This window comes from Pseudomonas sp. FW305-25 (genome assembly GCF_017351415.1).
Classification (GTDB): domain Bacteria; phylum Pseudomonadota; class Gammaproteobacteria; order Pseudomonadales; family Pseudomonadaceae; genus Aquipseudomonas; species Aquipseudomonas chlororaphis.
This window is the reverse complement of record NZ_JACNDE010000008.1, coordinates 167,253-213,062: the sequence shown is the minus strand read 5'-3', so window position 1 is coordinate 213,062 and position 45,810 is coordinate 167,253. Positions and strand designations below refer to the sequence as shown.

42 protein-coding genes and 3 pseudogenes (1 of these 45 cut by a window edge) are annotated in these 45,810 nt (G+C 64.3%); 27 read left to right on the top strand and 18 right to left on the bottom strand.

Translation table 11 applies throughout. From position 1 onward, the window contains the following. Positions 1 to 95 precede the first annotated feature (95 nt). The 3 genes from J4E58_RS10875 to J4E58_RS10865 are packed head-to-tail and all read left to right on the top strand — an operon-like array spanning position 96 to position 3,661. Positions 96 to 755 (top strand): paraquat-inducible protein A, encoded by a 660-nt coding sequence (locus tag J4E58_RS10875; RefSeq protein ID WP_087092093.1) that lies wholly within the window; start codon positions 96 to 98, stop codon positions 753 to 755. Next, the gene (locus J4E58_RS10870) at positions 742 to 1,365 is read left to right on the top strand and encodes a paraquat-inducible protein A (RefSeq protein ID WP_087092092.1); all 624 of its coding nucleotides are present in this window, start codon (positions 742 to 744) and stop codon (positions 1,363 to 1,365) included. Before J4E58_RS10875 ends, J4E58_RS10870 begins: the two co-directional genes overlap by 14 nt. Continuing rightward, on the top strand, positions 1,358 to 3,661 hold the full coding sequence (locus J4E58_RS10865; RefSeq protein WP_087092091.1) for a PqiB family protein: 2,304 nt from the start codon (positions 1,358 to 1,360) through the stop codon (positions 3,659 to 3,661). The genes J4E58_RS10870 and J4E58_RS10865 overlap by 8 nt, the downstream gene beginning before the upstream one ends. Before the next feature lie 65 nt (positions 3,662 to 3,726). On the opposite strand, the gene mksF is transcribed toward J4E58_RS10865, so the two are convergent. The 3 genes from mksF to mksB are packed head-to-tail and all read right to left on the bottom strand — an operon-like array spanning position 3,727 to position 8,541. Then, the gene (gene mksF / locus J4E58_RS10860; protein WP_007930131.1) at positions 3,727 to 6,570 is read right to left on the bottom strand and encodes an Mks condensin complex protein MksF; all 2,844 of its coding nucleotides are present in this window, start codon (positions 6,568 to 6,570) and stop codon (positions 3,727 to 3,729) included. Next, a complete protein-coding gene (gene mksE / locus J4E58_RS10855; protein ID WP_007930132.1) occupies positions 6,567 to 7,271 on the bottom strand; it encodes an Mks condensin complex protein MksE in 705 nt (234 codons plus the stop codon). The genes mksF and mksE overlap by 4 nt, the downstream gene beginning before the upstream one ends. Next, positions 7,261 to 8,541: an Mks condensin complex protein MksB gene (gene mksB / locus J4E58_RS10850; protein WP_172963000.1), complete on the bottom strand. Its 1,281-nt coding sequence runs from the start codon at positions 8,539 to 8,541 to the stop codon at positions 7,261 to 7,263. The genes mksE and mksB overlap by 11 nt, the downstream gene beginning before the upstream one ends. A gap of 180 nt (positions 8,542 to 8,721) precedes the next feature. On the opposite strand from mksB, the gene J4E58_RS10845 reads away from it, so the two are divergent. Both J4E58_RS10845 and rimI read left to right on the top strand, forming a co-directional pair. After that, a complete protein-coding gene (locus J4E58_RS10845; RefSeq protein WP_087092089.1) occupies positions 8,722 to 9,507 on the top strand; it encodes an energy transducer TonB in 786 nt (261 codons plus the stop codon). Beyond that, the gene (gene rimI, locus J4E58_RS10840; RefSeq protein WP_009045633.1) at positions 9,500 to 9,952 is read left to right on the top strand and encodes a ribosomal protein S18-alanine N-acetyltransferase; all 453 of its coding nucleotides are present in this window, start codon (positions 9,500 to 9,502) and stop codon (positions 9,950 to 9,952) included. The genes J4E58_RS10845 and rimI overlap by 8 nt, the downstream gene beginning before the upstream one ends. A 109-nt stretch (positions 9,953 to 10,061) precedes the next feature. On the opposite strand, the gene J4E58_RS10835 is transcribed toward rimI, so the two are convergent. Further along, the gene (locus tag J4E58_RS10835; RefSeq protein ID WP_053262658.1) at positions 10,062 to 10,457 is read right to left on the bottom strand and encodes a hypothetical protein; all 396 of its coding nucleotides are present in this window, start codon (positions 10,455 to 10,457) and stop codon (positions 10,062 to 10,064) included. Between the two features lie 150 nt (positions 10,458 to 10,607). Between J4E58_RS10835 and can the strand changes: the two genes are divergently transcribed. Next, positions 10,608 to 11,252, top strand: a complete 645-nt coding sequence (gene can / locus J4E58_RS10830) for a carbonate dehydratase (protein WP_007930139.1) — start codon at positions 10,608 to 10,610, stop codon at positions 11,250 to 11,252. A 102-nt stretch (positions 11,253 to 11,354) separates the two neighbouring features. On the opposite strand, the gene J4E58_RS10825 is transcribed toward can, so the two are convergent. From J4E58_RS10825 to J4E58_RS10815, 3 genes are all read right to left on the bottom strand, one after another. Continuing rightward, positions 11,355 to 12,557: a hypothetical protein gene (locus J4E58_RS10825; protein ID WP_087092088.1), complete on the bottom strand. Its 1,203-nt coding sequence runs from the start codon at positions 12,555 to 12,557 to the stop codon at positions 11,355 to 11,357. Positions 12,558 to 12,697: 140 nt separating this feature from the next. After that, a complete protein-coding gene (locus tag J4E58_RS10820; RefSeq protein ID WP_087092087.1) occupies positions 12,698 to 14,398 on the bottom strand; it encodes an acid phosphatase in 1,701 nt (566 codons plus the stop codon). A gap of 270 nt (positions 14,399 to 14,668) precedes the next feature. Continuing rightward, on the bottom strand, positions 14,669 to 16,087 hold the full coding sequence (locus J4E58_RS10815) for a short-chain fatty acid transporter (protein WP_007930148.1): 1,419 nt from the start codon (positions 16,085 to 16,087) through the stop codon (positions 14,669 to 14,671). 114 nt (positions 16,088 to 16,201) lie between these two features. Between J4E58_RS10815 and J4E58_RS10810 the strand changes: the two genes are divergently transcribed. Both J4E58_RS10810 and J4E58_RS10805 read left to right on the top strand, forming a co-directional pair. Beyond that, a complete protein-coding gene (locus J4E58_RS10810; RefSeq protein WP_087092086.1) occupies positions 16,202 to 16,435 on the top strand; it encodes a Pathogenicity locus in 234 nt (77 codons plus the stop codon). 4 nt (positions 16,436 to 16,439) lie between these two features. Continuing rightward, the gene (locus J4E58_RS10805) at positions 16,440 to 17,822 is read left to right on the top strand and encodes a PLP-dependent aminotransferase family protein (protein WP_087092085.1); all 1,383 of its coding nucleotides are present in this window, start codon (positions 16,440 to 16,442) and stop codon (positions 17,820 to 17,822) included. Here J4E58_RS10805 and panB read toward each other — a convergent pair. After that, complete coding sequence (panB, locus tag J4E58_RS10800) at positions 17,810 to 18,625, bottom strand: 3-methyl-2-oxobutanoate hydroxymethyltransferase (protein WP_087092084.1); 816 nt, start codon at positions 18,623 to 18,625, stop codon at positions 17,810 to 17,812. The genes J4E58_RS10805 and panB overlap by 13 nt on opposite strands. Positions 18,626 to 18,795: 170 nt before the next feature. Between panB and J4E58_RS10795 the strand changes: the two genes are divergently transcribed. The 4 genes from J4E58_RS10795 to J4E58_RS10780 all read left to right on the top strand — a co-directional run bounded on the left by J4E58_RS10795 (position 18,796) and on the right by J4E58_RS10780 (position 22,468). Then, positions 18,796 to 20,118 carry an MFS transporter gene (locus tag J4E58_RS10795; protein WP_087092083.1) on the top strand — a complete coding sequence of 441 codons (1,323 nt, stop codon included), beginning with the start codon at positions 18,796 to 18,798 and terminating at the stop codon, positions 20,116 to 20,118. Between the two features lie 195 nt (positions 20,119 to 20,313). Continuing rightward, positions 20,314 to 20,835 (top strand): hypothetical protein, encoded by a 522-nt coding sequence (locus J4E58_RS10790; protein ID WP_256583140.1) that lies wholly within the window; start codon positions 20,314 to 20,316, stop codon positions 20,833 to 20,835. Between the two features lie 61 nt (positions 20,836 to 20,896). Next, positions 20,897 to 21,445, top strand: a complete 549-nt coding sequence (gene pseH, locus J4E58_RS10785) for a UDP-4-amino-4,6-dideoxy-N-acetyl-beta-L-altrosamine N-acetyltransferase (protein ID WP_087092082.1) — start codon at positions 20,897 to 20,899, stop codon at positions 21,443 to 21,445. Between the two features lie 117 nt (positions 21,446 to 21,562). After that, a complete protein-coding gene (locus tag J4E58_RS10780) occupies positions 21,563 to 22,468 on the top strand; it encodes a cation diffusion facilitator family transporter (RefSeq protein ID WP_087092081.1) in 906 nt (301 codons plus the stop codon). 127 nt (positions 22,469 to 22,595) lie between these two features. On the opposite strand, the gene J4E58_RS10775 is transcribed toward J4E58_RS10780, so the two are convergent. After that, positions 22,596 to 23,270, bottom strand: coding sequence for a heavy metal response regulator transcription factor (locus J4E58_RS10775; RefSeq protein ID WP_007930804.1), 675 nt, complete (start codon positions 23,268 to 23,270; stop codon positions 22,596 to 22,598). Positions 23,271 to 23,702: 432 nt separating this feature from the next. Here J4E58_RS10775 and J4E58_RS10770 point away from each other — a divergent pair, with 432 nt between their 5' ends. Genes J4E58_RS10770 through J4E58_RS10755 form a run of 4 tightly spaced genes read left to right on the top strand, consistent with a single transcriptional unit; the run spans position 23,703 to position 29,607 of the window. Next, positions 23,703 to 24,968 (top strand): TolC family protein, encoded by a 1,266-nt coding sequence (locus J4E58_RS10770; RefSeq protein WP_087092080.1) that lies wholly within the window; start codon positions 23,703 to 23,705, stop codon positions 24,966 to 24,968. Continuing rightward, positions 24,965 to 25,123, top strand: a complete 159-nt coding sequence (locus J4E58_RS10765) for a hypothetical protein (RefSeq protein WP_156376429.1) — start codon at positions 24,965 to 24,967, stop codon at positions 25,121 to 25,123. The genes J4E58_RS10770 and J4E58_RS10765 overlap by 4 nt, the downstream gene beginning before the upstream one ends. A 51-nt stretch (positions 25,124 to 25,174) precedes the next feature. Further along, a complete protein-coding gene (locus J4E58_RS10760) occupies positions 25,175 to 26,407 on the top strand; it encodes an efflux RND transporter periplasmic adaptor subunit (RefSeq protein ID WP_087092079.1) in 1,233 nt (410 codons plus the stop codon). A 35-nt stretch (positions 26,408 to 26,442) separates the two neighbouring features. Next, entirely contained in the window at positions 26,443 to 29,607 is a 3,165-nt protein-coding gene (locus J4E58_RS10755; RefSeq protein WP_087092078.1) for an efflux RND transporter permease subunit, read from the top strand. Positions 29,608 to 30,297: 690 nt separating this feature from the next. On the opposite strand, the gene J4E58_RS10750 is transcribed toward J4E58_RS10755, so the two are convergent. Then, complete coding sequence (locus J4E58_RS10750; RefSeq protein ID WP_087092077.1) at positions 30,298 to 31,626, bottom strand: OprD family porin; 1,329 nt, start codon at positions 31,624 to 31,626, stop codon at positions 30,298 to 30,300. Between the two features lie 333 nt (positions 31,627 to 31,959). Between J4E58_RS10750 and J4E58_RS10745 the strand changes: the two genes are divergently transcribed. Beyond that, positions 31,960 to 32,292, top strand: a complete 333-nt coding sequence (locus tag J4E58_RS10745) for a DUF2790 domain-containing protein (protein WP_053262648.1) — start codon at positions 31,960 to 31,962, stop codon at positions 32,290 to 32,292. A 138-nt stretch (positions 32,293 to 32,430) separates the two neighbouring features. On the opposite strand, the gene J4E58_RS10740 is transcribed toward J4E58_RS10745, so the two are convergent. Next, on the bottom strand, positions 32,431 to 32,940 hold the full coding sequence (locus tag J4E58_RS10740; protein WP_087092076.1) for a RidA family protein: 510 nt from the start codon (positions 32,938 to 32,940) through the stop codon (positions 32,431 to 32,433). On the opposite strand from J4E58_RS10740, the pseudogene J4E58_RS32270 reads away from it, so the two are divergent. The 4 genes and pseudogenes from J4E58_RS32270 to J4E58_RS32255 all read left to right on the top strand — a co-directional run. Then, positions 32,864 to 33,931, top strand: a pseudogene (locus J4E58_RS32270) (PAS domain-containing protein); the annotation flags it as partial. The gene J4E58_RS10740 and the pseudogene J4E58_RS32270 sit on opposite strands and share 77 nt — an antisense overlap. Before the next feature lie 108 nt (positions 33,932 to 34,039). Further along, entirely contained in the window at positions 34,040 to 34,471 is a 432-nt protein-coding gene (locus tag J4E58_RS32265; RefSeq protein ID WP_232539795.1) for a methyl-accepting chemotaxis protein, read from the top strand. A 236-nt stretch (positions 34,472 to 34,707) separates the two neighbouring features. Further along, positions 34,708 to 35,481: pseudogene (locus tag J4E58_RS32260) on the top strand (PAS domain-containing protein); the annotation flags it as partial. Further along, positions 35,464 to 36,024 carry a methyl-accepting chemotaxis protein gene (locus J4E58_RS32255; protein WP_256583142.1) on the top strand — a complete coding sequence of 187 codons (561 nt, stop codon included), beginning with the start codon at positions 35,464 to 35,466 and terminating at the stop codon, positions 36,022 to 36,024. The pseudogene J4E58_RS32260 and the gene J4E58_RS32255, both read left to right, overlap by 18 nt. A gap of 41 nt (positions 36,025 to 36,065) precedes the next feature. Here J4E58_RS32255 and J4E58_RS10725 read toward each other — a convergent pair whose 3' ends face one another. Continuing rightward, positions 36,066 to 36,983, bottom strand: coding sequence for a LysR family transcriptional regulator (locus tag J4E58_RS10725; protein WP_087092073.1), 918 nt, complete (start codon positions 36,981 to 36,983; stop codon positions 36,066 to 36,068). Positions 36,984 to 37,178: 195 nt separating this feature from the next. Continuing rightward, positions 37,179 to 37,952 (bottom strand): SDR family oxidoreductase, encoded by a 774-nt coding sequence (locus J4E58_RS10720; protein WP_087092072.1) that lies wholly within the window; start codon positions 37,950 to 37,952, stop codon positions 37,179 to 37,181. 167 nt (positions 37,953 to 38,119) lie between these two features. Between J4E58_RS10720 and J4E58_RS10715 the strand changes: the two genes are divergently transcribed. After that, positions 38,120 to 38,719: a flavin reductase family protein gene (locus tag J4E58_RS10715; RefSeq protein WP_087092071.1), complete on the top strand. Its 600-nt coding sequence runs from the start codon at positions 38,120 to 38,122 to the stop codon at positions 38,717 to 38,719. A gap of 6 nt (positions 38,720 to 38,725) precedes the next feature. Here the strand turns inward: J4E58_RS10715 and J4E58_RS10710 are convergent, their stop codons facing one another. Next, complete coding sequence (locus J4E58_RS10710) at positions 38,726 to 39,808, bottom strand: SDR family oxidoreductase (protein WP_172962999.1); 1,083 nt, start codon at positions 39,806 to 39,808, stop codon at positions 38,726 to 38,728. Positions 39,809 to 39,905: 97 nt separating this feature from the next. Between J4E58_RS10710 and J4E58_RS10705 the strand changes: the two genes are divergently transcribed. Continuing rightward, positions 39,906 to 40,808 (top strand): LysR family transcriptional regulator, encoded by a 903-nt coding sequence (locus tag J4E58_RS10705; RefSeq protein ID WP_087092070.1) that lies wholly within the window; start codon positions 39,906 to 39,908, stop codon positions 40,806 to 40,808. 7 nt (positions 40,809 to 40,815) lie between these two features. Here J4E58_RS10705 and J4E58_RS10700 read toward each other — a convergent pair whose 3' ends face one another. Next, positions 40,816 to 41,700, bottom strand: a complete 885-nt coding sequence (locus J4E58_RS10700) for a LysR family transcriptional regulator (RefSeq protein WP_062824610.1) — start codon at positions 41,698 to 41,700, stop codon at positions 40,816 to 40,818. Between the two features lie 114 nt (positions 41,701 to 41,814). On the opposite strand from J4E58_RS10700, the gene J4E58_RS10695 reads away from it, so the two are divergent. Continuing rightward, positions 41,815 to 43,218 carry an MFS transporter gene (locus J4E58_RS10695; protein ID WP_087092069.1) on the top strand — a complete coding sequence of 468 codons (1,404 nt, stop codon included), beginning with the start codon at positions 41,815 to 41,817 and terminating at the stop codon, positions 43,216 to 43,218. 190 nt (positions 43,219 to 43,408) lie between these two features. Here J4E58_RS10695 and J4E58_RS10690 read toward each other — a convergent pair whose 3' ends face one another. The 3 genes from J4E58_RS10690 to J4E58_RS10680 form a co-directional block, all read right to left on the bottom strand. Further along, complete coding sequence (locus tag J4E58_RS10690; RefSeq protein WP_009045608.1) at positions 43,409 to 43,798, bottom strand: cupin domain-containing protein; 390 nt, start codon at positions 43,796 to 43,798, stop codon at positions 43,409 to 43,411. 88 nt (positions 43,799 to 43,886) lie between these two features. Beyond that, on the bottom strand, positions 43,887 to 44,696 hold the full coding sequence (locus tag J4E58_RS10685; protein WP_087092068.1) for an AraC family transcriptional regulator: 810 nt from the start codon (positions 44,694 to 44,696) through the stop codon (positions 43,887 to 43,889). Positions 44,697 to 44,763: 67 nt separating this feature from the next. After that, a complete protein-coding gene (locus J4E58_RS10680) occupies positions 44,764 to 45,105 on the bottom strand; it encodes a DUF190 domain-containing protein (protein WP_053262638.1) in 342 nt (113 codons plus the stop codon). Between the two features lie 60 nt (positions 45,106 to 45,165). On the opposite strand from J4E58_RS10680, the gene J4E58_RS10675 reads away from it, so the two are divergent. The 3 genes and pseudogenes from J4E58_RS10675 to J4E58_RS10665 form a co-directional block, all read left to right on the top strand. Next, positions 45,166 to 45,312 (top strand): helix-turn-helix transcriptional regulator, encoded by a 147-nt coding sequence (locus tag J4E58_RS10675; protein WP_087092096.1) that lies wholly within the window; start codon positions 45,166 to 45,168, stop codon positions 45,310 to 45,312. Positions 45,313 to 45,317: 5 nt separating this feature from the next. Then, positions 45,318 to 45,425, top strand: a pseudogene (locus tag J4E58_RS10670) (lysine transporter LysE); the annotation flags it as partial. A gap of 49 nt (positions 45,426 to 45,474) precedes the next feature. Next, on the top strand, positions 45,475 to 45,810 hold the 5' portion of the coding sequence (locus J4E58_RS10665) for a GNAT family N-acetyltransferase (protein ID WP_087092067.1). The gene runs 144 nt beyond the window's last position; only the first 336 of its 480 coding nucleotides appear in the window; the start codon lies at positions 45,475 to 45,477; its stop codon lies off the right edge, out of view.

Genomic DNA, 45,810 nt, shown 5'->3' with positions numbered 1-45,810 from the left:
CAGAAAACGGTTCTTATCTCCAAACAATTTTGCACAGTTATTTTCGGGACGGACCTCTAGAATAGCTTCACGCCTTTTCAGAGCCAGAGCCTTGTATGTCAGATACGGTTGACGCCCCCGGGCTGTCGGAGTTGCCGCTGGATGACCTGGTGGCCTGCCACGAATGCGACTTGCTGATGCGCAAGCCAGAGCTGGCCCACGGAGAAAAAGCCCAGTGCCCCCGCTGTGGTTACGAGCTATACGCACACCGCCATAACGTCGTGGATCGCAGCTTGGCATTGGTTCTTGCCGCGCTACTGCTCTATGTCCCCGCGAACTTTTTACCCATCATGCAGCTCAATCTACTCGGACAATCCTCTGAGGACACCGTGTGGAGCGGCGTTATCGGTTTGTTCAATACCGATATGCAAGGCGTGGCGGTGGTGGTGTTTCTCTGCAGCATGGGCATTCCATTGCTCAAGCTGGTCTGCCAGTTGCTCGTGCTCCTGAGCATTCGCCTGGACATAGGTCGCAGCTACGGCCTGTTGCTGTACCGCATTTATCACCACTTGCGGGACTGGGGCATGCTCGAGGTCTACCTGATGGGAGTATTGGTCGCCATCGTCAAGCTGGCGGATCTGGCTGCCATGACGGTCGGCCTGGGGTTGGTGTGTTTTGTCAGTCTGTTATTGGTTCAGGTATGGCTGGAGGTGGTCATGTCGCCCCATCAGATATGGGATGCCCTGGCCGGGGAGGATGCGCATGCGGGCGATTGATGCGGGCATTCTGGTTTGTAATGAATGCCACGAGCTGAACAGGCAGGAACCCGATACCGATGAGCAAACCTGCACTCGCTGCGGAGCCCTGGTGCATGCTCGTCGCCCCAAAAGCATCATGCGTACCTGGGCACTGCTGATCACCGCGGCGATCCTGTACATCCCGGCCAATGTGCTGCCGATCATGACGGTCACGTCACTCGGCCAGGGTGACCCCAGCACCATCATGTCGGGGGTGATCGTACTGGTGCAGCACGGCATGATCCCGATTGCGGCGGTGGTGTTCATCGCCAGTATCCTGGTGCCCACCTTCAAGCTGGTGGGGATTGCCCTGTTGCTGTTTTCGGTCCAGCGCCACCAGCCATTATCGGCGCGGCAACGCATTTGGATGTACCGCTTTATCGAGTTCATCGGCCGTTGGTCGATGCTGGATATCTTTGTGATCGCCATCCTGGTGGCGGTGGTGAATTTCGGTCGGCTTGCCAGTATCGAGGCCAATCTCGGTGCAGTGGCCTTTGCCAGCGTGGTGATTCTGACGATGCTCGCCGCAGTAACTTTTGATCCCCGACTGATCTGGGATAACACGGAGTCGGACGACGACAATGAGTGATTTGCCTAAAGCTAAAACCCGTCCGGCTTCGAACTGGTCGGCCATCTGGGTCCTGCCCCTGATCGCGTTGCTGATTGGCGGATGGTTGGGCTGGCGTGCCTATAGTCAGACCGGTATCGAGGTCCAGGTGCGCTTTGAAAGCGGCGAGGGCATCCAGGCCAACAAGACCGAGGTGGTCTACAAAGGGATGTCGGTGGGCAAGGTCAAGGCCCTGGCCCTGGACGACGAAGGCAACACCAGAGGGGTGATTGCCACTGTCGAGATGAACAAGGACGTCCAGCAATACCTGAAGAGCAGCACACGCTTCTGGCTGGTCAAACCGAGTGTGACCCTGGCTGGGATCACCGGGCTGGAGACGCTGGTTTCAGGTAACTACATCGCCATCAGCCCGGGAGAGGGCGAGCCTGCGCGCAAGTTCAAGGCGCTGATCGAAGAACCACCGTTATCAGACGCCAAGCCGGGCTTGCACTTGACCATCAAGGCGGATCGCCTGGGATCGTTGAACCGCGGCAGCCCGGTGTTCTACAAGCAGATCCAGGTGGGGCAGGTGAAAAGCTACCTGCTCTCCGAAGACCAGAACACGGTTGAGATCAAAGTCTTTATCGAGCCGACCTACGCCAACCTGGTGCGCAAACATACGCGTTTCTGGAACGCCAGCGGCATCAGCATCGACGCCAACCTGTCCGGTGTGAAAGTGCGTAGCGAATCCCTGGCCAGCATCGTCGCCGGCGGTATCGCCTTCGCTACCCCGGAGAATCGCCGGGACAGCCCGCCAACCGACCCGACCCTGCCGTTCCGTCTCTACGAGGACTTCGACGCGGCGCAGGCGGGCATCCGGGTCAAGGTCAAGCTGAGTGACTTCGAAGGGCTCCAGGCAGGTCGCACGCCAGTCATGTACAAGGGGATTCAGGTTGGTAACCTCAAGGCCCTCAAGGTCGACCCGGATCTGTCCAGCGCCACGGCGGAGCTGACCCTGGACCCTTTGGCCGAGGATTACCTGGTGCAAGGCACCCAGTTCTGGGTGGTCAAGCCTTCGATCTCCCTGGCGGGTATCACCGGTCTGGAAGCCCTGGTCAAAGGCAACTACATCGCGGTGCGCCCAGGTGACAAGGGCGCTGCTCCGCAACGCGAATTCGAGGCGCGGCCCAAGGCGCCGCCGCTGGACCTGCGCTCCCCTGGCCTGCACCTGGTGCTGTTCACCGAAAACCTCGGTTCGCTGGAGGTGGGCAGCCCGATTCTGTACAAGCAGGTCAAGGTCGGCTCGGTGCAGAGCTACCAGTTTTCGCGGACCCGCAAGCAGTTGGTCATCGGCGTGCATATCGAGAAGGAATACGAAGGGCTGGTGAACGGCTCGACGCGTTTCTGGAATGCCAGCGGTGTCACCTTGACCGGTGGCCTGACCGGCGGCATCCAGGTCAAGAGCGAGTCGTTGCAAAGCCTGATGGCTGGCGGTATCGCCTTCGACACGCCGGAACCCAACGTGCCGCTGAAAAAGCGCATCCCACGTTTCCGCTTGTATGCCGACAAGGAGCAGGCGACACAGAAGGGCACCCTGATCAGCATCAAGGTCGATCGCGCCGATGGCCTGCGTCCGGGTACGCCTATCCGCTTCAAGGGGCTGGATGTCGGCAAGGTCGAAGACGTCGACCTGAGCGGCGATCTGCAGTCGGTGCTGCTCAAGGCTCGGATCACCGAGGTGCCGGAGCGAATCGCGCGGGTCGGCAGCCAGTTCTGGGTGGTCAAGCCGGAGCTTGGCTTGATCAAGACCGCCAACCTGGAAACCCTGGTGACCGGGCAGTACATCGAGGTGCAGCCGGCGGCGAAGAACCTCGGCGCGCAAACCAGCTTTGTCGCCTTGCCCCAGCCACCGGAAGCCGCGGTCGCCGAGGCCGGCCTGAGCCTGGTGCTGAGCGCGGCGCGGCGCGGCTCGCTGAAGGTCGGCGTGCCGGTGACTTACCGCGAGGTAACGGTGGGCAAGGTCACGGGCTACGAACTGGGCCAGACTGCCGATCGGGTGTTGATCCATATCCTGATCGAGCCGAAGTACGCGCCGCTGGTGCGTGGCGGTACGCGTTTCTGGAACAGCAGTGGGTTCGGTATCGACATCGGCCTGTTCAAGGGCGCAACCGTCCGCACCGAGTCGCTGGAGACCCTGATCCAGGGCGGCATCGCCTTTGCCACGCCGGATGGCGAGCGCATGGGCAACCCGGCACGGCCAGAACAGACCTTCCCGTTGTTCGACAAGTTCGAGGACGAATGGCTGACCTGGGCACCGAAAATCCCCCTGGGCAAATAACCCAGAGAAAACAAAAAAGGCCGTGATCGAAAGATCACGGCCTTTTTGTTTTACGGTTTCGGCGGTTACACCTCGTCCAGCTCCGCTTCGGCTTCTGGCTCGACGTTCAGGGTAGCCTTGACCTGATCGTGACGGCGGATGTACTTCCAGTCCGCCTCGTCGATGTAGATACCGTTCGGGCCGCTGCCGCCTTCCAGGTCGATGGCGACCTGGGCCGACACCTGCGGCTTCACACTGGCCAGGATCGGCACGAAGCCCAGTTGCAGGCTGGTTTCCAGCAGCGCTGCCTGGTTCTTCTCGTCGATGTCCGCGGCCTCGTCGAGGTAGTACGGCAGGCGGATGCGCCCGGCTTGCTCGCGGTCCATCAAGTGCAGCAACAGGTACATGTTGGTCAGCGCCTTGATGGTCATGGTGGTGCCGTTGGACGCCGCGCCATCGATATCGGTGTGGATCACCGGCTGGCCATTGACCTTGGTGATCTCGAACGCCAGCTCGAACAGGTCCTTCAGGCCCAGTTGGTTATGGTTGGCCGCTACCAGGCGGGCCAGGTATTCCTTGGCCTCTTCGTTCTTGCTGTCCTGTTCGGCGCTCTGGCTCAGGTCGAACACCGACAGGGTCTCGCCTTCTTCGTATTGCCCGGCGCTGTGGATGATCTGGTCGATGTGCTTGAGGGCTTCCTTGTTCGGCGCGAGCACGATACGGAAACTCTGCAGGTTGGACACCTGGCGTTTGTTGATCTCGCGGTTGAACAGCGCCAACTGATGCTCGAGGCTGTCGTAGTCGCTGCGGATGTTGCGCAGGGTCCGGGCGATATCGGTGACGGCCGCGCGACGCGCCTTGCCCAGGGTCAGGGCTTCGTCGGTGCGGTGCGCATAGGCGTTGATCAGCAGTTGCAGGCGACGCTCCATGTCGTCTTCGCTGTCGAACTTGGCCACGCCCTTGAGGCGCACCTGAGCGTACAGCGCCTCGATCTGGCCATCGACCCGCTGCAGACCTTGCCAGCTGTCCTGATAGTCGTTGAGCAGGGGCAGCAGGTTGTCCATGGAGTCGTCCACCGGCTCCATGAACGGTGTGCCGAACGGCAGGTCCGCCGGCAACAGCTGGCGACGGCGCAGGGCATCGTCGAGGGTGCGTTGCTTGGCTTCCATGTCGCCGATCTGCCGGCCCACCAGTTGCAGCTTGGCCGACAGCTGCTGGACGCGTTCGGTGAAGGCGTCGCTGGAGCGCTTGAGTTCGTCCTGGGCGGCTTCCATCTGCGCCAGCTGTTCCAGCTTTTCGCCTTCCTCGGCGCTCAGGGTCTGCGCGCGGCGGAAATCTTCCAGGGCTTTCTGCGCATCCAGCACCTGCTGGTACAGCGCTTCGGTCTGGGTCTTGCTCGCGGCGCGGTCGGCGGCCACCGCGGCCTGGGTTTTCAGCTGCTTGAGTTCTTTGTCCAGGCGCTCTTTCTGGTCGCGCAATGCTGCGCGGTCCGCCAGGGCCTGCAAGGCCGGCGGTTCGATGTGGGAAATGTCGATGGACAGCCCCGGCACTTCGAAGCGCTCGCCCTTGAAGCCATCGAGGATCAGCTCCACGGATTTGACCCAGTCGCCGTTCTCGTCCAGGGCGATGCCGTGTTCGCCCAGCGGCAGGCTGAACAACTGGCTGTTGAACAGGCGCATCAGACGCTCGACGTCCTGTTGCGAGAATTCCTCGCGCAGGCGCGCATAGCTGTTGTTGTCGGCGTTATCGAGCTGCTGCTTGACCGACTTCAGGCGTTTTTCCAGATCCCGCAGGCGCTCTTCCAGGTCCTCGGCGGAGAACTGCCGGGACTGGGCCAGAGCGCCGGCCAGTTCGTCGTGGGCATCCTTGGCCGCCAGCAGTTGCTGCTCCAGGACCTTGACGTCGTCCACCAGGGCGAAACGATGCTTGAGCACCGAGAGCTCGCCGAGCCAGCGCTGGGTGCCGGTGATTTCCCGCTCCAGGCGCATCATTTCCTGGGTACTGCTGCGCTGGTCGTTCTGCAGTGCGTCCTGTTCGTTGCGGTAGTGCTCGGCCTGGATGGTCAGCTCTTCCTTGCGCGCGCTGGCGTAGTCGGACCAGGTGCCCAGCAGCGAGTCGAGCAGCGGCGACAGGCGATGCAGTTTGCCGCGCAGGATGTCGCGCTGTGTCACGCCGTTGGCCAGGGCTTCCACCAGGGGGCCCGCGGCCACCAGCGAGTTGTAGTCCTGCTCCATGCGGCGCACGTCGCGGAAGGCATCTTCGCAGGCGGCGATGTAGTCGACGCTGCCGGAACGCAGGCTGTGTTCGAAGGCATCGAGGAACAGCTGCTTGAGCTTGGCCGCGGTGATTTCGCGCATGTGCAGCAGGTTGATGAACAACGCGCGGAAGGTCTTCAGGCTCTGCTCGCTGGTGGAGCGCAGCGGGATCAGGGTCAGGTCCAGCGGAATCGAGGTATGTCCGCCCACCAGCAGGCGACGCAGTTCATCCGGCTTGAGCTCATAGGCCTTCAGGCCCTGACGCTCGAGGTTGGTGAACAGCTCTTTCTGCCGCAGGCAGGTGTCGTCTTTCTGGTAGTGCGCCAGGTCCAGCGAGCCGGCATAGGCGAAGAACTGGTGACCGAAACTGCCGCCCGGACCGCGCCCGGCCACGCCGATCACATGCGGGCCATGGGGCAGGGACACTTCCACCAGGATGTAGCTGGTATCGGTGGCGAAGTAGAAACGCCGCGACTGTTCCAGGCTGTACTTGCCGAAGCTCATGTCCGACATGCGTGCCAGGATCGGGAATTGCAGGGCGTTGATCGAGGCGGACTTGCCCAGGTTGTTCGCGCCGTAGACCGACAGCGGCTCTTCCAGCGGGAACAGGCCCAGGCTGTAGCCGGCGGTGTTCAAAAGGGCAAAGCGGCGGATGCCGTAGCGTTCCTTGCTCATGCGTCGAGCTCCTGTTCTTCGGCAATGGCGCGGGCCAGTGCGTCCTCTTCACTTTCCGATTCGACGAATTCGCTGAGGTCCAGCGGGTCGTCGGTCTGCAGCAGTTTTTCGTCGCTGTCTTCGTCGATCAGCACCGGCGTCGGCAACGGCAGCACGCTGTGCAAGCTGGCGGCCAGGTCACGGTCCTGCTGCACCGACAGGCACACATCGAGGAAGCGGTGCATCGGCGGCAGGAAGCGGTAGATGCCCGGCTCCTCGCCGGCAAAACCCAGTTGGGTCATGCGCCGCATGATTTTTTCTTCCAGTTCTTCATGGGTCTGCACTTCGGCCTGGATGAACAGGTCGCGGTACTTCTCCAGCAGCGACGGCAGTTCGTCGCGGCCGAGGCTGCCGCCGTCGAGCACGGCGACCGGGTCGCGGCCCTGGTCGGCCAGGTGCTCCACCAGGATGAAGGTGAACAGCGCCAGGCGCTGGGCGGTCTTGTTCACCTGGGCGGCGGCGTTCTCCGGCACGAAGTAGTAGAAGCCACGGGTGTCGCACACCAGTTCGAAGCCCAGGGCCTTGAACAGGGTGCGGTACTGGTCCTGGAAGTTCGACAGCTGGGAGTACAGCTCCGGGTCGCGGCGGCTGACGTGATAACCCTTGAACAGCTCGCGAAAGATCGGCGCCAGCTGGGACAGTTCGGAAAGATCAAGATGCATGTGGAGTGCTCGCAGAATTCTCGGCCACGTCATCGCGGGCCGAGAGCAGGGCGAAGGAGCGCAGGCTGACCTGGTGCTCGTGGGTGTGGTAGTCGCGGCGTTCCAGACGCTCGCGCTTGAAGCGTTTTTCCCGCGACAGACGGGAGAACCAGTACAGCAACTCGTCGGTGGCACCGTCCGGTTCCTGCTCCAGCAGCCAGGTCATCAGGTCCGGCATCGGCAGGGCGTCTTCGCAGCGGTCGAGCATCTCGCGGACCGTGCGTGGCGCCCGTGGCGCATTGCCGCCCTTGTGGGTCTTGTGCGCCTTGGGAAAGCGCGTCGGCTTCGGCTCGAAGCTGGCCAGGGCATAGACATAAGCCTCGACCTGGCCGGAGCTGCCGAGGAAGGTGCTTTGCGGACGGGTGAACAGTGGCATGGCCGCTTGCGGCACGGCGTCGATGCCCTTGCGCCGGATGGCCGACAGGGCCAGGGCCGCGCCGCGGGTCACGGCGTTGTGCCGGCGGGCTTCTTCACGCAGCGGCAGCAGCAGTTCCCGGGCGTGACGCAGGGTCAGCTGGGCGCTGGTCTGCATTTCCAGGATCCGCGCGTGGGTGCGCAGCAGCATGTCGTCGTCCACCAGATGGCCCAGGCGCTGCTGTTCGGTGAGCATGCGCAGCAGGACGTTCTCGACCTTGCGCACGCCTTGCTCGAAGGCGCCGTCGGCGTTCACCAGCTGGATCATCGGCTCGACGTATTCGTCCCAGGTGGCCAGTACCTCGGCGTATCGCTGGCGCAGGGGAATCTGCCGGTCGCTGGTCTTGGCCCGCTCGGCGACGGCCACCAGGGCCTGTTCGTCGTTGGCGAGCTTTTTCAATACATCGCGCACGCGCATGTCCAGCAACCGCAGCTGGCGGGCCAGGTCATGGCCGTCGCGGATGTCGAAGGCGTCCTGGATGTAACCGGCCAGGCGTTCGAGGTGGCGCAGGTAGGCTTCGATTTCCAGGCACAGGCCCAGGCGGTGCTCGCGCCGCAGGTAGGCGAGGAAGTCGTGGATCTGTGCGTTGAGCTCGAAACGGTTCGGGCTTTTCGCCACCGGAACCAGGATATCCAGGCGGATCCACACGTCCAGCAGGCTGGTAATGTCCTGTGGCGTACTGTCAATTTGCTGTGTGGCCAGCTGTGAACGCAGTTCGGCGAGGCTCAGGGTGCCTTGGTCGAAGTGCTCGCACAGTGGCTCCAGAAGTGCCCAGTGTTCGGCGAGGGCGCGCAACACGCGCTTGGGTTCGATCATCGGAATGGCCGGCTGGTTGGCAATGAAAAGCAGCGATTGTACTGCATCGGAAGGCTGACGATTCACCCCTCGGTCTTGTCATGGGCTGGACCGGTGTTTTTGTGACGAATCAACTGCGGGCGATCTTCGGCGAAGGGCGGTAGAATCCCCCCACTTCAGTTATCCACAAGTGGCCGACCTTTGCTTATCGAGTCTCGCCGTCGCGCTTATCTGTCCGCCATGCAGGTGGTCAGCTGGCTGCCGCGCACCGAATTGCCCTTTGCGGCGCCGTCCCGTCCCGAGTTGCTGGTGATTGCCGAGCCCGTGGTCGAGGCCCCGGCAGCCCCTGCACCTGTGGCCAAAACGGTTGCCGAGCCTGTGGCCAAGCCTGCCGAACGGCCGAAAATCGAAGTGCCGCGTCCCGCCGGCGCTGCCGTTCGTCCGGTCAGCAAGCCCGTGGTCGATGCCGAGGAGGCCCCGGCGCCGATCAAGGCCCCGCCCGTGCCGCCACCGCGTTTCGCCCTGCAATTGCTGCGCGCCGGTCGTTGCCTGCTGCTGGTGGAGTTACCCACAGGCGAAGCCTTCCAGAGCCGCGACCCGGCCTATCTGCTGCTCAAGGACATGCTGCGCGCCGCCGGCCTGCCGGACAGCCCGCAGATCCTCGCCGAGCCGGTGCGCTGGCCGATGCTGACCCGCGGCAATCTCGACCAGGGGCCGGACGCGGCGCGGGATTTCGTCCAGGCCTTTGTCGGGGCGCGCGTCGAAGAAGAACCTTGTGTCTGCCTGTGGCTGATCGGCCTGCCGGCGGTGCGTTTCGCGGGCGAGGCTGATGCGCAGTCCTACAACCGTGAACTCCAGGTCGAAGGCCTGGGCTCGGCCTGGGCGCTGCCTGGGTTGGAACTATTAATGGAAGAGCCACAGCGTAAGGCTGATGTCTGGCAAGCCATGCGTCGGCTGATGGCGCGTTGGAAAAGTAGCAATGAGTGACGCTTTATCGTTCCGCCAGGCCACCGAGGCGGATCTGGATGCCATCCTGAAAATCGAATACGCGGCGTTCAGCCATCCCTGGACCCGCGGCATTTTCACCGATGCCCTGAAATCCTATGAAGTCTGGCTGATGTTCGAAGGCAGCCAGCAGGTCGGCCACGGGGTGATCCAGGTGATCATCGACGAAGCCCACCTGCTCAATATCACCGTCAAGCCGGAAAGCCAGGGCCGTGGCCTGGGCCTGCGCCTGCTGGAAGAGTTGATGAAGCGCGCCTACCAGAAAGACGCGCGCGAATGCTTCCTCGAAGTGCGCTCCAGCAACCAGACCGCCTACCGTCTGTACGAGCGCTACGGTTTCAACGAAGTCGGCCGCCGCCGCGATTACTATCCGGCGACAGGCGGGCGCGAAGATGCGCTGGTGATGGCCTGCACCCTGGTCGATTGACGGCGTATCGAGCCGCTATCGTAGGAGCGAGGCTTGCCCGCGATAGCGGTGTGTCAGGCAAACCGCTATCGCGGGCAAGCCTCGCTCCTACAGTTGTTAAAGGCAGGTATCAGCGTTTGCCATCCAGTGGGTCGCGCTGGGCCAGTTCGGCTTCGTCCAGGCCATTGCCGCCGCCGATATCGTCTTCATCGACAATGCTCAGGTCCCAGTCGGCCGGCTGGTCTTCACCGGCTTCATGGGCGGAGCGGGCGCCGTCTTCGCGGATCAGGTTTTCCGGGGTCAGCTCATCGTCGTTGGGCTCATCCTCGGCGTTGCCGGTCAGGCTGGAGCCATGGATGTGCCTGTGGGGAGTACGATGCTCCACAGGGCTGGAAGCAGGGTCGCCGACCCTGGCGCCGGGTTCTTCTTCATCGAAGTCCAGCTCTTCCATGGAACCCATGCGGTCTTCGTTGTCGTCGATGGGCTCGGGCTGAGGCGCGCCATAGGGACGTCGTGATTCAGTCATGACGGTTGCTCATACTTTTGGGCTTAAAGAGTGGACCCAGCAGACCCGGCAAGATTCAAAGGGGGAGATAAGCGGTATCTGCATAGACGCGCGTGACCCCGATAGACAGTCGTCTGTCATAGCAACGCATCAATCCTGAGGCTTCATAGCATGAACGAACTACAAGACCTGATTGATAACAACGAGCGTTGGGCCGAAGCGATCAAGCAGGAAGATCCTGAATTCTTCTCCAAGCTGGCCCGCCAGCAGACGCCGGAATACCTGTGGATCGGTTGTTCGGACGCCCGTGTACCGGCCAACGAGATCGTCGGCATGCTTCCCGGGGATCTGTTCGTACACCGCAACGTGGCCAACGTGGTGCTGCACACCGACCTCAATTGCCTGTCGGTGATCCAGTACGCGGTGGACGTGCTCAAGGTCAAACACATCCTGGTCACCGGTCACTATGGCTGTGGCGGCGTGCGCGCCTCGATGCAGGATCGCCAGCTGGGCCTGATCGACGGCTGGCTGCGCTCGATTCGCGACCTGTACTACGAACATCGCGAAGTACTGGGACAACTGGCCACCGAGGAAGAACGGGTCGACCGCCTCTGCGAGCTGAACGTGATCCAGCAAGTGGCCAACGTCGGCCACACCAGCATTGTGCAAAACGCCTGGCATCGCGGGCAGAGCCTGTCGATCCACGGTTGCATCTATGGCATCAAGGACGGTCGCTGGAAGAGCCTGAACGCCACCATCAGTGGCTTCGAGCAGCTGCCGCCGCAGTACCGCCTGCGTCCGGTCGGGGCTCTCTGAGGCGCTGAAAACCCATCGCGAGCAAGCTCGCTCCTACGGGCGATGTGCCGTTCTTAGGAGCGAGCTTGCTCGCGATGGGATGTAGCTGTTACCGCTTGTCCGTCAGATATGCGGCGGTACTTCGGCACTCATCGACGGTGCCGGCGCCTTCAGCTGCTTCAGCTGGGTCTGTACCGGCTCGCTGGTGCACTTGGCCTGGGCCTGTTCCGGCGTCAGCTTGCGGATCGAGGTGTAGAACAGAGCGCAGGTCTGCTCTTTGTTGGTCACCTGCCAGTTCTGCGTGCAGCTTTTGAGTTGCACTGTCGGGTCGCTGCCCGGCTTGCTGCCCATCCCGGCCTGCCAGCAGGCCGCGCTCAGATCCTGCCCCATCACTTTCAAACCGGCCGCGTCGGCCTTGGCCTCGTCACCGTCGTAGTTCTCCGGATCTGCCGCGTACCAGATGTAACTCGGGTGGTTGGAGCCCAGCACCGGCACCTTCAGGCCCGCGCTCGGGCTGATCTGTGCCAGGCCCAGCACGTTCACGGTCGGGCCGTACTGCTGCTTGATCCAGTTACGCACCGGCGCGCCGAAGGCCACCATTGGCAGGGCGGCGCCGCTGGCACTCTGGCTGATCTGTTTGACCATGGTGGTCTGGTAGTCCTGGAAGTAGCCGTAGACGCCTTCCAGGTCCTTGCCGGCAGTGGCCGGGGCGGCGATCGGCGCAATATCGATGATGGTCTGGTAGCCCGGCGTCTGCTCGGTTGGAATGCCATTGGTCGTCAGCAGGGTGGCCCAGCGGTCGGTGGTGGCCGATTTCAGGTAGTCCTGGGCTTGAGTCAGCGAGTAGTCCGGCGGGAAGTGCAGCAACTCGACGCTCTTGCGGTTTTCCAGGGCCATGCCCAGGGGCAGGAACAGGTACCAGCTGTAGGTCCATTTGCCGTCGCTGTTGAGTTTGCTGGCGCCCTTGTAGGCCAGGTCGCCGGCATCCAACAGGGCGGTCAGCGGCTTGCCATAGTCCTTCGGAACACCGCTGATGTTGGCGTACAGCTGGTTGTTATCGGTCTTCACCTTGACCTTGGCGGTGCTGTAGCCATCGCGCTTCACGCTTTGGGTCAGGTAATGCTCGACGGTCTGTTCCAGCGTCCAGTTGCGGAAGCAGATCACGTTGCAGTTGTTGGGGTAGGAGAAGAGTTGGGTGACGCGCTGGGTGTTGCCCAGCTTCAGATCGACGTTGGCCTGGGCTGCGGTGCTCAGGGTCAGGCTACTTAGGGTCAGGCCGCCTAGGGTCAGGGCGGCGAGGGGGAAGGACAGTCTTGCGAGTTTCATGCTTGGCTCCTTGTCAGCGTTGGCCTCGTCTGGGCGAGGTAAGTTCCGTACTGAAACAGTAGCGGGTGACAAGGAAAAGGGTGGAATAAATCTTTCTTTTGCACCCGCAAACGGCCGCCCGGGCGGCCGCTGCCGTCGGTTCAGGCCGGGAAGTGCAGGGCATTGCTCAGGTCGCCCATGGGCGCCTGCCCCCGGGCGATCATCGCTGCGTCCCGTTGCTTGAGGCCGTCGAGCGGTTCCAGCTGGAACACCCGGGTGATCAGCCGCAGGATCGACGCGGTGTCGTACACCGTATGGTCCACCGTGCCCTTGCGGGCGAACGGTGACACCACCAGCGCCGGGATACGTGTCCCCGGCCCCCAGCGGTCGCCCTTGGGCGGGGCGACGTGGTCCCACCAGCCGCCGTTCTCATCGACCGTGACGATCACCACCATGTTCTGCCACTGCGGGCTTTCGCGCAGCACCTTCAGGGCGCGCACGATATGCCGGTCGCCCGCGGCCACATCGGCATAACCGGCGTGCATGTTGAGGTTGCCCTGGGGCTTGTAGAACGCCACCGGCGGCAACTTGCCGGCCTCGGCATCGGCGAGGAAGCGGTTGCTGCTCGACTCATCGCCCAGGCCCGCATCGCGCAGGTGATGGTTGCGTTCGTTGGGATGCTCGGGACCGAACTGCGCGAAGTAGTTGAACGGCTGGTGGTGGTACTGGAAGTTGGGGATCTTCGGAATCCCCGCCGAATCCTTGTAGGCGTCCAGCGTGACCTGCCAGGCGCCGGCGTACCAGGCCCAGTCGATGTCCTGGCGCGAGAGCTTGTCGCCGATGGTGTCGTGGCGCTGTGGCACCAGCACATTGGGCAGGTCGGCCTTGGCATAGGCCGGGCGCTGCGGGTCGCGGATCCAGGTCGGCCAGTAGGGTGGGGCCATGGTATTGACCGCGTAGCCGTCCGGGGTCAGCAGGCTCGGGCCGAATTGCGGCGGGCCGCTCATGGCGCTGGCCGGGGATTGCTCCAGCGGCTTGAGACGGCTGTCGAGCGGGTCGTCGCTCTGCAGGGTGGCGATCTGCGGCTTGGCCACCGAATTGGCCGCATCCGGATAAAACGGCACCGCGGCGCTGATCAGGTACTGGTGGTTGAGAAACGAGCCGCCGAAGGTGCCCTGGAAGAAGTTGTCGCACAGCACGAATTCCCGGGCCACATCCCACAAGCGCAACCCGTAGCGACTCTGGGCGTAATAACCCATGGGCAGGCCGCCGGCGTCGGCCCAGGCGACGAAACCATCGTTCTTGCCGCCGTTGATCTGCATCTGGTTCTGGTAGAACACGTGCCACAGGTCGCGGGTGACCAACCCCAGGGGCAGGTCTTCGCCATCGGGGCCCTTGAGGGCGAAGGGCGCGTTGGGCAGGTGCTCCTGGTACTGGGTGCCGACCGGGTAGGTCACGCCATCCAGGGTCTGGGGCCCGACCTGGGCGACGCCACCCCAGACCGGCGGCAGGGCCGGCAACAGGCTGCCGTCACGGTCGCGTTGCTGATAGTCGGCGGGCTTGAGGGCCGAGAGCGGTTTTTCCAGCCCCGGGAAGTCGGCGAACAGGTTGTTGAAGCTGCGGTTCTCGGCATAGATCACCACCACGTTCTTCACGTTGTCGCGCAGCGCCCGGTCCAGCTCGGCCGGCGACAGCGGGCGCTCCACCGGCTTGCCCGGCGCCGGGTCGTTGTGGCCGCAGGCGCTGAGCGTCGCGCCGACACCCAGCACCGCCACGCCGCCGAGAAAACGCCGGCGGCTGGTGTCGGTGGGTGGCTCCGTGGCCTTGGAATGTTCTGGGTCTTTCGAGTGTTCATCGCTCATGCCGGGTCCCTGATTACCTTTCGATCAATTCGTAACAAAGTATTTCGGCTGCACGGTAGCAACCGAATATGACGGAAAGACTACAGAAAAGGCTCTGGGACGGGGCTTAGAAGATAGTAGGGGGAGGCTGGAAAGGATGTAGGGCTGCTTCTGCAGGAGCGGCCGGTCGACGCTCGATTGCCCGCGATGACGACATGGCGGGCACCCTCGGCCTGGCGGCCGATCGCGAGCAGACTCGCTCCTACAGGGGAGCGAGTCGCTGGCAACAGATTACGGCGCCACGGGTGGCATATAGCTCAGCGTGGTGCCCAACGCCCACAGCAGCACCAGCACCAGCGGTGCGTGGACCAGCAACTGGACGAAGGAGAAGCCGATCAGGTCCCGCGCCTTGAGCCCCAGCACCCCCAGCAGCGGCAGCATGTAGAAGGGGTTGATCAGGTTCGGCAGTGCCTCGGCGGCGTTGTAGATCTGCACCGCCCAGCCCAGGTGGTATTGCAGGTCATTGGCCACCTGCATCACGTAGGGCGCCTCGATGATCCACTTGCCGCCACCCGACGGGATGAAGAAGCCCAGCACCGCCGAGTAGACCCCCATCAGCAGCGCGTAGGTGTCGTGGGAGGCGATCTGCACGAAGAAGGTCGAGATATGGTGGGCCAGGGTCTGGCCGTCGACGCCCTTGACCACCGTCAGCAAGGCCGCGATGGAGCCGTACAGCGGGAACTGGATCAGCACCCCGGTGGTGGTCGGCACGGCGCGGGCCACCGCTTCGAGGAAGCTGCGCGGGCGCCAGTGCAGCAGCGCGCCGAGCATCAGGAACAGAAAGTTATAGGTGTTGAGCCCGGAAATCGCGGTGATCGCCGGCTTGGTGGCGAACTCATGGTAGAGCCAGCCGGCCGCCAGTAGGGCCAGCAGGATGGTCAGCAGCGGGCTGTATTCCAGCCACTCGCCGGGGCGGGTGCGCGGTTGTGGCTTGGGCATGCTGAAGCTCGGGTCGATGCCGCAGGCCTTGGCGTCGCGCGCCGAGTTCGGACCGGGCGCGGTGGCATAGGCGATGACCAGCGAGACCACGATCAAGGCCAGCAGCAACACGCCGGACTGCCAGAGAAAGATGGTCTGGGTGAACGGAATCACCCCGGTGATCGACAGGATCGACGGCGGCAGGCTGCCCGGGTTGGCCTGCAATTGCGCGGCCGATGACGACAGGCCCAGGGCCCAGACCGCGCCCAGGCCCAGGTAGGCCGCGGCGCCGGCGGCGCGGTAGTCCATGCGCAGCTCGGTACGCCGGGCCAGGGCGCGCACCAGCAAGCCGCCGAACACCAGGGACAGGCCCCAGTTGAGCAAGGACGCGACCATGGAAATCAGCGCGACCCAGGCCACGGCGGAGCGGCCGTTCTTCGGAATGCGCGCCAGTTTGTCGATCAGCTTCACCGCCGGCGGCGAGCTGGCGACCACGTAACCGCCGATGACCACGAAGGCCATCTGCATGGTGAAGGGGATCAGGCTCCAGAAACCGTCGCCGAAGGCCATGGCGGTGTCGGTGGGCTTGGCGCCCATGGCCATGGTGGCGAGGGCGACGATGATCACCGCCAGCGCGGCGAACACCCAGGAGTCGGGGAACCAGCGCTCGGCCCAGTTCGAGCAGCGCAGGGCAAAACGGGCGGAACGGCTGTCTTCAATGTCTGTGGACACGTCGATACCTCAAGTCTTTTTATGATTGTCAGGAGGTCGGTCGCCTCAGGCTGGGGCGATCGAGAACTGTGCAAGAATGCGGCAATTGGTAACCACTGCAAAGGATTGAAGTACATGCCATTCCCGCTCGAAGAACGCCAGGCGCTGCTCAAGCTCAAGGGTGTCGGCGAAACCGTGGTCGCCCGTCTCGAACAACTGGGCATCGATTCCCTCGCCCAACTGGCCCAGGCCAATGCCCTGGAGATCGTCACCCAGGCCTCGGCCCTGGTCGGCTCCAGCTGCTGGAAAAACAGCCCCCAGGCCCGCGCGGCGATCCAGGCGGCGATTGCCCTGGCCAAGGGCGCCTGAAGCGGTGAGCCGCGAAACGCCTTTCGCCTATCAGGCGGTCTACCGCTACCTGGTGGAGTGGCTGGACGGCGCCAGTGCGGCCGAGCAGCGCCTGCCGTCATTGCGCGCCCTGGCCCAGCGCCTCAAGGTCTCGGTTTCCACCACCAAGTACGCCTATGGCTTGCTCGAGGATGAAGGGCGGATCTACGCCCGGCCCAAGCAGGGCTACTTCAGCCGCCCCGTGCCGGCGCCAGGGCTGGCGCCGGATACGGACCTGCTGGACAGGGTCTATGCCTACGCCCGCCAGCCCGGAATGCTGGCGCTGTGCAGCGACGCCCCGGCGATGCTGCTGTCGCTGGACAATCCCCTGTTGAGCGCCGAGCGCGAGCTGGTACGTCAGTACCCACGCTCCCAGGCACCGCTGTACCAGCCGTTTGGCGAGGCGGAGCTGCGCACGGCGCTGGCCGAGCGCTACACCCGCTCGACCACGGATTACTGGCAGGCCGAGCAGGTGTTTCTCGGCACGGATTTGCGCGCGGTGCTGGCATTGTCGCTGGATGCCCTGGAGCTGAACGGCAGCGTCGCCCTGGTGGAGTCGCCTTGTTCCTGGGCGATCCTGCGGCAATTGCAGGCGGCGAAGATCCGCGTGATCGAGCTGCCGCTGGACGCCGCAGGGCGCTTCGATCGCCAGCGCCTGCATGAGGTGCTGCAACGCGAACCGGTGCGCCTGGCGCTGCTGTCTTCGACCCTGAGCGCACCCCACGGCAGCCTGATGCCCGCGGCGGACAAACGGCAGCTATGCCGCTGGCTGGGGGAGCGCGGCATCTGGCTGTTGGAAAATGACAGCTATGGCGAGTTCTGCTTTACACCGGCGTCGGCGCGGTATCGCGATTACGCCGATCCCGAGCGGCTGCTGGTGTTTTCCACCTTCGACAAAGTCATAGGTTCCGAGGCGCCCTTCAGCTATGTGCTGTGCCGTGGCCAGGGCGCGCGCTTGCAGCGGCATTTTCTCGAGCGCGCGTTCCGCCTGTCACCGATCCGCCAGAAGGCCGTGGCCAAACTGCTGGGCAGCGGCCGGGTCGATCAGCACCTGGTTCAGTTGCGCGGCCTGCTGCGCGAACGCATGGGCCAGCTGCAGGCGCTGCTGGCCGAACACGCCGCCGAGCAATTGCGGGTGGTTACCCCGGCCGGGGGCGCGACCCTGTGGGCCGAGGCCACGCGCCCGGTGGAGATGCTTCAGGTCTATGAGCAATTACTGGGGCAGGGCATCGTCATCGCCCCGGGGCAGATGTTCAGCCAGCAAGGCCTGTGGCGCCATCACCTGCGCCTGAGTTTTACCCTCGACTGGCGCCAGGACATTGCCGGCGCCGTGCAACGCCTGGCCCGGGCCATCGATCAGACGCCATAGCAGTGCCGCGCCTCGGGGAAGCGGCCGTCGCGGACCTCGGCGGCGAACTGCTCGCAGGCCTGGCTGATCAGCGCCCCGACATCGGCGTACTGTTTGACGAAGCGCGGCACCTGGGGCCCGCCCAGGCCCAGCAGGTCCTCGGTCACCAGCACTTGGCCGTCGCAGGCGGGGGAGGCGCCGATGCCGATGGTCGGCATCGCCGAAAAGTCGCTGATACGCCGCGCGAGGTTTTCCGCCACCCCTTCCAGCAGCAGGCTGAACGCCCCGGCTTCGAGATGGGCGCGGGCGTCGGCCTCGATGGCCTGGGCCGTGGCGTCGTTCAGGCCCTGGGCCTTGAAGCCGCCCATGACGTTCACGTACTGGGGCATCAGGCCGATATGGGCCATCAGCGGAATCCCGCGCTGCACCAGGAACTCCACGGTCGGCGCCAGGGCCAGCCCGCCTTCGAGCTTGAGCGCGTCACAACCGGTGCGCGCCAGCACTTCGGCGCAATTGCGGTAGGCCTGTTGCGGCGATTCCTGATAACTGCCGAACGGCATGTCGGCGATCACGCAGGCCAGCCGGGTGCTGGCGACCACGGCGCGGGTGTGGCCGATGATCTCTTCCAGGCTCATGTCCAGGGTCGAGGTGCGGCCGTAGCCGACCATGGCCGTGGAGTCGCCGATCAGCACGAAATCGACGAACGGGTCCATCAGCCGCGCCATGTGGCTGGTGTAGGCGGTCAGGGAGACGATCTTCTGCTGGCCTTTCATGGCCACCAGTTGCGGTACGGTCAGGCGTTTGCTGCGGGTATGGATGCTCATGGCGGCTTTCCTGTTGCGGGTGGGAAAGTCGCCGATTATTGGCGTCCGCGGCGCCGATTCAATGCACAGGAAAAGCCTAAAAACCGACCCAGAAGGGTGTTGCGGTTGTCCCTCGCGGCGTTTGCGTAGACCATGGGCGCCTTGAATTGTGCCCAACACCGAGTGGCTTTATGTCCTTTTCCCCTGACGCGCGGCCGGCGCCGTTTTCCCGGTCCGACTACAAGACCCTGGGCCTGGCGGCACTGGGCGGCGCCCTGGAAATCTACGATTTCATCATCTTCGTGTTTTTCGCCCTGACCCTGAGCCAGCTGTTCTTCCCGCCGGAAATGCCCGAGTGGCTGCGGCTGTTGCAGAGCTTCGGGATCTTCGTCACCGGCTACCTGGCACGGCCGCTGGGCGGCATTCTCATGGCGCACTTCGCCGACCGCCTGGGGCGCAAGAAGGTGTTCAGCCTGAGCATCCTGATGATGGCCCTGCCGTGCCTGCTGATCGGCATCATGCCGACCTACGCGCAGATCGGTTATTTCGCGCCGCTGTTGCTGCTGGCGCTGCGGGTGCTGCAAGGCGCGGCGGTGGGCGGTGAAGTGCCGAGCGCCTGGGTGTTCGTCGCCGAGCACGCACCGTCCGGCCATCGCGGTTATGCCCTGGGCTTTCTGCAGGCCGGGCTGACCTTCGGCTACCTGATTGGCGCACTGACCGCGACCCTGCTGGCGCAACTCTTCACCCCGGCGGAAATCCTCGATCATGCCTGGCGTTACCCGTTCCTGCTCGGTGGGGTGTTCGGCGTGATCGGCGTCTGGCTGCGCCGCTGGCTCAGCGAAACCCCAGTGTTCATGGCCATGCAGGAACAGCGCGACAGCGCCGTCGAACTGCCGTTGCGCACCGTGCTGCGCGAGCATCGCCTGGCCCTGTTGCCGGCGGCGATTCTCACCTGCGTGTTGACCTCGGCGGTGGTGGTGTTCGTGGTCATTACCCCGACCATGATGCAGAAAACCTTCGGCATGAGCGCCAGCCACACCTTCGCCCTGAGCAGCCTGGGCATCGTGTTCCTGAATATCGGTTGCGTGCTGGCCGGGCTGATCGTCGACCGTATCGGCGCCTGGCGCACGGTGATGCTCTACAGCCTGCTGCTGCCGCTGGGCATCGGCCTGCTCTACGGTTGCCTGATCAGCGGCGGCGCCTGGGTCGGCCTGGCCTACGCCATCGCTGGCCTTGGCTGTGGCGTGGTGGGCGCGGTGCCGTCGGTGATGGTCGGTTTGTTCCCGGCGCGGATTCGCGTCTCCGGCATTTCCTTTACCTACAACATCGCCTACGCGCTGTGGGCGAGCACCACGCCTTTGCTGCTGATCGGCCTGATGCCCTGGAGCCCGTGGATCTGCGTGATCTATTGCGCGGTGATGGGCGCGGTCGGGGTGGTCAGCGCGGGGTACTTCGGTACGCGCATGCCGAGGCTGGCAGGCAGTGGGGCGCCTGGGGTCTGTGCCGGGTCCTGAGGCGCTTTCGCGCAGCAGAAAAATTCGCCCCCGCAAACGCCTGCAGGCGCCGGGGAACGCGGGCTAGAGCCTTCGCTGCCAGCCCGCGTTTTAGCCCGACCCATACCGCTGAAAGTTGTGCTTAGCCAAGGCCCATTTACCCGCTAATCTCTCGAAAAAAACGCGCGGTCCACGCGCCAGTTTTCGGGAGCTGCCTTGATCCGGTCCGTCCTGCGTTCCCTGCGTGATTTCTCCACGCTGCCCCCGCTGCTGCAGGCGGCGTGGTTGTCCTTTGCCATTGGCTTGTTCATGGCCCTGCTTCATCTGTGGATCTTCAACCTTGTCGACTATGGGCTGGACGGTGCCAACGTCGAATCCCTCAGCGGCAAGGTGCTGTATGCCGACCGTGGCGGGATGCTGATAGAGGACGCGGACAGTGGCGAATACACCCGGCTCAAGGTGGTTCGTGGCATCAGCTATCTGAACGTCGGCCATGACCAGATCCTGGGGCGCACGCTGAGCTTCACCCACCTGCGCGACGCGGTGCTGACCTGCACCCTCGATGGCCAGGAGCTGTGCATCGCGCAATGCGCCAACGCCATGGAATGCCTGGACAGCCGCCGCGAGCGCGAGACGCCACAGGGCATATTGATCGTAGCGTTCGGCACCAGCCTGGTGTGCCTGGGCCTGCATGTGCTGCGCCGGCGCAAGCCCGCGTCGGGTAGTGGGATCTTTTGAATTGCCGCCGGGCACCGTTGCCCCTAGGCTGTGCGGCATCCGTTCAGACCAGGAGCCCCGCATGCAGGTCGTGCCGATACTCGAGACTTGTACACAGGTGCAGGCGCGTGTGCGTGAGCTGCGCAACCAGCCGGACGTGCGCAAGTACATGTACACCTCCCACGAGATTTCCGAGGCCGAGCACCGTGCCTGGCTCGACTCGCTGGTGGGCAATCCGCGGCAGTCGGTGTTCGTGGTGCTGCAAGAGGGAATCGCCTGTGGCGTGGTGTCGCTGAACGCGATCAATGCCCTGCACAAGAGCGCCGACTGGGCCTTCTACCTGGACAGCGGCTTGCAGGGCAAGGGCCTGGGCAGCCAGCTGGAATTCTGGCTGCTCGACCATGCCTTCGGCGCGGCCGGCCTTGCGAAGCTCAACTGCGAGGTGCTGGCGCTGAACCAGGCGGTGATCCGCCTGCACCAGAAGTTCGGTTTCACCCTCGAGGGCGTGCGCCGGCAGAACGTCGAGAAGGACGGCCAGCGCATCGACGTGGTGCTGCTCGGCATCACCCGCGAGGAATGGGCCGCCCGGCGCCCGGATATGCTCGCGGTGATGGCGCGCCTGGGGCGCTGAAAGCCGTCACCCATAACCGCCAGATGGCAGCAGCATGACCATTGCGTCATTTTGCCGGGGCCGGCTGTCCGGGCCGGCTATCATCAGCCACGACGATTTCCACAGGTGGGGGCTTTCATGGGCGCAGGGCACAGTCACGGACAGGTTCGGGCCGGACACGAACGCAAGTTATGGATGGCCCTGGGGCTGACGGGCAGTTTCATGATCGCCGAGGTGATCGGTGCCTTTATCACCGGCAGCCTGGCGCTGCTGTCCGATGCCGCCCATATGATGACCGATGCGCTGGCGCTGGCGATCTCCCTGGTGGCGATCCAGGTCGGCAAGCGCGCGGCCGATCGCAAGCGCACCTTCGGTTATGCGCGCTTCGAGATTCTCGCCGCGGCGTTCAACGCCCTCCTGTTGTTCGTGGTCGCCTTCTACATCCTGTTCGAGGCCTGGCAGCGCCTGTCCGCGCCGGCGGAAATCCAGTCCACGGGCATGCTGGTGATCGCGGTGCTGGGGCTGGTCGTCAACCTGATTTCCATGCGTCTGCTGGCCTCGGCGAGCGCCGAAAGCCTCAACGTCAAGGGTGCCTACCTGGAGGTGTGGAGCGACATGCTCGGCTCCATCGGCGTGATCGTCGCGGCATTGGTGATCATGTACACCGGCTGGGGCTGGGTCGACTCGCTGGTGGCGGCGGCCATCGGTTTCTGGGTGCTGCCGCGCACCTGGACATTGCTCAGGGAGAGCATGAATGTGTTGCTGCAAGGCGTGCCGGACGGCATCGATATCGATCAGGTCGAGCAGGGCATCCGCGCCATCGACGGGGTGACCGAGGTGCACGACTTGCACCTGTGGGCCCTGACCAGCGGCAAGAACGTGATGAGCACGCATCTGGTGGCCGACCTGGGGCGGCGCAGCGAGCAGCAGATCCTCGCCGAGGTCACCGAACTGATGCACGAGCGTTTCGATATCTCCCATGTGACGGTCCAGGTCGAACAGGCCGGCTTTCACGAACAGGGGCACGAAGAGCACGTACATTAATCACCTGCAGCCCCTGTAGCCGCTGCCGAGCCCGCGAGGCTGCGATCGACCGCGTAGCGGGCGCCGCTCTTGGGCGCGCCGGAGGTCCTTCGGACCTATCGCAGCCTGCGGCAGCGGCTACAGCGCTTCAGTCGCGCTCTTCGAGCACGTAGCCGACGCCGCGCAGGGTGTGGATCAGTTTGCTTTCGAACGGGTCGTCGATCTTGGCCCGCAGGCGGCGGATCGAGACTTCCACCACATTGGTGTCGCAATCGAAGTTCATGTCCCACACGAACGAGATGATCTGGGTCCGCGACAGCACCACGCCGCTCTGGCGCATCAGCAGGTGCAGCAGGGCGAACTCCTTGGTGGTCAGGTCGATGCGCTGTTTGCCGCGAAACGCCCGGTGACGGCCCTGGTCCAGCTCCAGGTCGGCCACCCGCAGCACGTCGGGGGTCGGCGACTGCTCGCTGCGCCGCAACAGGCTGCGCACCCGCGCCAGCAGCTCGGGGAATTCGAACGGCTTGACCAGGTAATCGTCGGCGCCCAGGTCCAGGCCCTTGATCCGGTCCACCAGCCGCCCCTGGGCGGTGAGCATCATGATCCGCGTATTGCTGTTCTGGCGAATGCGCTGCAGTACCCCCCAACCGTCCAGCTCCGGCAGATTGACGTCGAGAATCACCAGGTCGTAGGCGTGCTGGCGGGTCAGGTGCAGGCCGTCGGCGCCGTTATTGGCGCAATCGACGACGTAGCCGCTTTCGCTCAATCCCTGATGCAAGTAGTCGGCGGTTTTCGGTTCATCCTCGATCACCAGAATGCGCATGCTGAATTAGCCTCGGTGTTTAATGCAATGGGGCAGTCCCATAACTTCATTGAAAGTAACGGGCTGGATGATTCAACTTTCAAAGTTGCGGATTTCAAGGTTGTTAATTTAAAGGTTCTGAATTTAAAAGCTTCGAAGTGTCATGCGGGGAGAAGTTGTTTCTCTATATTTCAAGTTGTGGATTTATTGAGCTTGCTCTCGGGTCGATGGCCGGGATGTTAATGCATAAGCCCGTGGCAGAGCGTTTGCTAACGGATTTGTAATCTTTGCGCCACCCTGTCGATAAGTACCGAAGGCTACATTTGGCCGGCACTAAATACTCACCTGTTAGTTGTTTTATGGGTGGAGTGTGGATGCGTCGTGCCGGTTCAACTTCCTCGCACCGCAGAGCCTCCGCCGTCACTCTGTACCGGTAAGGGGCCAGAACGCGTTATGCCAACCTCCATTAAAAAACTTGCCTGGATAGTCGGGGCATTGTCCGGCGTCCTGTTGTTGGCCAGTGCCGCGCAGCAGGACGCCGCGGCGGCCGAGAGCCGGGTGCTGAGCCTCGACAACGCCCTGGCCAGTGCCTTTGCCAACAACCCCGAACTGGCGGCGGCGCGCTGGGAAATCGACATCGCCCAGGGTGGCCGCCAGCAGGCCGGGTTGATCCCCAATCCGGTGTTGTCCTGGGACGCCGAAGACACCCGCCGCAGCTCGCGCACCACCACCGTCAAGCTCAGCCAGACCCTGGAGCTGGGCGGCAAGCGCGGCGCGCGCATCGATGTCGCCAGCCGTGCCCAGGACGCCGCGGCGCTGGAGCTGGAACGCCAGCGCAACCAGCTGCGCGCCGATGTGATCGCGGCCTTTTACGGCGCCTTGCGCGCCCAGGAGCGTAGCGATCTGGCCGGCCGCTCCCTGGCCCTGGCCGAGCGCGGGCTGACGGTGGCCAAGGGCCGGGTGAGTGCCGGCAAGGCCTCGCCCGTGGAGGCCACCCGCGCCCAGGTCCAGCTCTCGGAAGTGCGCCTGGAACTGAGTCGCGCCGAGATGGATCGGGCCAATGCCTATCGCCAGTTGGCGACCGTGACCGGGGCCGCCACCACCGACTTCAGCGCCGTTGCGGAGCCGGCCAGCGGGCTGCCGTCGCTGCCGCCTTCGGCGCAATTGCTGGCGCGCCTGCAACAGACCACCGAACTGCGCCTGGCCGAAATGCAGGTGGTGCAGCGCGAAGCGTCCCTGGGGCTGGAAAAGGCCCAGCGTATTCCCGACCTCGATATCAGCGTGGGCAGCCAGTACGACGCCAGCGTGCGCGAGCGGGTCAATCTGGTCGGGGTGTCGATGCCGATTCCGCTGTTCAACCGCAACCAGGGCAACGTGCTGTCGGCGGCGCGGCGCGCCGATCAGGCCCGGGATCTACGCAACGCCGCGGAGCTGCGCCTGCGCACTGAAACCCGTCAGGCCCTGGATCAGTGGAGCACCGCCAGCAACGAAGTGCAGTCGTTCAACCAGGTGATCCTGCCGGCCGCGCAAAACGCCGTGGACACTGCGACCCGTGGCTTCGAGATGGGCAAGTTCAACTTCATCGAGGTGCTCGACGCCCAGCGCACGCTGATCAGCGCCCGCACCCAGTACATCGCTGCCGTGGCCCTGTCCACCGAGGCCTGGGTGCGCATCGAGCGCATCTACGGCGATCTCGCCGGCCCCGATCGCACGCTGTGAGAACCGCGTTGTTCGTCCTGTTGTGCCTGGGCGCGCTGCTGGTCACCGATTGCAGCGTCCCGCTGCCGAGCCGGGTCGAGGAGGACTCGGCCCATTGGTGCCTGCATGAGTTGCATCGGGCGCTCGGCGATTTCTTTTTTCCACAGACCTCATGACGCGTCGCTGTTGCCGGTTGGCGCGTCGAGTCGATTTTTTCAGGAGCATGCATGGACAAGAAACGAAGCACAGCCTTGGCGTTGGCCGTGGCGATCGCGCTCGGCGTGGCCGGGTTGATGTGGCAGGAGCTGTTCCAGGCGGCGCCGGTGGCCGCGCAGGCGAAACCCGCGGCCAAGGCGGACACGCACAAGGATGGCGAGGCGCATCGGGAAGGCGAAGAGGGGCAAGCGGAAGGTGAGGGACATGCCGAGGAAGAGGGCAAGGTCGAGCTCAGTGCCGAGCAGATCAAGGCCGCGGACATCCAGCTGGCCGAGGCCGCACCGCGCAATCTCAGCAGCTTGCTGACGCTGCCGGGGGAGATCCGCTTCGACGAGGACCGCACCTCGCACATCGTGCCGCGCGCGGCCGGAGTGGTGGAGTCGGTGGCGGTCAATCTCGGCCAGACGGTGAAGAAGGGCGAGCTGCTGGCGGTGATCGCCAGCCAGCAGATCTCCGACCAGCGCAGCGAACTGGCCGCCGCCGAGCGCCGGGTCGAGCTGGCGCGCACCACCTTCCAGCGCGAGCGCCAGTTGTGGGTCGACCAGATCTCCGCCGAGCAGGATTACCTGCTGGCGCGCCAGACCCTGCAGGAAGCCGAAATCGCCCTGAACAACGCCCGGCAAAAGATGAATGCCCTGAGTGGCAGCGCGGTGCTGGCGGGCGGCAACCGCTATGAGATGCGTGCGCCGTTCGACGGCGTGGTGGTGGAAAAACACCTGAGCGTCGGCGAGGTGGTGGGCGAGACCAGCGCCGCCTTCACCCTGTCCGACCTGTCCCGGGTCTGGGTCACCTTCGGCGTGTTTCCCAAGGACTTGAACAAGGTCCGGGTCGGCAAGCCGGTCCGGGTGCAGTCCACGGAACTGGGCACCCAGGTGCAGGGCACGGTGGCCTATGTCGGCAGCCTGCTGGGCGAGCAGACCCGGACCGCCACGGTGCGGGTCACCGTACCCAACCCGGACGATGTCTGGCGGCCGGGGCTGTTCGTCTCGGTGCAGGTGGCGACCGACACCTACCAGGCCGGGGTAACCGTGCCGCAGAGCGCGGTCCAGACCGTGGAAGACAAGCCAGCGGTGTTCGTGCGCGTCGCCGACGGTTTCCAGGCCACGCCCGTGGTGCTGGGCGGCAGCGAAGGCGGCTTCGTCGAGATCCGCGAAGGCTTGCGCGCCGGGGCCCAGGTGGCGACCACCGGGAGCTTCATCCTCAAGTCCGAACTGGGCAAGGGCTCGGCCGAGCACGGCCATTGATCCGCACTGAGTGTTTCCCTGGAGAGTGACTTCCCATGTTTGAACGCATCATTCAATTCGCCATCGAGCAGCGCATCATCGTGCTGCTGGCGGTGCTGCTGATGGCCGCCGTGGGCATCGGCAGCTACCAGAAACTGCCGATCGACGCGGTGCCGGACATCACCAACGTCCAGGTCCAGGTCAACGCCAGCATGCCCGGCTACTCGCCGCTGGAAACCGAGCAGCGCATCACCTACCCGGTGGAAGTGGCCATGGCCGGCCTGCCGGGCCTGGAGCAGACCCGCTCGACTTCGCGCTCGGGCCTGTCCCAAGTGACGGTGATCTTCAAGGAAGGCACCGACCTGTACTTCGCCCGGCAACTGGTCAACGAGCGCCTGCAGGTGGCCCGCGAACAGCTGCCCGAAGGCGTGGAGGCGAGCATGGGGCCGATCTCCACCGGCCTCGGCGAGATCTTCTTCTGGACGGTGGAAGCCGAGCCGGGCGCGCTCAAGGAGGACGGCACGGCCTATACGCCAACCGACCTGCGGGTGATCCAGGACTGGGTCATCGCCCCGCAACTGCGCAACGTGCCGGGGGTGGCCGAGATCAACACCATCGGCGGTTTCGCCAAGCTCTATCAGATCGCCCCGGACCCCAGGCGCCTGGCGGCCTACAACCTGACCCTGAGCGACCTGATGACCGCCCTGGAGCGCAACAACGCCAACGTCGGCGCCGGCTATATCGAGCGCAACGGCCAGCAGTTGCTGATCCGCGCGCCGGGGCAGGTGAAGTCCATCGAGGACATCGCCAACATCGTGATCAACACCGTGGACGGCACGCCGATCCGCGTCAGCAACGTGGCCACCGTGGACATCGGCCGTGAGCTGCGCACCGGCGCGGCCACCGAGAACGGCCGCGAAGTGGTGCTCGGCACGGTGTTCATGCTGGTGGGGGAAAACAGCCGCACGGTGTCCCGGGTGGTGGCGGAAAAACTCGCCGAGATCAATCGCTCGCTGCCCAAGGGGGTGACGGCGGTCACGGTGTACGACCGCACCAACCTGGTGGACAAGGCCGTGGCCACGGTGAAGAAAAACCTCATCGAAGGCGCGCTGCTGGTCATCGCCATTCTGTTCCTGTTCCTGGGCAATATCCGCGCCGCGCTGATCACTGCCATGGTGATCCCGCTGGCCATGCTGTTCACCTTTACCGGCATGTTCACCAACAAGGTCAGCGCCAACCTGATGAGCCTCGGCGCGCTGGACTTCGGCATCATCGTCGACGGCGCGGTGGTCATCGTCGAGAACGCCATCCGCCGCCTGGCCCATGCCCAGCAGCATCACGGGCGCATGCTCACTCGCTCCGAGCGCCTGCACGAAGTCTTCGCCGCGGCCAGGGAAGCGCGCCGGGCGCTGATCTACGGGCAACTGATCATCATGGTGGTGTACCTGCCGATCTTTGCCCTGTCCGGGGTGGCCGGGAAGATGTTCCACCCGATGGCTTTCACCGTGGTGATAGCCCTTCTGGGGGCGATGATCCTCTCGGTGACGTTCGTCCCGGCGGCGATCGCGCTGTTCGTCACCGGCAAGGTCAAGGAGGAAGAAAACTTCGTCATGCGCGGCGCCCGCCGCGGTTACGAACCGGTGCTGCGCTGGGTGATGAGCCACCGCTCCCTGGCCTTTGCCCTGGCCGTTCTCAGCGTGCTGCTCTCGGGCCTGGTGGCCAGCCGCATGGGCAGTGAATTCATCCCCAGCCTCAGCGAGGGCGACTTCGCCCAGCAGGCGATGCGCGTGCCCGACGCCAGCCTCACTCAGTCGGTGGAAATGCAGAAGACCCTGGAGAAAACCCTGCTGGCGCAGATCCCGGAAATCGAGCGGGTGTTCGCCCGCACCGGCACCGCCGAGATCGCTTCGGACGTGATGCCGCCGAACATTTCCGATGCCTACCTGATGCTCAAGCCCAAGGCGCAATGGCCGGACCCAGGCAAGTCGCGGGAGGCGATCATTGCCGACATCGAACGGGTCAGTAACAGCCTGCCGGGCAACGTCTACGAGCTGTCGCAACCGATCCAGCTGCGCTTCAATGAACTGATTTCCGGGGTACGCAGCGATGTCGCGGTGAAGGTCTTCGGCGATGACATGGAGGTGCTGAACAAGACCGCCGAAGAGATTTCGCAGACCTTGCAGAAGATCGACGGCGCCGCCGAGGTGAAGGTGCAGCAGACCACCGGCCTGCCAGTGCTGACGGTGAATGTCGACCGCGACAAGGCCGCGCGTTTCGGCCTCAATGTCGGCGATGTGCAGGACGCCGTGGCGATTGCCGTGGGCGGGCGCAAGGCGGGAATTTTGTATGAGGGCGACCGGCGCTTCGACATGCTGGTGCGCATGTCCGACAGCCTGCGCACCGACATCGACGGGCTGTCGCGCCTGCTGATTCCGGTGGCGGCGGCCGCGGGCAGCGTCAACGGGCAACTGGGTTTCATCGCCCTGTCGGAGGTGGCCAGCGTCGACCTGGTGCTCGGCCCGGCGCAGGTCAGCCGCGAGAACGGCAAGCGCCTGGTGATCGTCAGCGCCAACGTGCGTGGGCGCGACATGGGTTCCTTCGTCGAAGAGGCGACCCGGGCCATTGGTGATCAGGTACAGATCCCGACCGGCTACTGGATCACCTGGGGCGGCCAGTTCGAACAGTTGCAGGAAGCCTCCAAGCGCCTGGAGATCGTAGTGCCGGTGGCGCTGCTGCTGGTGTTCGGCCTGTTGTTCATGATGTTCAACAACCTCAAGGACGGGCTGCTGGTGTTCACCGGGATTCCCTTCGCCCTGACCGGGGGGATCATGGCCCTGTGGCTGCGCGATATCCCGCTGTCGATCTCGGCGGGGGTGGGCTTCATCGCGCTGTCGGGGGTGGCGGTGCTCAACGGCCTGGTGATGATCGCCTTTATCCGCAACCTGCGCGAAGAAGGACGGATGCTCGCCGCGGCGGTCAACGAAGGCGCGCTGACCCGCCTGCGCCCGGTGCTGATGACCGCGCTGGTGGCGTCGCTGGGGTTCATCCCCATGGCCCTGGCCACCGGCACCGGCGCCGAAGTGCAACGACCGCTGGCCACCGTGGTCATCGGCGGCATCATCTCCTCCACCGCCCTGACCCTGCTGGTGCTGCCGGCGCTGTACCACTGGGCGCACCGCAAGGAAGAAGAACAGGAACTGCAGGACCTGCTAAACGACTGACCCGCGACCGGCGTCAACCAACCCCGCCTGCGTCATACGCAGGCGGGGTTTTGTTTATTGAGAGGGCACGCACCCTGTAGCCGCTGCCGAAGGCTGCGATGGTCCGGGCCACGCTGGTCGCAGGACCTCTTGCGATTTCAAGAGCTGCGCCCGCTTCGCGGTCGATCGCAGCCTCGCGGGCTCGGCAGCGGTTACGGGAAGGGAAGTGGTGGGCAAAAAAAAGCGCCCCATGCGGGACGCTAAAAATTCATCTCTTTCCAAAGGAGCATTCGAAAAAACGCTTCAGAGATGAATGTGCTCGGGGTGGGCCGGCGTCAGCGGGAGGCTGTGCATGCCTGGGGCCCTGCGGTTCTGTGAGGGGAGGCGCCGGTTGCGCCGTTGTGGTTGTTTTCGCCGTTGTGCTGTTGCTGGCCGAGCCAGAATTGTTCCAGGGCATGCCTGGCGCGTTCGCTGCTGTTATCGCTGGGAAGCGCGCTGGGCTGGCCAGGCGGAGTCAGATGGGCAGGCTTCAAGACATGATCTCCCGCAAGTGGCTGGCCGCCAGCGAAGCGCTGTCGGCTCGGGCATGCGGGCAAGTATACGAAGGCCAACCTGACGAGAAGGTGAGGGCGATATTACAGTTCTGAAAGACAGGCGTCTGTGAAGAAGTTTTAACGTCGGGCGGGCCTCTCACCCGCCCGGCGCAAGGACTCAGAGAATGGCCAGCGGGTATTCGACGATCAGGCGGAATTCCTCCAGGTCGGATTCGAAGCTGCTGGAGCGCACGGTGGCCTGGCGGATGCGCAGCGACAGGTCCTTGATGGTGCCGCCCTGGACCACGTACTTGGCTTCGATATCGCGTTCCCAGCGGCGCTGGTCGGTCAGCGGATTGCCGTCTGCACCGCGGCGCATGTACACCGCGTTGGCGTTGCTGTAGTCGGCGTCGCTGCCTTTGCCGTAGCGGGTCATGAACGACAGGCCGGGGATGCCCAGGGGCTGCATGTCGAGGTCGTAGCGGACCATCCACGAACGTTCCTTCGGCGAGTTGAAGTCGCTGTACTGGATCGAGTTGTCGAGGAAGATCGAGTCCGACTGGCGCAGGTAGTCGAAGTCGTCGTCGCCATTGTTGCGCTGGTGCGACAGGGACAGGGTGTGGGCGCCATAGGTGGCGCCGATCTTGGCGCTCCAGATGTCGTTGTCGAACTCGCCGAGCAGTTTCTTGCCCTCGTCCACCGCCTTGTAATAGTTGAACCCGGCGAACAGCGAGAACTGGTCCGAGATCGGCCAGGTCGCCGCGGTACCGAAGTAGTACTGGTCCCAGGCGTCCTTCAGGCGGCTGCTGTAGAGGCTGAAGCTGAGGTGCTTGTTCAGGCTGTAGTCGCCGCCGAAGTAGGCGACCCAGGGCGAGTCGACCTTGCCGGCATAGAAGGTGGCGAAACCGTCGCGCAGGCTACTGCTGTCGGGCTGGCTCATGCTGTGCAGGCGCCCGCCCTGGAGGCTCAGGCCGTCGACGCTGGTGTTCTCGAAGGTGGCGCCGCGAAAGCTTTCCGGCAGCAGGCGCGAGTCGCCGTAATGCACCACCGGGGTTTTCGGGAAGACGTCGCCGACCTTGATCACGGTGTCGAGCAGGCGCATTTTCGCCGCGCCGCCGACCTTGCTGTAGTTGTCGGCCGGGTGGTTGTCGCTGTCCACCGGCAGCATGCCGAACGACCCGCGACCACCACTGCGGCCGGCGCCGGAGTCGAGCTTGAGGCCATACATGGCAAAGGCGTCGAGGCCGAAACCGACGGTGCCCTGGGTAAAGCCGGATTCGAACTTGCCGATCAGCCCCTGGGCCCAGGCCTCCGAATAGCCGTTGCCGGTGGGGCTGGACTGGCCCTTGCGATCGTCGCGATTGAAGTAGTAGTTGCGGGCCAGCACGTTGAGGCTGCTGCCTTCGATAAAACCTTCGGGCTGGTCGTCTGCCGCGTTCACGGCCAACGGGCTGAGTCCCAGTACCGCGGAAAACACGGACAGGGACCAGCGGGTTTGAATGCGCATGTTGTTTGCTCCTGGATATGGGCAGCTATCAGCTGTTATGTCGCCTGGGGCGTTCTTGTTAGTTGTACTCGCGAACCGTCTGGTTAACGGCTGGAGTCAGCGTCGATAGTTGCAAACAACAGATAACGCGGAGGTGACCCGGTTATTACAATTCTGCAAGGATAAAAGTTGTAAGTGGTATTTGTTTTTAGTTGGAGGCCTTGTTTTATATGGAGTTTTCTCAAGGGCAAGAAGCGGTCTTGGGTTTATTACATATAAGTAATGTATCCGTGATCTTCCCGACAGGGTCCGCTGGTTATCCTCGTTGCAACTAACCAAAACGAGGAAGCAGTCATGAAGTTATTTAAATTGAGTATCGCCGCCCTGGTACTTTCCTTGTCGTCCCTGGCCATGGCCGAAGGCGGCGGCGACCGCACCTTCGACCGCGCCATGCAGGCGAACGAGAAGGCCATGGCGGCCTACGCGGCGAAGCAGGGCAAGGAGGCGCCGGTGGTGGAAAACTATCGCTACGGCATGCCCCTGGACATCCAGAAGGTGGTCAACGTGACGCCGCCGGCCAAGGCCTGCAACCCAGTGCCGTCACGCATGACCTATGAGGATTCGGCCGGACAGCTCAAGACCGTTGAGTATCAGGTGATGGGCCAGTGCCGCACCAATGGCAGCTAGGGTCTGTACGAAAAGTGGCTGCGCTCGGTCATGCTGCGTTAAAAACAGGCTCGGAATGCTCATGTAGGCCCCTACACTCCGCTTCCTCGCCTGTTTTTGCCTTGCCTGACCTTCGCTCGCCGACTTTTCGTACAGACCCTAATCCTCAACGTCCTCATGGGGCGCGGGAAGTGGTTCGAGGGCCACGATCATGTCGATTTCCGCCGCGGCATTCTTCGGCAGCTGATAGACCCCGAGGGACGTGCGGGTGTGTACCCCGGCCTCGGCAAAGATCGAATAGAGCACTTCGGAGGCCGCGTCGGCGACTTCGCTCTGCTGGGTGAAGTCGGCGGCGCTTTGCACATAGACGTTGAGCCGCAGGACTTTTTTCACCCGCTGCAGATCGCCCAGCAACTGGGCGAGGATCGCCAGGGCGCGCATGGTGCAAATACGTGCGGCATACCGGCCGTCTTCCAGCGAAACATCGCCACCGACCCTCCCGACCACCTTCACGGTGTTGTCGATGCGGGGGATCTGCCCGCTGACGTACACCTCGTCGCCGTTCTGCACCGCGGGCACATAGTTGCCGCCGATGCGCATTTCACCGTCGAAAGCGTGTCCCAGACGCGTCGCCACCTGGTCGAACAGGGCCTTGCGTGAAGCCTCCATAGATTGCACTCCGTCGATTGCCGTTGATTTTCCAGAGCACGACTATAGCCCCTCTTCCGGGCTCCGGAGCATGGGTTGTAGCCCCGCAGGGCCGGGGCCCGAGGCGTTTCAAAGTTTTTTGGTCGGATATGTCTTATGGGCTCTTCAGAAAAATACTCAAGCGCCGATGGCTAGAGACAACGCTGCCCATTATTACAGCCCATCGGTGCATCCCATGTTCAACAAAAGCTTGAAGCAAGAGCTGTTGGCTCTACGCGAAGAACTCTCGAGCCTCCAGCAAGTGAAGGACAGTCTCGACAGCGAAATGCTGGTGCTGGTTCTCGATCCCGATGGACGCATTTTGTCGGTCAACGACAACTTCAACCTGGAAATGCTCTACAGGGGCAGCGAACTGGTCGGTCGTCACATCGAGGACATTGTGCCGGCCCACGTCAAGACCGATGAATTCCACCACCGTTTCAAGGCGACGCTGACCCGTGGCGAGCATTTTGCCGGCGCGGTACGCCTGCTGCGTGGCAACGGCCAGGAAGCCTGGCTGCGCTCGATCTCCCAGCCGGTTCGCGATTCCCAGGGGCGGATCAAACAGTTCTCGATCTACTCCAGCGACCTGACCCGCACCATCGAAGCCTCTCGCGAGCACGAGAACCTGATCGGCGCGCTGGTCCGCTCCACGGCGGTGATCGAGTTCGACCTCAACGGCAACGTGCTGACGGCCAACGAGCGTTTCCTCCACGGCATGGGCTACAGCCTGGCGCAAATCCAGGGCAAGCATCACCGTACCTTCTGCGAGCCCGAGGAATACAACAGCGCGGAGTACCAGGCATTCTGGAAGCGCCTGAACGCCGGAGAGTTCGTCGCCGGGCGGTTCAAACGCATCGACAGCTACGGCCGCGTGGTCTGGCTCGAGGCTTCCTACAACCCGGTGGTCGATGCCAACAACCGGCTGTACAAGGTGGTGAAGTTCGCCACCGTGATCACCGACCAGGTGAATCAGGAACAGGCAGTCGCCGAGGCGGCGAACATCGCCTACAGCACCTCCTTGCAAACCGACAACAGCGCCCAGCGCGGCACCACCGTGGTGACCGAGGCGGTGAACGTGATGCGCGACCTGGCCAAGCACATGCAGCAGGCCGGCGAAGGCATCGAGGCGCTGAACGAGCAGTCGCTGGTGATCGGCACCATCGTCAAGACCATCAGCGGCATCGCCGAACAGACCAACCTGTTGGCGCTCAACGCAGCCATCGAAGCGGCGCGGGCCGGTGAACAGGGACGCGGCTTTGCCGTGGTGGCCGACGAAGTCCGGCAACTGGCCTCGCGCACCAGCAAGGCCACCGACGAAATCGTCGGCGTGGTGCGGCAGAACCAGGACATGGCGCGCGAGGCCGTGGCGCTGATGACCGATGGCAAGGCCCAGGCCGAGCAGGGCCTGGCCCTGGCCGCCGAAGCTGGCACGGTGATCGTCGAGATCCAGGACGGTGCGCAGAAGGTGGTGAACGCCGTCGGCCAGTTCGCCAGCCAATTGTCCAACTGAGTCCTGTCCCGGACCCGGCGTCAGGCCTTTTCCAGGCCATGACGTCGGGTACCGAGTGGCCGCCAGGTCGACGGCCACGATCTGCTCCAACGCCAGCGCGCCCTGCGCGGGTGGTTAGGAAGTTTCCTGTCTCTATGGAAGATAAATCCTAAAGAGCCTTGAGCGCGTCAAGAACGCGTTTCCAACGCCGATGGTGAGGCTGCTGCAGTCTCCAATCACAGGCTATCGGTGTATCCATGTTCAATAAACGTTTGAATCAGAAGCTCCTCGCGTTGGGTGAGGAGTTTCGTGCGCTCGAGCAGGTCAAGGAAGGTTTCGAGCGCACCCTGCTCAGTGTCGATCTCGATCCGCAGCGCCGGATCCTGGTGGCGAACCGCAATTTCACCCAGGGCATGCATTATTCCCCCGAGGCGCTGCTGGGCTGGCCCATCGACAATCTGCTGCCGGACGATGCCCGGCCCGAAGAGGCGCACTCGCGTTTCATGACGGCGCTGGCCTGCAGCGAGCCTTTCGACGACACCCTGCGTTTGCGTCGTGGTGACGGTCATGACGCCTGGCTGAGGGTGATCCTGCAGCCGATCTTCAACTCCGAGCGGCAACTCAGGTCCTTTTCCCTGATCGCCAATGACCTGACCGAAACCGTGCAAACCGCCTGCGAGCATGACAACCTGATCGCGGCCCTGCTGCGTTCCACCGCGGTGATCGAGTTCGACCTCAAGGGCCGGGTACTGACCGCCAACGAGCGGTTCCTGAGCTGCATGGGCTACAGCCTTGAGCAGATCCTGGGCCAGAACCACAGCCTGTTCTGCGAGCCGCAGGAGTACAACAGTCCGGCCTACAAGGTGTTCTGGGAGCGGCTGAATGCCGGCGACTACGTCGCCGACCGCTTCAAGCGCATCGACAGTCTCGGCCGCGTGGTCTGGCTCGATGCCTCGTACAACCCGGTGGTCGATGCCAACGGCAAGCTCTACAAGGTGGTGAAATTCGCCACGGTGATCACCGAGCAGGTCAAGCAGGAGCAGTCCGTCGCCGACGCCGCGGAGATCGCCTACACCATCTCGCAGCAGACCGACAGCAGCGCCCAGCGCGGCTCCTCGGTGGTGACCGAAGCGGTGCAGGTGATGCGCGACCTGGCGACCCACATGCAGCAGGCCAGTGACAGCATCGAGGCGCTGAACGAGCAGTCGCGGGTGATCGGCAGCATCGTCAAGACCATCAGCGACATTGCCGAGCAGACCAACCTGCTGGCGCTCAACGCGGCCATCGAAGCGGCCCGCGCGGGTGACCAGGGGCGCGGCTTCGCGGTGGTGGCGGACGAGGTCCGGCAATTGGCCTCGCGCACCAGCAAGGCCACCGACGAGATCGTCGGCGTGGTCCGGCGCAACCAGGACATGGCCCGCGACGCGGTGGTGCTGATGGCCGACGGCAAGACCCAGGCCGAGCAGGGCCTGGGCCTGGCCGCCGAAGCCGGCACGGTGATCGTCGAGATCCAGGACGGCGCGCAGAAGGTGGTAAGCGCCGTCGGCCAGTTCGCCCATCAGTTGTCCGGCTGATGGGCTGGCTCCTCCGGACAGCAGCCTGGGTGGGGCCGTTGTCAGTCCTGCCGGTCGTTTTCGAGATGGGGCGCGATCAGGGTTTCGAACCATTCGATAAAGGCGTTCAGCCGGCGCGAGCGATGGTTGCGATTGGGATAGAGCGCGGAGATCGCCATGGACGCGGGGCGAAAACCGGGCAGGACTTCCACCAGTTCGCCCCGGTCGAGCAGGTACTGCACGTCGAAGCGCGGGATCTGGATCAGGCCCAGCCCGGCCCTGCAGCAGGCGATGTAGTTTTCGGCGTTGTTGACGATCACCCGGCTGGGCAAATTCAGTTCCAGCTCGTGACCTTCGGCCAGGTATTCCCAGGGCAGTTCGCGGCCCGTGCTGGGGGAGCCGTAGCCGACCATCCAGTGACCGTCGGCCAGGTCGCCCGGCGTTTGTGGCTGGCCGTGCCGGGCCAGATAGTCAGGGCTGGCGCAATTGATCAGGGCCAGGTGGCCCAGGCGCCGGATGATCAGGCTGCTGTCGCGCAGGGTGCCGACGCGGATCGCGCAATCCACGCCTTCCTGCACCAGGTCGATGGAACGGTCGGTGGAGCCCAGCGCCAGCTTCAGGCTGGGGTAGCGGGCGAAAAGCTCGGGCAGGGCGGGGGCGATCAGGCGCCGGGCAATCCGGCTGGGCACGTCGATATTGAGCCGGCCACAGACGTCTAGTTGACGGGTGTGAAACAGCTGCTCGAGTTCCACCGCATCGCTCAGCAACAGACGCGCGCGCTCCAGCAGGACCGCGCCGTCGGCGGTCAGCTGAACCTGGCGCGTGGTGCGGTGCAACAGGCGCGTGGCGAGGGCGGTTTCCAGTTGCTGTACCGCTGCCGAGACGGTAGCCCGGGGCAGTTCAAGGGCGTGCGCGGCCTTGATGAAACTGCCCATGTCAGCCACCTGGATGAATACACGGTACTGCTCGAGCTTATCCATGAATGGGGCGTTATTCCGAGGCGTGTGGTGCGTATTTTCTGTAGGAGCGAGGCTTGCCCGCGATAGCGTTGTGTCAGACAGCCCCTGATCGCGGGCAAGCCTTGCTCCTACGCAAGCCTTTCGCAAACGCCAATCTACCTCGCCCCTTGGCGGATTACTCGGGTCGATGACAACCGTCGATCAGAAGGGCGGGCCTCACTTGGTGGTGTAGCCGCCGTTGATCAGCAGGGTCTGGCCGGTGATCCACCAGCCGTCGGTGACCAGATGACGGATGAAGGGCACCACGTCCTTGATGTCGGTCAGGCCGGTCTTGCTGAAGCCGGACAGCGCCGCGGCGGTCTTGTGGTAAGCCACGGCGTCCGCGCCTTCGGCCGGGTAGAAGAATGGCGTGTCCATCGGCCCAGGGCCCACGGCGGTCACCGAGATGCCGCGGGCGCCGAATTCCTTGGAGGCGGCGCGGGTGAAGTGTTCCACCGGTGCCTTGGCCCCGCCGTAGGCAGCATAGAACGGCGTGTAGGCGCCGAGCAGCGAGGTCACCAGCGACACCAGCTTGCCGTGGTCCTCCAGGTGCTTGCCGGCTTCCTTGATAAAGAAGAACGCGCTCTTGGAGTTGACCGCGAACATGTCGTCGTACTCGGCTTCGCTGATCTCGACTATGGGTTTTTTCAGGACCTTGCCCACGGTGTTGATGGCGATGTCGATCTTGCCGAAATGCGCCTTGGCGTCGCTGAAGAGTTGCTCCACGGCCGCGGCGGCGGTCAGGTCGGCCTGCCAGGCGTGGGCATCGACGCCCAGGTTCTTGATCGCCGCCACGGTCCGGTCGGCGTCGGCCTTGCTGGCGGCGCTGTTGTAATGCACGGCGATGGCCTTCACGCCATGGGCGGCCAGGTCCCGGGCGATCAGGCCGCCCAGGTTCTTCGCGCCCCCGGTGATCAACGCCACTTTATTGTTCAAGGAATGGTCTGCCATGAAAAAACTCCTTCAGCCTGTGAGGTGAAGGTCCAGTCTAAGCAGCCGCAAGTCAGGGATAAGCCCGGTCAATCTGGATGGATTGTCCAGGGAAATTGCCCAATCCCGACTGCTGTGCCGAACCGGGATGTCGCTACAATCGACGTTTTTCTCCTGGAGCCTTACCCATGAGCCCATCCCATCGTCGTCCGGTTCCGCTGGCCAAGGCCTACCGTCTGCTCAACCACGGGCCGACCGTGCTGGTCAGCGCCACCCATGGCGGCCAGCGCAACATCATGGCCGCGGCCTGGGCCATGCCGCTGGATTTCGAGCCGCCGAAAGTCGCCGTGGTGCTCGACAAATCCACCTGGACCCGGCAACTGCTGGAAGCCTCCGGCACCTTCGTGCTCAACGTGCCGTGCGCCGCCCAGGTCGATATCGCGCAGACCGTGGGTTCCACTTCCGGCCTGGAACTGAACCGCGACCAGGGCCGCGACAAGTTCGAGCGCTATGGCCTGCCGACCTTCGCCGGCGAGCTGATCGACGCGCCGCTGCTCGAGGGTTGCGTGGCCTGGCTCGAATGCCGGTTGCTGCCGGAACCGCACAACCATGAACGCTATGACCTGTTCCTCGGCGAGGTCATCGCCGCCCAGGCCGATGAGCGAGTGTTCAGCGACGGCCGTTGGCATTTCACCGGGCACGATGCCTTGCGCACCCTGCACCATGTGGCGGGCGGGCATTTCCTGACGATTGGCGATGCGCTGGATGGCAAGACCCTGGCGCCGTGATCCGGTTCAGGGAATCAGCCGACGCTCGCGCAGGTTCTGCAGGTGCTCGCGGATGCTCTGGTGGGTGTCGATGCAGCCGTGGAAACCGGCCTGGCGGATCTTGATGGTGCTCTGCACCATGTCGTAGCCGGTATTCAGCCAGCCGTCGACGAACGGCCAGGCGGCGAGCTGCTCCCAGGGCGTCGGTTGCAGGCCGTGCCTGGCCACGATGAGTTGCCACAGCGCGGCCTTGTCGGCCATTTGCACCTGCAGGTTCATCGGCTGCGGCGCGGCGGCCGGCAGGTCGAAGAACTCGGCGATCTCCGGCCACACCTGCTGCCAGCGGAAGTGGTCGCCATTGGTGATATTGAAGATTTCATTGCGTGCGCCGCTGGCGCTCAGCGCCCAGAGCACGGCCTGCGCCAGCAGGCGGGCATCGGTGCTTTGATGCAGTGCATTCCAGGCCGGCAGGCTGCCGGGGAAACGCAGGGGCACGCCCAGCTCCTGGCTGATCGCGGCAAAGGCCGCCACCCCGGTGAGGATGTTCATCGGCGAGCCCAGGCTGGTGCCCATCACCCCGTCCGGGCGCAGCACGGTCCAGCCGAATCCGTCCTGCTCGGCACGCTGCCACAGCAGATCCTCCTGATCGTTGTAGAAGATCGGTCCCATCATCCGGCCGTCGCTCTCCTTGGCCGGGGTCTTGTAGTGGCCCAGGTGCTCGCCGTAAGACTTGCCGCCACCGATCAGCACCACATGCCGCAGCTTCGCCCCGGCCTGTTTCAGGGCCAGCAGGCTGTGCTTGAGCATGGCTACGTTGGGCGCCACGCTGGCGGCCATGGTTTCGCGTTCGCTGTAGGCGCAGAACACCAGGTCGGTGACCTCGCGCAGATCGCCGAAGGCACGGATCACCGCGTTGGCGTCCAGCAGGTCGACGCTGACGTGGGCCGGCGCCGGGCTGCCGTCGGCCAGTTGCGCGGGGGCGCCGCGGCGGGCGGCGGTGGTCAGTCGCCAGTCGGGTTGGCGAACCATGTGTTCGACGATGGCGCTGCCGGTGACGCCGTAGCCGCCGACCACCAGCAAGTGGCGCGCGGGGGAGGTTGGAGTGTTCATGTCTGAGGTCCTTGAGTGGGTGTGCGGACCATCATAGAGTTGGCCTCTGTCGTGAAATAGACGGCTATCCGGCACATCATCTGTGAGTTGAATTCATATGGCTGGCAGCGACATCAACCGCTTCGCCGAGATGGAAACCTTCGTCAGGGTCGTGGAATCCGGCGGCATGTCCGCCGCCGCGCGGCTCAAGCGCACCACGCCGTCCTCGGTGAGCAAGCTGCTGGGCCGCCTGGAGTCGCGCCTCGGCGTGCGCCTGCTCAACCGCTCGACCCGCCAGTTGCAACTGACCCCGGAAGGCCGGGCGTTCTATGACAACTGCGTGCGGGTCCTGGCCGATGTCCGCGAGGTGGAGCGCGAGGCCACCAACGGTCGCGAGCCGGTGGGGCGCATTCGGGTCAACACCAGTGCGTCGTTCGGCCTGCATGTGTTGGCACCGTTGGTGACGGAGTTTCTCGGACGTTATCCGGCGGTGTCCCTGGATATCGTGCACACCGATTCGCTGGTCGACCTGCTGGGCGAGCAGACCGATGTCGCGGTGCGCGCCGGGCCGCTGGAGAACTCGCGGCTGGTGGCGCGCAAACTCGGCGAGAGCCATTCGATCATTGTCGCGGCGCCTGCTTATCTGGCACGCCACGGGGCGCCCCAGACACCTTCGCAACTGGAGCAGCACAACCTGATCGGCTTCGACTATGCGCGGGCGGTGAAGGGCTGGCGCCTGATGGAGAACGGCGCTCCCGTGCCGGTCCAGCCCAACGGCCGGGTGCAGGCCAGCGACGGCGAGGCCCTGCGGCATCTGGCCCTGAACGGGGTCGGCATCGCCCAGCTGGCGGCCTTCACCATTGTCGACGACCTGGCCCGGGGGCGGCTGATTCCGTTGCTGGAAACCTTCGACGACAGCCGGCCGGAAAGTTTCTACGCGGTGTACCTGGGGCAGGGCGGGCACCTGCCGTCCCGGGTCAGGGCCTTTATCGATTTCCTCGCCGAGCGGGTACGCCTGTAGGCGCGGGTTACCAGCTGACGGTGCTCAGGGCGTCGGCGAAAACCTTGAGTTTCGGCGAGTACTGGCGCGACGGCGGGTAGACCAGCGACAGTGCCCGGCTGCGCCCGGAAAAGGCCTGCAGGATCGGCACCAGGCGGCCGTCGGCGAGGGCGTCCTCGACGGCGAAGTTCATCAACTGGGCGATGCCGAAGCCCCCCAGCACACCGTCCACCAGCGCGTCGCCGATATCGAAGATCAGCCGGCTGGGCACGCTGACATCGCGCACCTTGCCGTCGCGCATGAACTGCCAGTCCACCAGGCGCCCGCTGCGCAAATTGCGCACGGTCAGGCAGTTGTGCTGTTGCAGCTCTTCCACCGTCTGCGGCGTGCCATGGCGCGCCAGGTAGGCCGGGGATGCCACCGTGACCCAACGCAGCGGCGCCAGGGGCCGGGCGATCAGGCGCTGGTCCTGGATCTCGCCGGTGCGCAGGATGGCGTCGAAGCCTTCGTCGACGATGTCCACCAGCCGATCGGTCATCACCGCCTCGATGCTCAGGTCCGGGTATTGCTCGGTCAGGCGCCCGATCAGCGGCATCACCACCTTGCGTCCGAACAGCGACGGCGTGCTGATTTTCAGCAGCCCGGTGGGCGAGTCGCGACGGTCCAGCAGCAGGCTTTCGGTCTGCGCCAGTTCGGCCAGCAGCGGCGCGGCGCGCTCCACCAGCAGCTGGCCGTCCGGGGTCAGGCTGACGCTGCGGGTGTTGCGTTGCAGCAGGCGCACGCCCAGTTGCTGCTCCAGGCGCGAAATGGCCCGCGACAGGCCGGACTGGGTCAGCCGCAGATCGCCGGCGGCGCGGGTAAAGCTGCGGGTCTCGGCGACCCGGACCAGCAAACGAACGGCGTTCAGATCCATGATTAAAGTCATCACTGAAAGAGCAATGACGGTATTTATCATCTAATCGGCATCAAAGAAACTGAGGGTCCTTGATTCATCCCCCCTTTATTTTCCACACAAGGACTCGACGTGATGCCCGCCACCTCCTCAGTCAGGCCGTCAGGCTGGATGCTGCTCCTGCTGGCCAGTGCGCAGCTGATCATCGCCCTGGACGCGACCATCGTCTTCGTCGCCTTGCCGGAGATCGGCAGCCACCTGGGGTTTTCCGCGCAACAGCTGCAATGGGTGGTCAGTGCCTACAGCGTGGCCTTCGGCGGCTTCCTGCTGCTGGGCGGTCGGGCGGCCGACCTGCTGGGCAAGCGGCGTTTCTATATCGTCGGGCAAAGCCTGTATGCCCTGGCTTCGCTGGCCGGCGGCCTGGGTGGCAGCGCACTGCTGCTGGTGCTGGCGCGGGCGGTGCAGGGTGTCGGCGGGGCGATGCTGTTCCCGGCGACGCTGGCGCTGATCAACAGCCATTACCCCGAAGGGCCGGCGCGCAACCGGGCGTTCGCGGTGTGGAGCGCGGCCTCGGCGGCGGGCCTGGCCCTGGGCGCGTTGCTCAGTGGCGTGCTGACCCAATGGTGGGGCTGGGAGGCGGTGTTTCTGGTCAACGTTCCGCTGGCTGGGGCCTGTGCCTTGCTGGCCCGGCGCTGGATTCCGGCCGATGGCCAGCGCGAGCGTGGCCGGCGTTTCGACCTCAGCGGCGCCTTGACCGTGACGGTGGGCGGCACGCTGTTGGTGTTCGCCATCGTCCAGGGCCCGGAATGGGGCTGGAGCGCACCGGCGACCCTGGGCTGCGGGGCGCTGGCGCTGTTGCTGCTCGGGGTGTTCGTGTGGATCGAACAGCGTGGCTACGACCCGCTGATGCCGCTGCGCCTGCTGGCCCATCGCGAGCTGCGCCTGGCGATGTTCCTTACGGCCTTGTTCATGAGCAGCTTCGGCGTGCAGTACTACTTCCTCGCCCTGTACTTCCAGCAGGTCTACAGCTACAGCGTGCTGCAAAGCGGCGTGGCGTTTTTGCCGGCGACGCTGCTGTGCACCGTGGGCATCTGGCTGGCCGAACGTTCGTTGCTGCGCTTCGGGCTGCGGGCGACCCTGGTCAGCGGCTTGCTCCTGGGTGCGCTGGGCATCGGCGGGGTGTATGTGGCGCTGCCCGACGGGGCGGGGTTCTGGAGCCTGATGCCGGGCATCGTGGTGCTGAGCATCGGCCAGGGCATGACCTGGACCGCCATGTGGGTCTCGGCCGGGCAGGGCATCGCGCCGGGCGAGCAGGGCGTGGCGGCGGGCATTGCCTCCACCAGCCAGCAGATCGGCGGGGCGCTGGGGCTGGCGCTGCTGGTGTCCCTGGCCAACGCCGGGCTGGGCGGCTCACAGGCGGCCGGCATCGAGCAGGCGGTAGGCGCCAGCGCCTTGCTCGCCCTGCTGGGGGCGTTGCTGGCCCTGCGTTTGCGGGTGCCGACAGGCCTAGGCCTGGCGGCAGCCGCCGAACGCGGTTGAGTGGCAGCCGATGACGGTGCTGTAGCCGCTGCCGAGCACCGCGAGGATGCGAACGAGGACGCAGTCCTCGCCAATCCTGCGCATGCGGTTTGCCTTAGAGGAACGCATCGCCCGCCTTTACGGCTGCTGCGCTGCCGACCGCAGCCTCGCGGTGCTCGGCAGCGGCTACAGGCTGAGTCAGCGTGAGAGCTCAGATCCACACATCATTGGCGGCCGTGCGTTCGCCGCCTTCTTCACCGGTGTTGCGCACGCCCTTGGGTTCGATCAGCAGCAGCTTGACCTCCTGTTCGGCGTACGGCTTGTGCTTCATGCCCTTGGGCACGACAAACATCTCGCCCTGGTTGATGGTCACCTGGCCGTCGGCGAAGTCGATGCGCAGTTGGCCTTCGAGGACGATAAAGGTCTCGTCGGTGTGCGGGTGGTCGTGCCAGATGAAGTCCCCTTGCAGCTTCACCAGTTTGAACTGGTAGTCGTTCATTTCGGCGATGACGCGGGCTTGCCAGTGGTCGTCGAACAGGCTGAGTTTGTAGGCGAAATTCAGGCTCTGGTAAGTGATGGGCGTGGTGTTGGCCGGGTTCATGCTGCGGCTCCGTAAAGAGGGGATCGGGCCTCTACGGTAATCAGCGCGGTGCTGCGGTTCTTGTACGATTGTGCGTGCCGGGCGGCGCTCAGCGGCCGTGCATTTTCAGCCAGCGCGCCGGCGGCAGGCCGTAGGTCTTGCTGAATTGCCGGGTCATGTGGCTCTGGTCGGTAAAGCCGGCCAGCAGCGCCGCGCTGACCAGCGACTGGCCTTGCAGCAACAGTGCCCGGACCAGGTCCAGGCGGCGCATGGTCAGGTAGCGATAGGGGCTGGTGCCGAACAGCAGGCGAAAGTCCCGCGACAGGCTCCAGCGGTCGCGGCCGCTGTGGGTGGCCAGTTCGTCGAGGGTGATGCTCTGGTCCAGGGCGCTGTGCATGTATTCCCGCGCCCGCTCCGCGGCCTGATAGTCGAAGCGCTGCGCCGGCCGGGAAATGCCGGACACGGCATTCAGCGCATGGGCCAGATCGAACAGCGCGTCTTCCTGTTCCAGCGGGTCCAGCGGGCCGTCCATGCTGCGCAGCAAGGTGTCGGTGGCGGCGAACAAGCGTGGGTCGGTGGACAGACCGTTCTTGATGAAGGGCAGCGGCTGGCCGCCGAGGATCTGCTGGATCAGCGCCGGCTCGATATACAACATGCGGTAATGGAAACCGTCCTGGGTGCCGGCTTCGCCGTCATGCACTTCATCCGGATGCAGCACCATGGTCCCGCCCGGCAGGTTATGGCGCCAGCCGCCGCGGTACTGAAAGCTCTGCACGCCAGACAGCGTGCGGCCGATGGCGTAGGTGTCGTGACGGTGCAGGTCGTAGCCATGCCCGGCGAAAAACGCCTCGATACGCTCCAGCCCCCGGGCGGGAGGCGCGCGGTGGACCCAGTCTTTGCGGGGGGCGGGCTTGCCCATGAAACTGTCCTCGACACAACGTCAGGCCCGTACGGTAACCCAGGAGGGCGCACCTGTCTTCAGCGCGTCATCCGCCCGCGTCGGCTTCCTTGGCCTCTTTGCCGAGGGTGCCGAACTCGATCGGCGTCTTGATGTAGAACAGCGCAATGTCCTCGTCCTCCAGGCGTTCGAACAGCCGGGCCGACTCCTCTTCGGTGAGTGCCAGGCGGACCTCGATGGGCTGGTCGGCCAGTTCGAAAAAGTGGGCGGAGTGCAGCCGGCCGGTGTGGCCGAAGCCTTCGATGGCGGTGCTCATGGTTGCGCCGCGCAGGCCCAGTTCATTGGCCAGGTCGACGAGCCAGTCCCCCAGCATTTTGCCGTGATAGCGGCGGTTTTGCTGGGTGAAGAAAATCACCAGGAAACCGTTCATGAGCGTTCTCCAATGGCCTCCATTACTTTCAGCATAGCCCCGGGGGAGGGTGGGAGCGCTATGTCCATTGTCGTTCTGCCGGGCGGGATACGGGCCCGACGCAAGGTCAAGTCCAAGGGCCTGCGGCTCGCGACCCTGGATGCGATCTGCCAATACCTGGATTGTCAGCCGGGCGACCTGTTGATCCATGAGCCCGAGGTGGAGTAGCGTCAGCGTCCCCCCTCATGGCTGCCGTCTATAGTTGTTCGCGCAAATGGCTGGACCGCTTTGCCGGCAGTTGCTACCTGCTGTTCGGCGCCCATCTGGTGGCCAATCGCTGAAACCGGGGCCGGGCGCACACCATGGATTTTCAGGGTCAGGAGACAGGACATGAGCTTTGCTTTTCGCCCCGTGCAGGATCGGGATATTCCACGGATCTGTGGTTTTGCCCGGGATCCCGGCGAGTTGTTTTTCTTTTTCCCGGCGGCCACCTGGCCGCTGACCCACGAGCAACTGCGCGACTCCATTGCCCAGCGCTCTGATTCGACAGTGATCGAACGGGACGGCCAGGTGCTGGGTTTCGCCAACTTCTACCAATGGGGCACCCACGGCACCTGCACCATCGGCAATGTCATCGTCGATCCCGAGGCCCGTGGCGCCGGGGTCGCCGGGCAGTTGATCGGCGAAATGCTGCGCATCGCCCGGGACAAGCACCAGGCCGCGCAG

Bases quoted from the DNA above. Each gene is read 5' to 3' on its own strand.
- panB (WP_087092084.1), bottom strand. From the start codon at position 18,625: ATGAGCATCCATACCCGCAGCAAACGCCTGACCGTACCGCAACTGGTG.
- J4E58_RS10720 (WP_087092072.1), bottom strand. From the start codon at position 37,952: ATGGCAGACCATTCCTTGAACAATAAAGTGGCGTTGATCACCGGGGGC.
- rimI (WP_009045633.1), top strand. From the start codon at position 9,500: ATGAGTGACGCTTTATCGTTCCGCCAGGCCACCGAGGCGGATCTGGAT.
- J4E58_RS10700 (WP_062824610.1), bottom strand. From the start codon at position 41,700: ATGGATCTGAACGCCGTTCGTTTGCTGGTCCGGGTCGCCGAGACCCGC.
- J4E58_RS10695 (WP_087092069.1), top strand. From the start codon at position 41,815: ATGCCCGCCACCTCCTCAGTCAGGCCGTCAGGCTGGATGCTGCTCCTG.
- J4E58_RS10715 (WP_087092071.1), top strand. From the start codon at position 38,120: ATGAGCCCATCCCATCGTCGTCCGGTTCCGCTGGCCAAGGCCTACCGT.
- J4E58_RS10875 (WP_087092093.1), top strand. From the start codon at position 96: ATGTCAGATACGGTTGACGCCCCCGGGCTGTCGGAGTTGCCGCTGGAT.
- J4E58_RS10795 (WP_087092083.1), top strand. From the start codon at position 18,796: ATGTCCTTTTCCCCTGACGCGCGGCCGGCGCCGTTTTCCCGGTCCGAC.
- J4E58_RS10775 (WP_007930804.1), bottom strand. From the start codon at position 23,270: ATGCGCATTCTGGTGATCGAGGATGAACCGAAAACCGCCGACTACTTG.
- can (WP_007930139.1), top strand. From the start codon at position 10,608: ATGAACGAACTACAAGACCTGATTGATAACAACGAGCGTTGGGCCGAA.
- J4E58_RS10760 (WP_087092079.1), top strand. From the start codon at position 25,175: ATGGACAAGAAACGAAGCACAGCCTTGGCGTTGGCCGTGGCGATCGCG.
- J4E58_RS10725 (WP_087092073.1), bottom strand. From the start codon at position 36,983: ATGGATAAGCTCGAGCAGTACCGTGTATTCATCCAGGTGGCTGACATG.
- J4E58_RS10835 (WP_053262658.1), bottom strand. From the start codon at position 10,457: ATGACTGAATCACGACGTCCCTATGGCGCGCCTCAGCCCGAGCCCATC.
- J4E58_RS10750 (WP_087092077.1), bottom strand. From the start codon at position 31,626: ATGCGCATTCAAACCCGCTGGTCCCTGTCCGTGTTTTCCGCGGTACTG.
- J4E58_RS10820 (WP_087092087.1), bottom strand. From the start codon at position 14,398: ATGAGCGATGAACACTCGAAAGACCCAGAACATTCCAAGGCCACGGAG.
- J4E58_RS10870 (WP_087092092.1), top strand. From the start codon at position 742: ATGCGGGCGATTGATGCGGGCATTCTGGTTTGTAATGAATGCCACGAG.
- J4E58_RS10810 (WP_087092086.1), top strand. From the start codon at position 16,202: ATGCCATTCCCGCTCGAAGAACGCCAGGCGCTGCTCAAGCTCAAGGGT.
- J4E58_RS10705 (WP_087092070.1), top strand. From the start codon at position 39,906: ATGGCTGGCAGCGACATCAACCGCTTCGCCGAGATGGAAACCTTCGTC.
- J4E58_RS10740 (WP_087092076.1), bottom strand. From the start codon at position 32,940: ATGGAGGCTTCACGCAAGGCCCTGTTCGACCAGGTGGCGACGCGTCTG.
- J4E58_RS10825 (WP_087092088.1), bottom strand. From the start codon at position 12,557: ATGAAACTCGCAAGACTGTCCTTCCCCCTCGCCGCCCTGACCCTAGGC.
- J4E58_RS10755 (WP_087092078.1), top strand. From the start codon at position 26,443: ATGTTTGAACGCATCATTCAATTCGCCATCGAGCAGCGCATCATCGTG.
- mksE (WP_007930132.1), bottom strand. From the start codon at position 7,271: ATGCATCTTGATCTTTCCGAACTGTCCCAGCTGGCGCCGATCTTTCGC.
- mksF (WP_007930131.1), bottom strand. From the start codon at position 6,570: ATGAGCAAGGAACGCTACGGCATCCGCCGCTTTGCCCTTTTGAACACC.
- J4E58_RS10675 (WP_087092096.1), top strand. From the start codon at position 45,166: ATGTCCATTGTCGTTCTGCCGGGCGGGATACGGGCCCGACGCAAGGTC.
- J4E58_RS10685 (WP_087092068.1), bottom strand. From the start codon at position 44,696: ATGGGCAAGCCCGCCCCCCGCAAAGACTGGGTCCACCGCGCGCCTCCC.
- J4E58_RS10780 (WP_087092081.1), top strand. From the start codon at position 21,563: ATGGGCGCAGGGCACAGTCACGGACAGGTTCGGGCCGGACACGAACGC.
- J4E58_RS10680 (WP_053262638.1), bottom strand. From the start codon at position 45,105: ATGAACGGTTTCCTGGTGATTTTCTTCACCCAGCAAAACCGCCGCTAT.
- mksB (WP_172963000.1), bottom strand. From the start codon at position 8,541: ATGATCGAACCCAAGCGCGTGTTGCGCGCCCTCGCCGAACACTGGGCA.
- J4E58_RS10710 (WP_172962999.1), bottom strand. From the start codon at position 39,808: ATGAACACTCCAACCTCCCCCGCGCGCCACTTGCTGGTGGTCGGCGGC.
- J4E58_RS10770 (WP_087092080.1), top strand. From the start codon at position 23,703: ATGCCAACCTCCATTAAAAAACTTGCCTGGATAGTCGGGGCATTGTCC.
- J4E58_RS10690 (WP_009045608.1), bottom strand. From the start codon at position 43,798: ATGAACCCGGCCAACACCACGCCCATCACTTACCAGAGCCTGAATTTC.
- J4E58_RS32265 (WP_232539795.1), top strand. From the start codon at position 34,040: ATGCGCGACCTGGCCAAGCACATGCAGCAGGCCGGCGAAGGCATCGAG.
- J4E58_RS10865 (WP_087092091.1), top strand. From the start codon at position 1,358: ATGAGTGATTTGCCTAAAGCTAAAACCCGTCCGGCTTCGAACTGGTCG.
- pseH (WP_087092082.1), top strand. From the start codon at position 20,897: ATGCAGGTCGTGCCGATACTCGAGACTTGTACACAGGTGCAGGCGCGT.
- J4E58_RS10745 (WP_053262648.1), top strand. From the start codon at position 31,960: ATGAAGTTATTTAAATTGAGTATCGCCGCCCTGGTACTTTCCTTGTCG.